The sequence below is a fragment of the Sphingobium sp. B12D2B genome, assembly GCF_025961775.1.
Lineage (GTDB): Bacteria > Pseudomonadota > Alphaproteobacteria > Sphingomonadales > Sphingomonadaceae > Sphingobium.
The window spans coordinates 450,778-506,247 of sequence record NZ_JAOQOH010000001.1 but is presented as its reverse complement, the minus strand read 5'-3'; the positions used below and the strand labels follow the sequence as shown (position 1 = coordinate 506,247).

General features: G+C 64.4%; 60 protein-coding genes (2 of these 60 cut by a window edge). 13 read left to right on the top strand and 47 right to left on the bottom strand.

Features of this window, described 5'->3' with window-relative positions:
• The 4 genes from M2335_RS02515 to M2335_RS02500 all read right to left on the bottom strand — a co-directional run.
• Positions 1-189, bottom strand: partial view of a DUF1206 domain-containing protein gene (locus M2335_RS02515; protein WP_264593660.1) — the 5' portion only. It extends 606 nt beyond the left edge of the window; only the first 189 of its 795 coding nucleotides appear in the window; its start codon is at positions 187-189; its stop codon lies beyond the left edge, outside the window.
• A gap of 130 nt (positions 190-319) precedes the next feature.
• Positions 320-1,216 (bottom strand): transglutaminase family protein, encoded by an 897-nt coding sequence (locus M2335_RS02510; protein WP_264593659.1) that lies wholly within the window; start codon positions 1,214-1,216, stop codon positions 320-322.
• A 23-nt stretch (positions 1,217-1,239) separates the two neighbouring features.
• Positions 1,240-3,723 carry a circularly permuted type 2 ATP-grasp protein gene (locus tag M2335_RS02505; RefSeq protein WP_264593658.1) on the bottom strand — a complete coding sequence of 828 codons (2,484 nt, stop codon included), beginning with the start codon at positions 3,721-3,723 and terminating at the stop codon, positions 1,240-1,242.
• A 14-nt stretch (positions 3,724-3,737) separates the two neighbouring features.
• On the bottom strand, positions 3,738-7,097 hold the full coding sequence (locus M2335_RS02500) for a DUF2126 domain-containing protein (RefSeq protein WP_264593657.1): 3,360 nt from the start codon (positions 7,095-7,097) through the stop codon (positions 3,738-3,740).
• A 154-nt stretch (positions 7,098-7,251) separates the two neighbouring features.
• Here M2335_RS02500 and M2335_RS02495 point away from each other — a divergent pair, with 154 nt between their 5' ends.
• A complete protein-coding gene (locus tag M2335_RS02495; protein WP_264593656.1) occupies positions 7,252-7,530 on the top strand; it encodes a hypothetical protein in 279 nt (92 codons plus the stop codon).
• Positions 7,531-7,537: 7 nt separating this feature from the next.
• Here M2335_RS02495 and M2335_RS02490 read toward each other — a convergent pair whose 3' ends face one another.
• Positions 7,538-8,095, bottom strand: a complete 558-nt coding sequence (locus tag M2335_RS02490; RefSeq protein ID WP_181558397.1) for an NADPH-dependent FMN reductase — start codon at positions 8,093-8,095, stop codon at positions 7,538-7,540.
• 186 nt (positions 8,096-8,281) lie between these two features.
• Here M2335_RS02490 and M2335_RS02485 point away from each other — a divergent pair, with 186 nt between their 5' ends.
• Positions 8,282-8,416: an entericidin A/B family lipoprotein gene (locus M2335_RS02485; RefSeq protein WP_181558396.1), complete on the top strand. Its 135-nt coding sequence runs from the start codon at positions 8,282-8,284 to the stop codon at positions 8,414-8,416.
• A 79-nt stretch (positions 8,417-8,495) separates the two neighbouring features.
• On the opposite strand, the gene M2335_RS02480 is transcribed toward M2335_RS02485, so the two are convergent.
• From M2335_RS02480 to M2335_RS02440, 9 genes are all read right to left on the bottom strand, one after another.
• Complete coding sequence (locus M2335_RS02480; protein ID WP_264593655.1) at positions 8,496-9,248, bottom strand: SDR family oxidoreductase; 753 nt, start codon at positions 9,246-9,248, stop codon at positions 8,496-8,498.
• Between the two features lie 89 nt (positions 9,249-9,337).
• The gene (locus tag M2335_RS02475; RefSeq protein ID WP_264571805.1) at positions 9,338-10,018 is read right to left on the bottom strand and encodes an epoxyqueuosine reductase QueH; all 681 of its coding nucleotides are present in this window, start codon (positions 10,016-10,018) and stop codon (positions 9,338-9,340) included.
• A gap of 235 nt (positions 10,019-10,253) precedes the next feature.
• Positions 10,254-11,042: an SDR family oxidoreductase gene (locus M2335_RS02470; protein WP_264593654.1), complete on the bottom strand. Its 789-nt coding sequence runs from the start codon at positions 11,040-11,042 to the stop codon at positions 10,254-10,256.
• A 174-nt stretch (positions 11,043-11,216) separates the two neighbouring features.
• Entirely contained in the window at positions 11,217-11,690 is a 474-nt protein-coding gene (locus M2335_RS02465; protein WP_264593653.1) for a nuclear transport factor 2 family protein, read from the bottom strand.
• A gap of 2 nt (positions 11,691-11,692) precedes the next feature.
• Positions 11,693-12,157: a DUF3237 domain-containing protein gene (locus M2335_RS02460; protein WP_181558391.1), complete on the bottom strand. Its 465-nt coding sequence runs from the start codon at positions 12,155-12,157 to the stop codon at positions 11,693-11,695.
• A 46-nt stretch (positions 12,158-12,203) separates the two neighbouring features.
• A complete protein-coding gene (locus tag M2335_RS02455) occupies positions 12,204-13,625 on the bottom strand; it encodes an MFS transporter (protein WP_264593652.1) in 1,422 nt (473 codons plus the stop codon).
• 129 nt (positions 13,626-13,754) lie between these two features.
• Positions 13,755-15,986, bottom strand: coding sequence for a PQQ-dependent dehydrogenase, methanol/ethanol family (locus M2335_RS02450; protein WP_264593651.1), 2,232 nt, complete (start codon positions 15,984-15,986; stop codon positions 13,755-13,757).
• 3 nt (positions 15,987-15,989) lie between these two features.
• On the bottom strand, positions 15,990-16,469 hold the full coding sequence (locus M2335_RS02445; protein ID WP_181558389.1) for a nuclear transport factor 2 family protein: 480 nt from the start codon (positions 16,467-16,469) through the stop codon (positions 15,990-15,992).
• A 60-nt stretch (positions 16,470-16,529) separates the two neighbouring features.
• Positions 16,530-17,006 carry a nuclear transport factor 2 family protein gene (locus M2335_RS02440; protein WP_264571800.1) on the bottom strand — a complete coding sequence of 159 codons (477 nt, stop codon included), beginning with the start codon at positions 17,004-17,006 and terminating at the stop codon, positions 16,530-16,532.
• A 354-nt stretch (positions 17,007-17,360) separates the two neighbouring features.
• Between M2335_RS02440 and M2335_RS02435 the strand changes: the two genes are divergently transcribed.
• The 6 genes from M2335_RS02435 (at position 17,361) to M2335_RS02410 (ending at position 25,921) form a co-directional block, all read left to right on the top strand.
• The gene (locus tag M2335_RS02435; protein ID WP_264571799.1) at positions 17,361-19,022 is read left to right on the top strand and encodes a carboxylesterase/lipase family protein; all 1,662 of its coding nucleotides are present in this window, start codon (positions 17,361-17,363) and stop codon (positions 19,020-19,022) included.
• 16 nt (positions 19,023-19,038) lie between these two features.
• Positions 19,039-19,527 carry a DUF3237 domain-containing protein gene (locus tag M2335_RS02430; RefSeq protein WP_264571798.1) on the top strand — a complete coding sequence of 163 codons (489 nt, stop codon included), beginning with the start codon at positions 19,039-19,041 and terminating at the stop codon, positions 19,525-19,527.
• 38 nt (positions 19,528-19,565) lie between these two features.
• Positions 19,566-21,101, top strand: a complete 1,536-nt coding sequence (locus M2335_RS02425; RefSeq protein ID WP_264593650.1) for a tannase/feruloyl esterase family alpha/beta hydrolase — start codon at positions 19,566-19,568, stop codon at positions 21,099-21,101.
• A 244-nt stretch (positions 21,102-21,345) separates the two neighbouring features.
• A complete protein-coding gene (locus M2335_RS02420) occupies positions 21,346-23,949 on the top strand; it encodes a TonB-dependent receptor (protein WP_264593649.1) in 2,604 nt (867 codons plus the stop codon).
• 88 nt (positions 23,950-24,037) lie between these two features.
• Positions 24,038-24,982, top strand: coding sequence for a hypothetical protein (locus M2335_RS02415; protein WP_264593648.1), 945 nt, complete (start codon positions 24,038-24,040; stop codon positions 24,980-24,982).
• Between the two features lie 138 nt (positions 24,983-25,120).
• Positions 25,121-25,921: an IclR family transcriptional regulator gene (locus M2335_RS02410; protein WP_181558382.1), complete on the top strand. Its 801-nt coding sequence runs from the start codon at positions 25,121-25,123 to the stop codon at positions 25,919-25,921.
• A 180-nt stretch (positions 25,922-26,101) separates the two neighbouring features.
• On the opposite strand, the gene rplQ is transcribed toward M2335_RS02410, so the two are convergent.
• Together rplQ and M2335_RS02400 are read right to left on the bottom strand one after the other, a co-directional pair.
• The gene (gene rplQ / locus M2335_RS02405) at positions 26,102-26,527 is read right to left on the bottom strand and encodes a 50S ribosomal protein L17 (protein ID WP_264571794.1); all 426 of its coding nucleotides are present in this window, start codon (positions 26,525-26,527) and stop codon (positions 26,102-26,104) included.
• A gap of 225 nt (positions 26,528-26,752) precedes the next feature.
• Positions 26,753-30,049, bottom strand: a complete 3,297-nt coding sequence (locus tag M2335_RS02400) for a type ISP restriction/modification enzyme (RefSeq protein ID WP_264593647.1) — start codon at positions 30,047-30,049, stop codon at positions 26,753-26,755.
• A 66-nt stretch (positions 30,050-30,115) separates the two neighbouring features.
• Between M2335_RS02400 and M2335_RS02395 the strand changes: the two genes are divergently transcribed.
• Entirely contained in the window at positions 30,116-30,406 is a 291-nt protein-coding gene (locus tag M2335_RS02395; RefSeq protein ID WP_264593646.1) for a hypothetical protein, read from the top strand.
• An 89-nt stretch (positions 30,407-30,495) separates the two neighbouring features.
• Here the strand turns inward: M2335_RS02395 and M2335_RS02390 are convergent, their stop codons facing one another.
• The 3 genes from M2335_RS02390 to rpsM form a co-directional block, all read right to left on the bottom strand.
• On the bottom strand, positions 30,496-31,560 hold the full coding sequence (locus M2335_RS02390) for a DNA-directed RNA polymerase subunit alpha (RefSeq protein ID WP_181558380.1): 1,065 nt from the start codon (positions 31,558-31,560) through the stop codon (positions 30,496-30,498).
• A gap of 128 nt (positions 31,561-31,688) precedes the next feature.
• Positions 31,689-32,078, bottom strand: a complete 390-nt coding sequence (rpsK, locus tag M2335_RS02385) for a 30S ribosomal protein S11 (RefSeq protein ID WP_014077853.1) — start codon at positions 32,076-32,078, stop codon at positions 31,689-31,691.
• Positions 32,079-32,569: 491 nt separating this feature from the next.
• Positions 32,570-32,938 (bottom strand): 30S ribosomal protein S13, encoded by a 369-nt coding sequence (rpsM, locus tag M2335_RS02380; RefSeq protein WP_181558379.1) that lies wholly within the window; start codon positions 32,936-32,938, stop codon positions 32,570-32,572.
• Between the two features lie 265 nt (positions 32,939-33,203).
• On the opposite strand from rpsM, the gene M2335_RS02375 reads away from it, so the two are divergent.
• Positions 33,204-34,730 carry a lipopolysaccharide biosynthesis protein gene (locus M2335_RS02375; protein WP_264593645.1) on the top strand — a complete coding sequence of 509 codons (1,527 nt, stop codon included), beginning with the start codon at positions 33,204-33,206 and terminating at the stop codon, positions 34,728-34,730.
• A 9-nt stretch (positions 34,731-34,739) separates the two neighbouring features.
• Here M2335_RS02375 and M2335_RS02370 read toward each other — a convergent pair whose 3' ends face one another.
• The 4 genes from M2335_RS02370 to rplO form a co-directional block, all read right to left on the bottom strand.
• The gene (locus M2335_RS02370; protein ID WP_264593644.1) at positions 34,740-35,930 is read right to left on the bottom strand and encodes a glycosyltransferase; all 1,191 of its coding nucleotides are present in this window, start codon (positions 35,928-35,930) and stop codon (positions 34,740-34,742) included.
• Between the two features lie 61 nt (positions 35,931-35,991).
• Positions 35,992-36,639 (bottom strand): adenylate kinase, encoded by a 648-nt coding sequence (locus M2335_RS02365; protein ID WP_181558376.1) that lies wholly within the window; start codon positions 36,637-36,639, stop codon positions 35,992-35,994.
• A 58-nt stretch (positions 36,640-36,697) separates the two neighbouring features.
• A complete protein-coding gene (gene secY, locus M2335_RS02360) occupies positions 36,698-38,065 on the bottom strand; it encodes a preprotein translocase subunit SecY (protein WP_181558375.1) in 1,368 nt (455 codons plus the stop codon).
• A 201-nt stretch (positions 38,066-38,266) separates the two neighbouring features.
• The gene (gene rplO / locus M2335_RS02355) at positions 38,267-38,749 is read right to left on the bottom strand and encodes a 50S ribosomal protein L15 (RefSeq protein ID WP_264577175.1); all 483 of its coding nucleotides are present in this window, start codon (positions 38,747-38,749) and stop codon (positions 38,267-38,269) included.
• A gap of 227 nt (positions 38,750-38,976) precedes the next feature.
• Here rplO and M2335_RS02350 point away from each other — a divergent pair, with 227 nt between their 5' ends.
• Positions 38,977-40,092 carry an acyltransferase family protein gene (locus M2335_RS02350; RefSeq protein WP_264593643.1) on the top strand — a complete coding sequence of 372 codons (1,116 nt, stop codon included), beginning with the start codon at positions 38,977-38,979 and terminating at the stop codon, positions 40,090-40,092.
• 102 nt (positions 40,093-40,194) lie between these two features.
• Here the strand turns inward: M2335_RS02350 and rpmD are convergent, their stop codons facing one another.
• From rpmD to rpsL, 24 genes are all read right to left on the bottom strand, one after another.
• Positions 40,195-40,374, bottom strand: a complete 180-nt coding sequence (rpmD, locus tag M2335_RS02345) for a 50S ribosomal protein L30 (protein WP_181561266.1) — start codon at positions 40,372-40,374, stop codon at positions 40,195-40,197.
• 5 nt (positions 40,375-40,379) lie between these two features.
• The gene (gene rpsE / locus M2335_RS02340) at positions 40,380-41,123 is read right to left on the bottom strand and encodes a 30S ribosomal protein S5 (protein ID WP_264572349.1); all 744 of its coding nucleotides are present in this window, start codon (positions 41,121-41,123) and stop codon (positions 40,380-40,382) included.
• A 2-nt stretch (positions 41,124-41,125) separates the two neighbouring features.
• Positions 41,126-41,479 carry a 50S ribosomal protein L18 gene (rplR, locus tag M2335_RS02335; RefSeq protein WP_181561265.1) on the bottom strand — a complete coding sequence of 118 codons (354 nt, stop codon included), beginning with the start codon at positions 41,477-41,479 and terminating at the stop codon, positions 41,126-41,128.
• A 3-nt stretch (positions 41,480-41,482) separates the two neighbouring features.
• The gene (rplF, locus tag M2335_RS02330) at positions 41,483-42,016 is read right to left on the bottom strand and encodes a 50S ribosomal protein L6 (protein WP_181561264.1); all 534 of its coding nucleotides are present in this window, start codon (positions 42,014-42,016) and stop codon (positions 41,483-41,485) included.
• The gene (rpsH, locus tag M2335_RS02325) at positions 42,016-42,411 is read right to left on the bottom strand and encodes a 30S ribosomal protein S8 (RefSeq protein ID WP_181561263.1); all 396 of its coding nucleotides are present in this window, start codon (positions 42,409-42,411) and stop codon (positions 42,016-42,018) included. Before rpsH ends, rplF begins: the two co-directional genes overlap by 1 nt.
• Positions 42,412-42,421: 10 nt before the next feature.
• Positions 42,422-42,727 (bottom strand): 30S ribosomal protein S14, encoded by a 306-nt coding sequence (gene rpsN, locus M2335_RS02320; protein WP_181561262.1) that lies wholly within the window; start codon positions 42,725-42,727, stop codon positions 42,422-42,424.
• A gap of 41 nt (positions 42,728-42,768) precedes the next feature.
• Complete coding sequence (gene rplE, locus M2335_RS02315; RefSeq protein WP_181561261.1) at positions 42,769-43,344, bottom strand: 50S ribosomal protein L5; 576 nt, start codon at positions 43,342-43,344, stop codon at positions 42,769-42,771.
• Complete coding sequence (rplX, locus tag M2335_RS02310; protein WP_181561260.1) at positions 43,344-43,652, bottom strand: 50S ribosomal protein L24; 309 nt, start codon at positions 43,650-43,652, stop codon at positions 43,344-43,346. The genes rplE and rplX overlap by 1 nt, the downstream gene beginning before the upstream one ends.
• Positions 43,652-44,020: a 50S ribosomal protein L14 gene (gene rplN / locus M2335_RS02305; RefSeq protein ID WP_014077869.1), complete on the bottom strand. Its 369-nt coding sequence runs from the start codon at positions 44,018-44,020 to the stop codon at positions 43,652-43,654. The genes rplX and rplN overlap by 1 nt, the downstream gene beginning before the upstream one ends.
• 81 nt (positions 44,021-44,101) lie before the next feature.
• A complete protein-coding gene (rpsQ, locus tag M2335_RS02300) occupies positions 44,102-44,380 on the bottom strand; it encodes a 30S ribosomal protein S17 (protein ID WP_181561259.1) in 279 nt (92 codons plus the stop codon).
• Between the two features lie 15 nt (positions 44,381-44,395).
• On the bottom strand, positions 44,396-44,599 hold the full coding sequence (gene rpmC, locus M2335_RS02295; protein ID WP_181561258.1) for a 50S ribosomal protein L29: 204 nt from the start codon (positions 44,597-44,599) through the stop codon (positions 44,396-44,398).
• A 5-nt stretch (positions 44,600-44,604) separates the two neighbouring features.
• The gene (rplP, locus tag M2335_RS02290; RefSeq protein WP_181561257.1) at positions 44,605-45,036 is read right to left on the bottom strand and encodes a 50S ribosomal protein L16; all 432 of its coding nucleotides are present in this window, start codon (positions 45,034-45,036) and stop codon (positions 44,605-44,607) included.
• 24 nt (positions 45,037-45,060) lie between these two features.
• Positions 45,061-45,756 carry a 30S ribosomal protein S3 gene (gene rpsC / locus M2335_RS02285; RefSeq protein ID WP_181561256.1) on the bottom strand — a complete coding sequence of 232 codons (696 nt, stop codon included), beginning with the start codon at positions 45,754-45,756 and terminating at the stop codon, positions 45,061-45,063.
• A gap of 3 nt (positions 45,757-45,759) precedes the next feature.
• Positions 45,760-46,143, bottom strand: a complete 384-nt coding sequence (rplV, locus tag M2335_RS02280) for a 50S ribosomal protein L22 (RefSeq protein ID WP_181561255.1) — start codon at positions 46,141-46,143, stop codon at positions 45,760-45,762.
• A complete protein-coding gene (rpsS, locus tag M2335_RS02275) occupies positions 46,143-46,421 on the bottom strand; it encodes a 30S ribosomal protein S19 (protein WP_181561254.1) in 279 nt (92 codons plus the stop codon). Before rpsS ends, rplV begins: the two co-directional genes overlap by 1 nt.
• Before the next feature lie 3 nt (positions 46,422-46,424).
• Positions 46,425-47,261, bottom strand: coding sequence for a 50S ribosomal protein L2 (gene rplB / locus M2335_RS02270; protein WP_181561253.1), 837 nt, complete (start codon positions 47,259-47,261; stop codon positions 46,425-46,427).
• A gap of 14 nt (positions 47,262-47,275) precedes the next feature.
• Positions 47,276-47,590 (bottom strand): 50S ribosomal protein L23, encoded by a 315-nt coding sequence (locus tag M2335_RS02265; RefSeq protein ID WP_181561252.1) that lies wholly within the window; start codon positions 47,588-47,590, stop codon positions 47,276-47,278.
• On the bottom strand, positions 47,583-48,209 hold the full coding sequence (gene rplD / locus M2335_RS02260) for a 50S ribosomal protein L4 (protein WP_264571787.1): 627 nt from the start codon (positions 48,207-48,209) through the stop codon (positions 47,583-47,585). Before rplD ends, M2335_RS02265 begins: the two co-directional genes overlap by 8 nt.
• Before the next feature lie 3 nt (positions 48,210-48,212).
• Complete coding sequence (gene rplC, locus M2335_RS02255; protein WP_181561250.1) at positions 48,213-48,971, bottom strand: 50S ribosomal protein L3; 759 nt, start codon at positions 48,969-48,971, stop codon at positions 48,213-48,215.
• Between the two features lie 236 nt (positions 48,972-49,207).
• The gene (gene rpsJ, locus M2335_RS02250) at positions 49,208-49,519 is read right to left on the bottom strand and encodes a 30S ribosomal protein S10 (protein WP_014077880.1); all 312 of its coding nucleotides are present in this window, start codon (positions 49,517-49,519) and stop codon (positions 49,208-49,210) included.
• 145 nt (positions 49,520-49,664) lie between these two features.
• A complete protein-coding gene (tuf, locus tag M2335_RS02245; protein ID WP_181561249.1) occupies positions 49,665-50,855 on the bottom strand; it encodes an elongation factor Tu in 1,191 nt (396 codons plus the stop codon).
• A gap of 106 nt (positions 50,856-50,961) precedes the next feature.
• A complete protein-coding gene (gene fusA, locus M2335_RS02240; protein ID WP_264571786.1) occupies positions 50,962-53,055 on the bottom strand; it encodes an elongation factor G in 2,094 nt (697 codons plus the stop codon).
• 183 nt (positions 53,056-53,238) lie between these two features.
• Positions 53,239-53,709, bottom strand: coding sequence for a 30S ribosomal protein S7 (gene rpsG / locus M2335_RS02235; protein WP_181561247.1), 471 nt, complete (start codon positions 53,707-53,709; stop codon positions 53,239-53,241).
• An 18-nt stretch (positions 53,710-53,727) separates the two neighbouring features.
• Positions 53,728-54,099, bottom strand: a complete 372-nt coding sequence (gene rpsL / locus M2335_RS02230) for a 30S ribosomal protein S12 (RefSeq protein WP_181561246.1) — start codon at positions 54,097-54,099, stop codon at positions 53,728-53,730.
• A 362-nt stretch (positions 54,100-54,461) separates the two neighbouring features.
• On the opposite strand from rpsL, the gene M2335_RS02225 reads away from it, so the two are divergent.
• Complete coding sequence (locus M2335_RS02225) at positions 54,462-54,986, top strand: DUF1993 family protein (RefSeq protein ID WP_264593642.1); 525 nt, start codon at positions 54,462-54,464, stop codon at positions 54,984-54,986.
• 89 nt (positions 54,987-55,075) lie between these two features.
• Positions 55,076-55,470, top strand: the 5' portion of a protein-coding gene (locus tag M2335_RS02220) for a class I SAM-dependent methyltransferase (protein WP_264593641.1). The gene runs 337 nt beyond the window's last position; only the first 395 of its 732 coding nucleotides appear in the window; its start codon is at positions 55,076-55,078; its stop codon lies beyond the right edge, outside the window.

The window sequence follows — 55,470 nt, the reverse complement described above, 5'->3', positions numbered from 1 at the left end:
GCCGATCAACCCCGCCGCCATCAGGCCAAGGAGAATCATGCCGCCGCCATCGCCGAGATACTCAAGCGCGCCCGACGGATCCTCGGACCGCCCGGCCCGCAGCACGAGGAAGGCAATGACGATGTAAAGCGCGCCACGGGTCGCGAAGCCGGCGCGCGCAAGCATCGTCAGTCGGGCTCCGGTATCCATGTGCGCATCTCCCTGTTCACCGACGCTAACGATCAGGGCGCAGCGACGTTCCGCGCCGATGCGTCGATCGGATCAGGTCCGCTCGACCGGGAGAGGTCGCTCATAAGGGAGGCCTTGGACCGTGCAACGGTCAGGCGGTGGTGGTGCGGCTGTCCATGGGTGACACGTCCACCGAATTGAAGGTCTTCTGGGAATGGCCGCCGACGAACACGCCGTCGATGGGCGAGATGTCCGAATAATCCCGGCCCATGCCGACGACGAGATGATCGCCATTGGCGAGCACGCCATTGGTGGGATCGATCCCCACCCAGCCGCGCAGGGGACCGCACCACAAGGCCACCCAGGCGTGCATCGCGTCCGCGCCGACCAGCCGCGCTTGCCCCGGCGGCGGATCGGTCCGCAGATAGCCGCTCACATAAGCCGCCGGCAAACCGGCGGCACGCAGCGCGACGATGAGGATGTGCGCGAAATCCTGGCAGACGCCGCGCCGGATGGAGAAGGCCTCGGCCACCGGCGTATCGGCTTCGGTTGCCTTGGTGTCGTAATGGAAGGTCGCCTGAATGTGCCGGGCCAGCGCCAGTGCCGCGCTCAGGCAGTCCGCATCGGGCGCCAGATGCGGCCGCGCCCAGGCGGCGATCTGCGGCACGAGCGGTAGCAAGCGGGATGGGAAGATATAGGTCACGGGGGACATCGGCCCGACATCCATGACGGCTAGCGCCGCCTGCGCCACCTTCGTCACGCTCATCTGGGCGCCAAGCAGATCCAGCTCGGCCTCGCTCACATCGGCAATGAAGGTGGAGCGCACTTCCAGCGAGGCCACCGGCTTGAGCATCTCGATGCGGGTGAGGTTGAACGGATAGGCACCGACGCGCTCCTGGCGCACGTCGGGCACAGGATCGACGATGAGGCGATAGTCCCGCACCTGCTGACCCGGCCATGCGATGGGCGCGAGCCGCAAATTGAAATGCGCCAGCCGCACGGGCGGATCATAATCGACGCGGATGATGTGGCTGACCCGATATCTCATCGCCTGTTATACATCCGCCTCATCTATGCCAGCCGCGTCATGCCGGAGGCGCGCGGCGCATCCTCGCCCTTGAGGAAGAAGCGATCATCGATCCGGTCGGAGAGATCGAGCAGCGCCGTCTCGATGACCTCCAGATCGCGCGCCGTGAGCATCTCGGCCGAGGCGGCATGCAGACGGGCAGAGAGCGCCAGGGCGAGTTGCACCGGCGGCTCGGGCATCCCGTCGTCGCGCAGCGTCGGCAGGGCGCGGAGATGATCGAGAATCGCATCGACCTGAAAAGCCAGCGACCGCGGATTGCCCGGCTCCAGCAGCAGCATGTCGCGCACCGGCGCCAGCGCCAGACCGGAGAGGTAGCGGGTCCGATAGCTGATCTGGCAATCGCACAGATCCAGAAACAGATTGAGATCGTGCCCATTGGCATCGTCTCCGGCAAAGGTGCGCGCCAGCCGGCACAGATGGATCGCGCGTTCGAGCCGCCGGCCCAGCTCCAGGAAACGCCAGCCCGCACCGCGCACCATATTCTCGGCAGACAGGCCGGAGAGCGCCGCGCAACGATCCAGCAGCCGCGCGACATGCGCCATGAGCTGCGACTCGCGCGCTTCGCTCACCCGGTCGATCTGGCGGCTGAGCAGGCGCCAGAAGTCCACCGCCAGCCGCTCGCGAAGGCCGCGACCGATCGCTTCGGCCGCCTCGAACAGGGATTGGACGCTACCCGGCATCTCCGGATCGCTGAGTGCATGGACGCAAAGCTTGCCGGTGCCTTCACCCAGCTTGTCCTTGCGGGCGCTGCCCCAGGCAACCAGCGTATCGGCCACGCGGCCGAGCGTCGGGCGGTCGAGCGCGGAGGCTGCCTCGCCCTCGATGCTGCCGCCGATCAGCACGCGGATCATGCGCAGCACCATTTCGCCACGTTCCAGATATCGCGCGAGCCAAAAGAAGTTATCCGCCGCCTTACTGGGCAGCGTGCCCGCGACCCGGCGAATGGCGACCGGCGCGCCGCTGTCGAGCGTGACCACTGCCGTCTGCGGTTCATCGGCAACGATGCAGACGTCGGCGGACATGTCGCCCTGCCCCATCAGCACCGCCCGCATGTCGTCATGGGCCGCGAGCCGCGCAAACCCGCCCGGCATTGCGCGCCACTGGCCATGCGCATCGCGGGCAAGGAAGGCGCGCAGGATGAACGGGCGGGGCAGCAGCACGCCATCGACCAGCGCCGGCGTGGTGGACAATTGCACCAGCTCCTGCCCGATATAGTCCATCGGGCGCTGCTCCAGCTCGGTGAGGAACGCGGCATTCTCGGCAGGGCTGAGGCGCGAGGCCAGGCGCGCGCGGCCATGGGGGATCGCCGGCACCGGCAAGCCGAAGGCAGAGCCGATGGCCAGCCGGTCCGCCTGCTCGCGGACATGGGCGCGCTCCTTCGCTTGCCCGCACCACCATGTCGCAACATTGGGAATGCGCAGCGGCTCGCCGAGCAACTTGCGGCAGAGGCGCGGCAGGAACGCGGCGAGCGCTGGCGTCTCCAGCACCCCGGCGCCGGGCCAGTTGGCGATGACAAGGCCGCCGTGGCGCATCGCCTCGAAAATATCCGGCACGCCGATGGTCGAGCGCGAATCGAACGCCAGCGGATCGAGCAGGTCCGTGCCCATCCGCCGCCACAGCCCATCGACCCGCTTCACACCCTCGACGGTGCGGACGTAAAGCTGCCCGTCGCGCACAGTAAGATCCTGCCCCTCGACCAGCAGGATGCCAAGATAGCGCGCAAGGTGTGCTTGCTCGGCATAGCTCTGGTTGTAGCGCCCCTGCGTCAGCAGCGCGATGCGCGGATCGGGCCGGGCGCAGATGGCGGCGAGGCCCTGCCGAAAATCGGAGAAGAAGGGCGCCAGCCGCACGAAATTGACGATGCCGAGCGCATCGTCCGTCGCGCGCGTCATCGCGAGGCGGTTCTCCAGCGCATAGCCCGCGCCGACCGGCGTGCGGACATAATCGGCCAGCACCCGCCATTCGCCATCCGGCCCGCGCGCCAGATCGACCGCGTAGAATTGCAGCCGGTGGCCGCGCGGCGGCGGCAGGCCGCGCATCTGCCGCCAATAATCCGGCGCGCCGGCCACGATCGCCGCCGGCAGTTCGCCACTGGCGACAAGGCTGCACGCGCCATAAAGATCATCGAGCACATGCTCGAGCAGATCGGCCCGCTGCGCCAGACCCGCCTCAATGCCCTGCCATTGCGTCGCGTGGATCAGCATCGGCACGGGACTGAGCGGCCAGACGCGCTCCTCGACCTCACCAGTCAGGCGAAAGGCCATGCCGAGATCGACGACCTGCTGGTCGGCCCGGGCCTGCAGACCGGCGAAGCCGCCCCGCGCGGCGCTGGCAATGGCACCGAACATCGCTTCCCAGCGATGCGCCATGGCAGGATCGCCCTGCGCCGCGAGCATGAGGTCACCGCGCCCAGCTTCCCGCGCATAGCGCGCGAGGGCCTGGCCGATGTCCTCTTCCCCGGCAGTCATGGCAAGCGACGCATTCAAAGGGTCGCGGGCCGTCGCAGATCGAGCGTCAATGGAAATTCCCCCGTTTTCTCGTCCGGCGGCAGCGCCATGGAGCCCGGCGTATGGCCATGATCTTGGAACCGCGCCTTGCGCCGCGCCTCCGCCTCATAGGCATTGACCGGAACGTCGTCATAATTGCGTCCGCCCGGATGCGCCACATGATAGACGCAGCCGCCGAGCGACCGGCCGCTCCACGCGTCGAACACGTCGAACGTCAGGGGCGCATTGACCGGCAGGCGCGGGTGGAGACAGTCCGAGGGAGCCCAGGCCTTGTAGCGCACGCCGCCCACGGCCTCGCCCGCCACGCCAGTGGCTGCCAATGGCACCCGACGCCCGTTGCAGGCGACGACATGCCGCCCCTCGACCAGCCCGGAGACGCGCACCTGCAGCCGCTCGGTTGAGCTGTCCACATAGCGCACGGTCCCGCCGATCGCGCCGGTTTCGCCCAGCACATGCCAAGGCTCCAGCGCGTGGGAAATCTCCAGCTCCAGCCCGCCGGCCCGCACCGCCCCATGGACCGGGAAGCGGAACTGCTTCTGCGCCTCGAACCAGTTGGGATCGAAATCATAGCCGGCCCGGCGAAGGTCGCCGAGCACATCGAGAAAATCCTCCCAGACGAAATGGGGCAGCATGAAGCGATCGTGCAGGCGCGTGCCCCAGCGCACCAGATTGCCCTCCTGCGGCGCACGCCAGAACCAGGCAGTGAGCGCGCGCAGCAGCAATTGCTGCGCCAAACTCATCCGCGCATCCGGCGGCATCTCGAAGCCGCGGAACTCGACCAGCCCCAGCCGCCCGGTCGGCCCATCGGGCGAGAACATCTTGTCGATGCAGATCTCGGTGCGGTGCGTATTGCCGGTCACGTCCACCAGCAGGTTGCGGAACAGCCGGTCGACCAGCCAGGGGGGTGGCGTGGCGCCTTCCCCCGGCCCTGAATTAAAGGGGTGGGGCACCTGCGCCAGCGCCACTTCCAGCTCGTACAGCCCGTCATGCCGCGCCTCGTCGATGCGGGGTGCCTGGCTGGTCGGGCCGATGAACAGGCCGGAGAAGAGATAGCTGAGCGAAGGATGCCGCTGCCAGTAGAGCACGAAGCTCTTGAGTAGGTCCGGCCGGCGGATGAACGGCGAATCGGTGAGGCTCGGCCCGCCGAGCACGAGATGATTGCCGCCACCCGTCCCCACCGCGCGCCCATCGACCATGAACTTGTCGGCCGTGAGCTTGAGCGCCCGCGCAACATCGTAGAGCGTCTCGGTCAGTTCAACCGTCTCGCCCCATGTCGCCACCGGTTGCACATTGACCTCGATGACGCCCGGGTCGGGCGTGATCTTGAGCACCTGCAGGCGCGGGTCGGGCGGCGGGGCGTAGCCTTCAATCCGCACTTCGACGCGCATGGCGCAGGCTGCGGCCTCCACCTGCGCCATCAGCTCTAGATAATCCTCCAACTCGCGCACCGGCGGCAGGAAGACGGAGAGATAATGCGCCTTGGGCTCGACGGTGATCGCCGTGCGCACCGCGCCCTCGATGATCTCCTGCTCCACCCGCTCCTGCGCTGCCGCGCCGCCGGCCTCCGCGCGGGAGGCGACCATCTGCTCGCGCACATCCGGCCGGTGCGCCCGCTCCGCACGCTGGACATGATAATCCGCCAGCGGCTCGCGCGGTTCGCTCGTGTCCCGCGGGTGGATGTAGGGGAAGTCGGCCGGCGGCACGAAGGGCAGAGAGCCCAACGGCAGGCGATAGCCGAGCGAGCTATCGCCCGGCACGGCGTGGAGCTTGCCCCGGCGCACCGCCCACACTTCGCTCTGCCAGCGTGGCTTGGCTTGCGCGGCCTGCCAGCGCTGGATGGGCAGGGCATAGCCGACGGGCTCGACCAGCCCCATCGCAAACGCCTTCTTCATCCGCTCGCGCGCCTCGACATCGCTGAGCTTGTTATCGTCGGGCGTCACATTGACGGGCAAATCTTCTGCCTTGCGTGCCCACTCCTGCTCATCCTCATAGACCGGCGCGACATAATCGGGCTGAACCTCAAGGCCTGCGGCGATAGTCGCCAGAAAGCGCGCGGCAAGCGCCGGCGTCGCGAGCGGCTTGCCCTCGGCCTCTTCCCGCGCGATCAGCATCGGGTCGCGCCACACTGGCACGCCATCCTTGCGCCAGTAGACCGCATAGGCCCAGCGCGGCAGGCTCTCGCCGGGATACCATTTGCCCTGACCGTGGTGGAGCATCCCGCCCGGCGCGAATTTCTCCCGCAGCGCCCGCACCAGCTTGTCCGCATAACCCTGCTTGGTCGGGCCGACGGCGCCGCCGTTCCACTCATCCTCCTGCCCGCCATTCTCGGCGACGAAGGTCGGCTCGCCGCCGGTCGTCAGCCGCACATCCTGCGCGACGAGGTCGGCGTCGACCTGTTCGCCCAGCGCCTGCACGGCGTCCCAGCGCTCATCGGTGAACGGTTTGGTGATCCGCACCGCCTCGGCAATGCGCGAGACGCGCATCTCGAAGCGGAAGTCCACTTCCGCCGGCTCCGCCAGCCCCTCGATGGGCGAAGCCGAGCGATAATGGGGCGATGCACAGAGCGGGATATGCCCCTCCCCGGCGAACATGCCGGAGGTCGCGTCCAGCGCGATCCAGCCGGCGCCCGGCACATAAACTTCCGCCCACGCGTGGAGATCGACCACGTCGCGCGTCACGCCCTTGGGGCCTTCCACCGGCTCGACATCCGCAACGAGCTGGATCGAATAGCCCGAGACGAACCGCGCCGCGAAGCCAAGCCGCCGCACCAGCTGCACCAGCAGCCAGGCGCTGTCCCGGCAGGAACCGGTGCCGATCTGCAAGGTCTCTTCCGGCGTCTGCACCCCGGTTTCCATGCGGATGACATAGCCGATGCGCTGTTCGAGCTGGCGATTGATCTCCACCAGAAAATCGATGGTGCGGCCCTGATGGCCCGCATGCTGCGCGACCAGCGCCTCGAACAGCGACCCCTGCGCCTCGACCTCGAAATAGGCGGCCAGATCCGTCTTCAGCGCCTCGTCATAGGCGAACGGATACTCCTCGGCATAAGGCTCGACGAAGAAATCGAACGGATTGATGACGTCGAGATCCGCGAGCAGATCCACTTCGACTACGAAACGGTCGACCGGATCGGGAAAGACCAGCCGCGCCTGCCAGTTGCCGTGCGGGTCCTGCTGCCAGTTGATGAAATGGCCCTCGGGTTCGATCCGCAGGGCATAGTTCGGTACCTTGGTGCGACTATGCGGCGCGGGTCTCAGCCGGATGATCTGCGGCCCGAGACGGATCGGCCTGCTATAGTGATAGGCCGTGCGATGATAGACTGCAGCTTTGAGCATCCGCACAGTGAATGCGAATATTGTGCAATGCGCAATAGACAATGCGCACCGGGTGCGGCAACGGCTCGGCCCGGCCTTTCCAAAACGTTAAGAAACGGCGGTCAGGGATTGCACCAGCAGGACGGCGCGCAAGCCGGACGCAACAGAGGAAGGCATGGCGGAACGGGATTTCAGGCGACAGGAATATATTTCCGGGGCGCTCATCGACTGGGAGCGGCGCGGCGCGGACCATGGCGTCATCCTGACGCTGCATATCGCCGAAAGCGGCATGCGCGGCGGCCATCACCGGGTGTCGACGGCACTCAACGACCGCCAGTTGCGCGCGCTGACCCGCGATCTCATGCGGGCAGCTCGTGCGCGTGGCCTCAGCATCGAATCGCGCACGCCGCTGCGCACGCGAATCTGGCGACGCCTCAAGGCGATCGTGAACTGAGCGGCGGTCAGCCCGCCCGGTCGATCAGCTTGCGAAATGCGTCGAGGAAGCTGCGGAAAAAATCCTCCGTCTTCTTGTCCGTCAGCCGGCCGTCATCCTCGAACAGCTTGGCCGCATTGCCGACATAGGCCTCGGGCTGCTGGAGGATGGGTGTATCTTGAAAGACCAGCATCTGGCGCAGATGGTGATTGGCGCCGAACCCGCCCAGCGCTCCGGGCGAGACGGTCATGATCGCCGCCGGTTTGCCCATCCACACGCTCTGGCCATAGGGCCGCGAGCCAACGTCGATAGCGTTCTTGAGCACGCCCGGCACCGAGCGGTTATATTCGGGCGTGACGAACAGCAACGCGTCGGCCGGGGCGATCTCCTTGCGAAAGCGCGTCCACGCTGCCGGCGGGCTGTCGGTCTCCGCATCTTCATCATAATGCGGCAAATCGCCGATCTCCACGATCCGCAGCGCCATATCGTCATCGGCGAGGCGCGCCAGCTCCAGCGCCGCCTTTCGATTATACGAGTCCTTGCGCAGACTGCCCACGATTACCGCGACATCGATCTTCCCGCTCATCACTGACCCTTTCATCTGGTTGCTATCCGGCGCGACCGAGGCGCTGCCGTCTCAGCTTCCTGAACGGCCCGACGAGGCACGCGTTCCCTGACACCTTCCCTGCAACCTGCGCCTGCCGACCGGGAATCGCAACCGAACCGTTGCTCAAGCATTTCATCGCCCGGAACAAACAGAAGGAAGACGATCATGAAACAGCGCGGCACATTGATTCTGCTGCTCGGCGCGGCCCTCGCACTCCAGGCTTGCGCGACTGTCAAAGGCGCCGGCAAGGACATCGAATCGGTTGGTCAGGCCGGGCAGGAAGTGATCGACGGCAACTAAGCGCGATTGACACGGGCGGCCTTGATACGGCCGCCCGATCCTTCAAGAGCCCGCCCGCCGACTATCAACGTCCCCAGCATCACAATTTGACGGCGGCGTTGCCCCCATCCGCCCACAGCGCCGAGCCAGTCACAAAGCTCGCCATGTCGCTGGCCAGAAATAGCGCCGCCTGCGCGATTTCTTCTGGTTGTGCGATCCGCTTCATCGCGTGAAGACTAGCCGCCCAGGCCTGCTGATCGGCATCGCCTGCCATCCCTGTCGCTGTCCCGCCCGGTAGCAGAGCGTTGGCGCGGATGCCCTGCGCGCCATAATCGGCCGTAATGCCGCGCACGAGGCCAAGCAGCCCCGCCTTCGCCGCCCCATAAGCCGACATGCCCGGCAAGCCGACGCTATTGCCCACGAAGCTGCCAGTGAAGATGAGCGCGCCGCCGCCTTGATCGAGCATGGCCGGAATCTGCGCGCGGGCGCCGAGGAAAGCCGCCGTCAGGTTGACCGCCAGCACCTGCGACCAATCCTCCGGCGTGAAATCTGCCAGCGGCTGCATCGTCCCAACAAGCCCGGCATTGTTGAACGCGATATGCAGCCCCCCGAAGGTCTCACAGGCGACCGCGACGGCTCGGCGGTGCGTCTCCTCCTCGCGCACGTCGCCCGCGACAATGGCCGCCCGACCACCCTGCGCTCTGATGGACTCGGCCACGCTCTCAAGCGCCGCCTCGCGTCGGGAAACCAGCACGAGGGCCGCGCCCTGTTGCGCGAACAGCAGAGCAGCGGCGCGTCCGATTCCCGAACTCGCGCCGGTGACGATGGCGACTTTGCGATCCAGTAATGTCATGATCCAGCTCCATAAGTGGAGCTGATCAGCTAGACGCGCGGCCGGACGGGCGCGTCCCGTTTCTTGTGGTCAAACCCCTCCCGCATGGCTCAGCCCTGCGCGGAAGGCTCGTCCCCATAATACAGCTCGCCGATGCGGATTTCCTCACGGCCTTGGGCGACCCGGTGCGCGTTGGTATCCCGCAGCGAGAAGACGCAGCCGCAATATTCCTGCTGGTAGAAGCGCTCGCGCTTGCTGATCTCGATCATCCGCGCCGCGCCGCCACCCTTGCGCCAGTTGAACGTCCAATATTTGATGCCGGGATAATGCGCCGCCGCGCGCTCCCCGCAATCGTTGATCTGGTTCATGTTCTTCCAGCGCGAGATGCCGAGCGACGAGGTGATGACCGGGAAGCCATGCTCATGCGCGTAGAGCGCCGTGCGTTCGAAGCGCATGTCAAAGCACATCGTGCAGCGCGCACCGCGCTCGGGCTCATTCTCCATGCCCTTGGCGCGCTTGAACCAGTTCACCGTGTCATAGTCGGCATCGACGAAGGGAATATTATGCTGCTCGGCAAAGCGGATATTCTCCTCCTTGCGCAGCAGATATTCCTCCTTGGGGTGGATGTTCGGATTGTAGAAGAAGATGGTGTAATCGATGCCGCTCGCGGTCATCGCTTCCATCACCTCGCCCGAGCAGGGCGCGCAACAGCTGTGCAGCAGCACCTTCTTCTCGCCATCGGGCGGCGTGATGACCGGGCGTTCGTAATCGAGGCTATTGGGGTTCGTCATGGCGCGCGCCCATAGCAGATCGCCGGGCCCGCGTCACCCTGTGCGGCGGGCGAGTGGACTGATCTATGCCTTAACCCCAATCACGGTTCGGCCTTTCCCCACGCCGTTCGGGCTGAGCTTGTCGAAGCCCCGTTCTTCTACCCTCGAGGCTAAGCAGGGAAGGACGGCCCTTCGACAGGCTCAGGGCGAACGGAGATCATATATCTCATAATCCGCCCGACCAACCGACCGTCCTCTAAAAGGTCGAGGTCGTGGCACCGCCATCGATGGTGAGGCTCTGGCCCGTGGTGTAATTCGCAAACTCGCTGCAGAACATCGCCACGAACGCCCCGACATCGTCCGCATTGCCGAAGCGCCCGCTGGCGATCCGCCAGTCTCGCACGAACTCGGCGACCTCATCCTCATAGGTCGTGCCCTTGGCCTTCGCGCGGGCATTGAACTGGTCCTCGACTGTCGCGGTGTGGTGCATGCCCGGCAGCAGGTTGTTGATGACGACATTGTGCTTGGCTACCACCTTGGAGACGGCGACGCTGTAGTTCACCAGCGCCGCCCGCGTGCTGCCGGAAAGCGCCCGGATTTCGCCGGGATATTTCGCAGCCACCGTGGCGATGTTCACCACCCGCCCCCATCGGCGCTCCACCATGCCATCGAGCACGCGGCGCATGAACTCGATGGGCGAGAGCAGCGAAATTTCGATGGCGCTCTGCCATTGCTCACCGGTGATCGCGCGATAGTCCGGCGTCATCGGCGGCGGGGCGCAGGTGCCGACGAGAATGTCCGGCTCCGGGCAGGCCGCCAGAATGCGCTCGCGCCCCTCGGCGCTGGCATGATCGGCGACGATTGGCAGGACCCGCGCGCCGGTCTCATCGGCAATCTCCTGCGCCGCGCGCATCAGCCGCTGCTCGCCCCGCGCCGAGATGAACACGTCCACGCCCTCGCGGGCCAGCGCCATCGCCGCGCTCTTGCCCATGCCGGCGCTGGCGCCGTTGACGATCGCCTTGCGGCCCCTGATGCCCAGATCCATGGCTTGCCTCTCCTGTGTTTCTCGTTCGGCCCAGCCTAGCGTCGGCGAGCGGCTGACACCATCACACTCTCGTCATTCCCGCGGACGCGGGAATCCAGAGGCGCGATGGCAATGCGGCTGGGTTCTGGATTCCCGCGTTCGCGGGAATGACGGCTCAAGTTATTGGCGCTGCCCTCAACCCAAAGGCCGCCCACTTGCCGTTTCCGCCGGCATCGCTTGCGTCACGTCCCAATGCTCAACGATCATCCCGTCCTCGATGCGGAAGATGTTCATGACCGCGCTGCCGCCATCCTCCGGCCCCATCCGTCCGATGATCTGCACGGTGGCATAATCGCCATCCACCAGCACCCGCCGGACCTGAATCTCCGTGCCCGCCTTGGAGAAGACCGGCTCCAGCCATTTGAGCGCATTCTCGCGGCCGTCGGCGATGATCGGATTGTGCTGGATATAATCCTCATGGACATATCGCTCGAAGGCCCCGCGGGGATCGCGCTGCTCGTAGAGGATCGTCACGAAGTCGATCATCAACGCCCGGTTGCGCGCCGTCAGCGCGACATGATCGGCGCTCCCGGCCTGTGCCGGATCGACGACCGCGCCCTGCGCGATCGCCCGATCCACCGGAAACAGCCCTGCAGAGGACTCCGCCATGTTCAGAGCACCGCCCAATAGTTGAACACGGACTTGGTCTTCTGCCGATCCGTCTTGCCGATGAACACGGTCCGGCTGAGCCAGCCATGCGGCCCTTCCGGTGCATCGAACTGCGGGGTCACCCGCATATAATATTCGGAGGGGTCGACCGGCTCATAATTCTGCAGGCGATCCAGAACCTCCTTGGGTCCATGACGCACGCCGGTGTTGCGCAGCTGGATCAGCGTGCCGTCATCGGCCTCGATCAGGTAACGCGCGTTGAAGTCGCAGGTCTGGTCCGGGCGGATGCTGGGCCAGTCCCCGCCGGTGTGGGGCACGATGCGCCCATTGAGGCGCGGACCGGTGATGCGGCCACCGAGCACGCCGACATAGCCGCGCTCCAGCCCGTCCGTGGTCGGGCCGTAACGAAAGCGAGGGCTCAGATCGATCTCGATGGTGAAGACATATTCCAGTTCAGGCGGTTGCATACCGGTTCCTTGCATGTGGGTGTGTGGATGAGGCGGGTGGCGGCGCTCAGGCGAGCGGCGGCGGCTTGGTGTTGACCTTGCCGGAAACGAAATCATCCTCGTCCGTCACCATGCGGACGCCATGGGTTTCGTATCGCAGCATCGAGGTGGCGAGGAAGCCGATGACGGCAAAGGCGGCGAGCGTGAGGAAGCCGGGCGTAATCGCGGCTTCCGTTGCCTGCGGCGAGAGCAGATTGCCGCTGCCGGCGATCAGCGCGAGAATGATCGGCCCGAGTAGCTTGCCGAAGCCGCTGACCATCTGGACGAGGCCGCCGCCCAGCCCGGCGAGGCGGACCGGGAATAATTCCGTCCCGTAGGGCGAGCTGTTGGAGGCGCCGCCATCGTAGAACAGCGATCCGCACATCAGGCACAGCAGGAACACGGGCACCCCGGCCACGAAATAAGGGTGCAGGAAGGCCGCCGCGCTGATCGTCACCGCCGTGCCGAACAGGCAGATGAGCGCGGAGCGCCAGCGACCGATGAAGTGCGGGGTGACCGTCCACAGCGCCCGGCCGGCGATGCCGGCAATGCTCACGAACACGAAATAGGCAGCCGCCTCGGCCGGCTGGATCTTGAGCAGCATGGTGAGCACCGTTGGGCCCCACAAGGCCACGCCGAAGCCCGCGATGCCGAGCCCCGAGCTGGTCGCGACGATCAGCCAGAAGCGACCTGGATACAAGGCGATGTCGCGCAGGCGCGCGCGGCGCACTTCCTTGGGCACGCGCGGTAGCGGGATCTGCTCCTTGGGCAGATCGACATATTTGGCGAGCACATCATGCGCTTCGGTCGCGCGGCCTTGGGAGACCAGCCAGCGGACCGATTCCGGCACCAGGAAGTAGAGTGCGAAGGCGATGACGAGCGGGAAGAAACCGAGCAGGGCGAGGCCGCGCCAGCCGATGGTCGGCAGGAAATTGGCGACCAGCAACGAGGCCAGCAACACCCCGCCGGGCGCGATCAGGCCGCTCGCACTTGCGATCATGGTGCGCCAGCGCGTCGGCGCGATCTCGATCAGCAAGGTGATCTGCGTGCCGCCATAGCCCACGCCGACGATGAAGCGCAGGAACGCGAACAGCATCCAGCTCCCGTCCGGCACGAAGGCCGCGCAGCCGGCCGCCAGCGAATAGAGCACAATCCCGGAAATCAGCGCCGGCTTGCGCCCGTAACGATCCGCGAACCAGGCGAAGGGCAGCGCACCCACCAATTGGCCCACGCCTGCCGAAAGCAACACGATGGAGACCTGGCCGAAGGTGAGGTTCCATTCCGGCCCGATGACGCTGACCAGAAAGCCGATGATGTAGAAATCGAAAAACTCGAACAGGCCCTGCGTCATCAACAGGACGACGAGCAGCCAGTAGCGCGGCTTGAGCCGGGCCGATTCGAAAATGTCGATGCCATCCTGCTCGGGCAGGGCCGTCGCTGCGGCAGTCATACGCGACCACCCGCGTCCGCAGCCGGGCAGACAAGGATGCTCATCCTCAGGGGACGCCTCTCCACATCTCTCGAGAGCGATACCCTTCCGAACAGTGAGAATATATCATCCATCTCGCTCATGCTCTCATCAGTTGGCCGTGGTGATGCGGGAGTAGATCGGGGTTTCCGGCGGCGCTCCGGCCTGCTGACGGGCATATGCCTTGCTCTGCAGATCGATCAGATGGGCATGGATCGCCTGCACGTCGGCGCGCGTCAGCAGATCGTCCCAGCGCGGCATTCCGTTGGGCAACAGCAGCCCTTGCCGCACGATCTGCTCGAACGCCTGATGCGCGCCCTCGCTCATGCGGGTCAGGCTCGGCAGCGGCGCGCGCGGCATGTTGGAATGGCAGATCGAACAATTCTTTGAGAAGAGCACCCGTCCCTTCGCCAACCGATCGGCATCGGTGCCGGAGATCTGCACGGGCGGGGCCGGGATCGGCCCCTCCGGCGGGACGTCCGGCGGGATCGGCACTGGTCCGCCATCCAGCCGAAAGACCAGGATGCGATTGGCGTTCCCCTTGGCATAGGCGGCGGAATAATCGGGGACCAACCCCCAGCCGCCCCCGCCCCAGCCGGTCTGCACCGCGATATATTGCACGCCCTTCACCCGGTAGGTCATGGGGGCGGCAAGGATCGAGCGACCGGTGTCGATCGTGCGCACCACCTTGCCGGTATCGGAATCCAGGATGACCAGCTTACCCGACAGCGTGCCGAAGATGATGAGGCCACTCTGCGTCGCGAGTACGCCGCTGCGGTCCTGCCAGCCGTCCTCGCGCGGATAGCTCCAGATCGTCCTGCCGGTCACCGGATCAACGGCGCGCACATCGGCCGCCCAGGGCTTGTCCTTCACCCATTGCCATTGCGGCAGATCGGTGATGGTCTTCTGCACATCCTTGGGGAGACCGGGAAGCGCAGCCTCCAGAAAGGGCGTGAAGATCGATTCCGTGCCCGCGTTCAGCGCCAGCTTGCGCCGCGGCATCGCCAGATTGGCGGGCGGCACCATGATGAGATTGCCCATGTCGAGAAAATGGGCGACGTACATCTTGCGCTGCGGGTCATAAGCCGCGCCATACCAGTTGCGCGCGCCGGGCGGTGCCGGGAAGACCAGCTTGGGGCCGGCATTGATGTCCGAATATTCCGGCGTGGCGATCGGCTTGCCGGTCTTGAGGTCCCAGCCCGATGCCCAGCTTGTGCGCACCATTCTGTGCACGGCGAGCGGCTTGCCCGTCTCCCGGTCCAGCATGAAGAAGAAGCCGTTCTTGGGCGTGTGCAGCAGCACGGGGCGCTCGGCGCCGTTCACGGCCATGCGCGTCAGGATCATCGGCTGGACGGAGGTGAAATCCCAGTTGTCGCCCGGCGTTTCCTGAAAATGCCATTTCATCGCACCCGTCCTGCGGTCGAGCGCGACCAGCGAACTCAGGTAGAGATTATCCCCGCCGCCCGGCGAACGGATCGCCTGCGCATAAGGCCCGCCATTGCCGACGCCGATGATGACCTGATCGAATTCGGGATCGTAGGTAATCGCATCCCAGGCCGTGCCGCCGCCGCCGATATCCCAGCGGCTTTTCGGATTCCAGGTCTTGAGCGCCGCCTCCAGCGCCTTGCTTTCCTGCGGCCCCAGCGCGGGATCGCGCGGTATGGTGTAGAAGCGCCAGGCCTCCTTGCCGGTGCGGATGTCGAACGCGATGACATAGCCGCGCGTGTCATATTCCGCGCCGGCATTGCCGATGATGACGAGGTCGCCCGCCACTTCCGGCGCGCCCGTGCTGGTATAGGCCCGATTGCGATCGAGAAAACTGTCGGCCTTCCAGACGACCGCGCCGGTCTTCTGGTCGAGCGCATAGAGCCATCCGTCGAGCGCGGCGACGAACACTTTCCCGTCCGCCACGGCCACGCCGCGATTGGCCTGATCGCAACAGGCGTAGCGATTGACCTGCATGTCGACCTCGGGCGAGAAGGCCCAGAGTTGGCGGCCCGTTGCCGCGTCCAGCGCATAGGCCCGGCCGAGATTGCCAGACGTATACATCACCCCGTCGATGACGACCGGCGTCGCTTCCTGCACGCGGGTGGTGCCGAGATCATAATCCCAGGCGAGGCCGAGCCTACCCACATTGGTCTTGTCGATGTCGGTGAGGCGGGAGTAGCGGCTTTCCGCCCAGTCCCCGCCCGGATTGTCCCAATCGTCGCCCGCACCGAACGGAGGCGGTCCCGCCATGCTGCCGGGCGGCGCGTTCGAGCAGGCCGCCAGCAGGGCAAGGCCCAGCATGGCGCCAAGCAGGCTCGACACACCGGATGGCGGCACGGCAGGACGCCCGGACACTGCTCAACCCATCTGCGTGACGGGGTTCACATATTCGGCGGCGCGGTCCTCCATGCACTCGTTCCAGATCTTGCGGAAGGTGAAGAGCCATTTGCCATCGACGCGGCGCAACTCGTCTTCATAATGGCCGTAGCCGCCGACATAGGGCGTGCGCAGGCGGGTATCGTTGTCGATTTCGAACCAGAAGGAGCGGCTCCAGGCCTTGTCGCCCTCCACTTTCACGGTGATGTTGGTGATGAAGTGGCGCAGCCGCGGCGGGCGAGTCGGCTCCTCGCCCTTGCCGCGCCCCGAGAAGTAGGTGCGCATGCCCTTGCATTCCTCACGGATTGCCTCGCGCCCTCGCACGATGCCACCGGCCCAATCCAGTACGCCTTCCTCGGCGAAGGTGCCGGCGTAGCCATCCGGGTCCTGCCAATCGAGCGCGAACAGATAGCGCGCCTGCAGATCCTCGATTTCCGCGCGGTCGTCAGCGAAACTGGCCATGAACGTTCCTCTCCTCAGGTCTCAAATCTTGTCTTGGGCGCCCGAACTGGGGGTCAGCGCCTAGCGCCGCCAGGGTGTCAGCGCCTTGCGGGTATCGTCCCAATGCTCGACCACCTTGCCATCGGCGATGCGGAACATGTCGAAGGCTTCGCCGGAGTAGGTCTCGCCGGGATTGTGCGGATCGGGCTGCGGCTGGGTCCAGATCACCACCACATAGTCGCCCTGCGCGATGGCCTTCTTCAGCGTCTTCTTGCCGGGCGGGATCATCGCGGGCGGGGGATTGCGGATCAGCGAGATCAGCTCCAGCACCCCCTCGCGGCCCTGCCGCACATTGGGATTATGCTGAATGTAACCCTCATCGATATATTTCATCACCGCATCGGGATCGGCGCGATTGATGACGCCATCCCACATCGCCAGCACCATCTCGATATTGGCCTGCTCACGCCTGCGCTCGTGATTGATCCCGAGCCACCAGCTGATCGCGGCGGTCACGCCCACCAGCAGAAGGGCACCCAGCACTAGCGATATCTTCATCCTCTCACCTCTCCCCGACCCATGATCGTCCGATCCGGTGTCGCCAGCCGTCGCACACGCGCCGGACCGAATCGCACCCTCTCCGCGCGGCCCCCTGGTTCAGACCTCTGGCCCGACTCGGCGATCCGCATTTCCCCGCTCAACCGCTCCGCAACGAAATGGGAAACGGCAATTTTTTCTCATTGAACGGAACAAGCTTGCACTGAATGAACAAATTTGCAAGTTTCATCTCACGATTGCTAGACGATTCAGGAAAGAGTCGCGGCAGGAGCTTGGTTCACAGGAGAGGACAATGCTGCATCCCGGCTGCATCCGCGTGTCTCAGCGCGCCTTTCGATCACGGAAGGCGATGCGATGAGCGATCCGTGCTCCACCGCGCGCACAGGCGGCGCGTCACAGCGGCCACACATGGCCTTCTCGCGGCGCGGCCTGCTCGGCGCTGGCGTCGGATTGATCGCCGCGCCCTCGCTCGCCGCCATCGGCACCGTCGGTGAGCGGCCCATTGTTTCGACATCGGCCGGCAAGGTGCAGGGCATCACCGAGGGCGCGGTTTATGCGTTCAAGGGAATTCCCTATGGCGAGCCGACGGGGGGCGCCGCACGTTTCCTCCCGCCTGTCCCACGCAAGCCCTGGAGCGATGTGCGCGACGCCTCGCGCTACGGGCCGCGCTGCCCGCAGCATGGCTTTCTCGGCGGTCCCGACACGCCCACGCATTCCGAAGACTGCCTCGTCGCCAATGTCTGGACCGGCTCGCTGACCGGCAGCAAGCCGGTGATGGTCTGGGTCCATGGCGGCGGCTGGGAAGTCGGTGGCTCGGACGATCCCGTCAGCAATGGCGCCTGGCTGGCGCGCAATCATGACGTCGTGATGGTCTCGATCAACCACCGCCTCAACGTCCATGGCTATCTCAATCTCTCGGAAGCGGGTGATGAGCGCTATGCGCTCTCCGGCAATGCCGGCGCGCTCGACATTGCGCTGGCCCTCGCCTGGGTGCGCGAGAATATTGGCCAGTTCGGTGGCGATGCCGACCGGGTAATGATCTTCGGCCATTCGGGCGGCGGCCGCAAAATCAATGCGATGATGACGATGCCGTCGGCCTCGGGCCTGTTCCACCGCGCCATCTCGCAAAGCGGCCCCGGGATCCGGCTCGACTCGCGAGAAATCTCGCTCGACCGCGCCGACCGCCTGTTGCACAAGCTGGGCATCCGCAAGGGCGGGCTGCGCCGGCTGGCGGACGTGCCGACCCGCACGCTGACCGCCACCGGCATCGAGGTGCGTAACGAGACCGGCCAGTTCCGTCCCTTCGTGGACGGGCTGAGCGTGGTCCAGCACCCGTTCCTGCCGCACGCGCCGCTGCTCAGCGCCGACGTGCCGATGATGCTCGGCACCACGATCGAGGAAACGACGATATTCCTCGGCCATGTGCCTTCCTACGACACGATGAGCGATGCGCGGGTGCTGGAGGAATCGCTGCGGTTCTTCCCGTCTGGCGAGGCGCCCAAGGCCATCGAGACCTGGCGGGGCATGTTCCCAGACCATAGCAACACCCGGCTGTTCGCACGGCTGACCACCGACCGGTCCTATCTGCTCGACGCGACGATCCAGGCCGAAAGCAAGGCCGCGCTCGGGCGGGCACCGGCCTATCTCTATCTGGTCGACTGGCCGACTGACATTGGCAGTCTGCACGGGGTGTCGCCCCATGGCATTGAGCTGGCCTTCACCTTCGGCAATATCGAGGCACATTCCGGCGTCGGCACGGTGACGCCCGAAGCCGATGCCCTGCGTGCCGCCATGTCCGGCGCATGGACGTCCTTCGCCCGGACCGGCCGGCCGGACAATCCGCACATGCCGGTGTGGCTGCCCTACGAAACCTCGCTGCGGGCCACGATGCGCTTCGGCAAGACCGTTCGGCTCGAATCCGATCCGCTGGCCGCGCAGCGCAGCTACATGGCGCGCTTCGGCTCCGAGCAGCTCGGCGAACGCGAACCGCGCCCGCCCGGGCCTTGGATACGCTGATGAGGAGGGGCCGCTAATGAGTAGATCGCTAACGCCCGAGCGCCAGCCGCCCGCGCTCGATTTCGCCTTCGAGATCGAGATCGAGCTGACCAAGCGCTATCGCTACGGCCCCACCTTCTGGGGTGCCGAGCGCGGCTTTGTGGGCGTGGAAAGCGGCATCGTACGCGGCCCGCGCCTGAATGGGATCGTCGTCCCGCACAGCGGCGGCGACTGGCCGACCATCCGCACCGACCACACCGTCAAGTTCGAGGCGCGCTATCTGATCCAGGCGGATGACGGCACGATCATCGAGCTGCAGAACCGCGGCGTGCGGCATGGCAACAAGGATGTGCTGGCCCGGCTCCAGAATTACGAGGCCGTCGACCCGGCGGACTATTATGCCGGCGCCAGCCCGGTGTTCGATGCGCCGGAAGGCCCGCATGACTGGCTCTGCCGCACGATGTTCGTGGGCAAGATCGATCGCCGCGCCGACCGCGCGGTGTTCTCCTACTGGGCGGTGCTGTGATCGCGGCGCGATCCCTCACAGCTTTCAAGACCCTCGCTTTGGCGGGCCTGCTCGGCAGCGCCTCCGTTGCGCTCGCCGCCAATGGAACGCCGGCCTTTGCCGATCGCTGCGCAGCGGCCCGCGCCCTCCTGCCCGCCAACGTGACGCTCACCACACTCGAAACGGTGGCGCCCGCTTCGCACTGGCAGAGTCCCACCTCGCCGACATCGCCGAAAGGCGAAGCGGTGCGAGCGGACTTCTGCCGATTGGCCGGCATGATCGACGGCGACATCGGCTTCGAGCTCTGGCTTCCCCGCGACTGGAATCGGCGCTTCCTCGGCACCGGCGTCGGCGGCGAGGCCGGCTATTATAATTATGCCGATATGGCGCGCGGCGTGGAGCAGGGCTTTGCCGCTGCCTCCAGCGATACCGGCCATCGCCAGGGCGAGCGCTGGATCGACGATGCCCGCAAATCGGAAACCTATGCCCATATCGCCTATCACCGGCTGACACAGGTCTCCAAGGCGATCATCGATGGCTTTTACGGCGCGCCGGCCGCGCACGCCTATTTTCTCGGCTGCTCCGGCGGGGGACGGCAGGGCCTGCGCGAGCTACAGCTCTACCCCGGCGATTATGACGGCGCGCTCATCGGCGCGCCGGGTCTGGACGTGCCCCTGCTCGCCGCCCGGCTGCTGCATGTGCATCTGGCCCAGACGCAGAACGACGGCGTCGCGATCAGCGCGGCGGACTGGGATCTGGTCTCCCGCCGCGCCATTGCGCGCTGCGATGCGAATGACGGCGCGGTCGATGGCATTATCGACGATCCGCGCAGCTGCGCTTTCCGCGTCGAGGAGCTCGCCTGCAAGCCCGGCCAATCTACAGACTGCCTTGCGCCCGCCACGGTCAAAACCATCGCGAACATCGTCGCCCCGCTCGCCGACAGCACCGGCAAGACCCATGATTTCGGTCTGCTGCCCGGCATCACGGCCCGCCCCGGCGGCCTGCCACCGCTGCCTGTCCAGATGTTCGGCCATGCGCGTCACAGTGCAGGCCGGGGCGACGCCGGCTGGGACCCGGCCAGCTTCGATCTTGCCGCCGATCTCGCGGCCGCCCGGAAAAGCTTCGCGACCATGGATGCCCGCAGCGCGGACATGCGGGCCTTCGCGGCGCGCGGGGGCAAGCTGATCCTCTATCATGGCTGGGCCGATGCATCCGTGCAGCCACTCTCCACGCTCGATCTCTTCGCGCGCATGGGCGCAGAGGCGGAGCAGGACCGCGACGCCTTCGCCCGGCTCTACATGGTGCCGGGCATGCAGCACTGCCGGGGCGGGGCCGGCACCGACCGCTTCGGCGGATCGGAAGACCGCAGCGCGACCGGCAAGCCGGAGAGCGATCTGCTCGCGGCGCTGGTGGCATGGGTGGAGCAGGGCACCGCGCCCGGCGCGATCCTCGCCCGGCATGCGGACGCGGACGGGACCGTGACGACGGCCCGCCCGCTCTGCGCCTGGCCCGCACAAGCATCACACTCCAAGGGCGCCGAGACCGGTCCAGGCGCCGATCTGCGCTGCGACAGCCATGCGCGGGGAGGCACGTAACGACACTCGCGACACCCTATGGCTCGTCGCCTGAGCGACTCTGCCGGAGGGTGCGCGCCAGACACTGAAGAAGGAGGGGAAGAAGGGGGAGCAGGGCCCGATCCGGTTCACGCAATCGCGCAGATACAGGCACGAAGCCAGACCGCATCGACCGGGCCACGCCAGTTTTCAGACGACGTAAAAAGACAAAATTCTGAGTCCAGACAGCCGATTTTTTCAAAATTCGAGTTGAGGGAGAGAGCCAATGATTTCCGAGTTTCTGAAAGGACGCGCGCGTGGCCATGTCCGCCTCGGTGGCATATCACGCATCACCCTGGCCGCCGCATTGTGCGTGCCCGCCAGCCTGTTCGCCACCGCGGCCGCCGCGCAGACGGATGCCGCCCCGCAAGAGAGCGGGAAGACGGAAGACATCATCGTCACCGCCCAGTTCCGCTCGCAGAATGTGCAATCGACGCCGATCGCCATCACCGCGCTGAGCGCGCAGCAGCTTGAGGCACGCGGCCAGACCAGCATCACTGAGATCGCCACCAAGGCGCCGAACGTGAACCTGCGCGAGAGCAATCCGCAGGGCCCGTCGCTGCAGGCCCATATTCGCGGCATCGGCCAGGCCGACTTCAGCCTCGCCTTCGAGCCGGGCGTGGGCGTGTATGTGAATGACGTCTATTATTCGACGCTCACCGGATCGGTGCTCGATCTGCTCGATCTGGAGCGGGTCGAAGTGCTACGCGGGCCGCAGGGCACACTGGCGGGCATGAACTCCATCGGTGGCGCCATCAAGCTCTACACCAAGAAGCCCGATGGCAATGACGGCGGCTTCGTGGAAGCGACCGTTGGCAGCCTCAATCGCGTGGACGTGCGCGCAGCGGCTAACTTCACCATCGTGCCGGATCGCCTGTTCGCCCGCATCTCGGGCGTGTCGCGCAATCAGGACGGTTATGTGAAGGTCTACGACTTCGCCTGCACCCATCCGCAACTGGACGCGGTCTACAACATTCCCTCGCAAGCCGATGGCCGCAAGTGCCAGCTCGGCACGGAGGGTGGCAAATCCTATGTCGCGGCGCGCGGCTCGCTGCGCTGGGTGCCGACCGAGGATCTGGAGATCAACATCAGTGGCGATATTACCCGCGACGATTCGGAGGCCGCGCCGCAGACGCTGATCTTTGTCGGCACTGCCAACGCGACCAGCTACACGCCGGGCACGACGGGGCTGAACCTCAGCCGCAACTATCCCATGTATTCCACGGCCCCCACAAACGGCCTCAACCTGTGGAATCCCACGACCGGCACCTCGCCGTTCGTGCCCTATTCGCCCTGGGGTGTGGCGGGGGACAGCTTCACCAAGAGCCCCTATGTCAATTACTCCACCTACTGCGATGCGCAGCCGGTGGATGGCTCCGCGCCCTATTGCTTCAAGTCGCAGAGCCGCGTGAATGGCTGGGGCGTCAGCGGCAACATCGATTACAGCTTCTCTGACAATCTCAAGCTGACCTCGATCACCGCCTATCGCAGCTTCACGGCCAACTGGGTGCAGGATTTCGATGCCACACCGCTCAGCAACGCGCTGATCGATTATGAAGCGACCAACTGGCAGTTCAGCCAGGAACTACGCCTTGCCTCCAGCCTGTTCGACAACAAGGTCGATCTGGTCGTGGGCGGCTTCTACATCAATCGCTTCGGCACCTATCGCGGCACGATCAACCAGGGTCTGTTGATCTTCACCGAATATGACGAAATCCCCGCCACCAACTGGGCGGCCTTCGCCAACGCCTCCTGGCGGATCACCGACAAGCTCGAGCTGAATGGCGGCATCCGTTATTCCGAGGAAGAAAAGACGTTCCGCTTCTTCCGGGGCGGTCGTCCCGGCGTGCAGGCCGGTAACCCGGCGCCTTATTTCCCCTGCACGGTCAATGGCGTGAACTATGGCGTCGTCCACGTTGCGTTCTGCGGACTGAATGGCGCTGAGGGCGATTACAAGGGCAACAATGTCGATTGGCGCGCCGTGCTGCAATATCAGTGGACGCCGGACATCATGACCTACGCAAGCGTTGCCACCGGCTTCAAGGGTGGCGGCATCAATCCCCGTCCTTATACACCGGCGCAGGCGGTTCCGTTCGATCCCGAGAACCTCAAGGCGTATGAAATCGGCTTCAAGTCGCGGTTCTTCGATCGGCGCGCGCAGCTGAACGTCTCGGCATTCGTCAACAAATATTCGGACTTCATCGCGAGCGTCTTCTCCCGCGTGACGGCCGCACCGAATGCGGGCTGCCCGATTTCGCCCAACGACCTGACCTGCTCCTACTTCGTCAATGCAGGCAAGGCGACGCTCAAGGGTCTGGAAGCCGAACTGTCGCTCGAGCCGGTCGACAATCTGCTCATCGATGCATCGGCGGCGCTGTTGGACTTCAAGTACGATCAGCTGTCGGGCTGCTCGCCGGCCCTCACGCCGACGACCTGCACGGCACCGTCGGGCGGTCTGGGCGCCGGCCTGCGTTACGGCATGACGCTACCTTATGCGCCCAAGCGGCAGATCAGCGTCGGCGCGCAGTACAAGTTCGATATCGGCTCCGCCGGATCGATCACGCCGCGCCTCGACTGGAGCTGGCGTTCGCGGCAGCAGACCCTGACGGTGCAGAACAACGTGCTGTCCTATCTGCCCTCCTACGGTCTGCTCAACGGCCGCATCGCCTGGAACTCAGCGGATGACGACTGGCAGCTTGCCCTGCAGGTGACCAACATCACCAACAAGCTGTACTGGACCGGCATCGGCCCCAACAACAACTCGGGCACCGTGGCGGCCAACCCCGGCATGCCGCGCGAGTGGTCGCTGTCACTCAAGCGCACCTTCTGACGAACGGGCTGGCGGCGGCGGGATGGCCATCATCCCGCCGCCGCCCCGGCCATTTCTCAAATCCCCCGATGAAGCCGGAGAGGCAGCAATGTTGAACAGCAGCAGCAAAGCCCTGATATCCCTCGCGCTCGGTGCGGCGCTGGCCACGACGGCCCCAGCGACCACCTCCACCAGCGGCGGAGCCGGCCCCTATCGGGTGACGATGACCGACGAGATTGACGGCCTCGATCATCACACCGTCTATCAGCCGACTAATCTAGCCGCGCTCGGGGACAAGAAGCTCCCCATCTTCATCTGGGCCAATGGCGGCTGCGCGGACAAGGGCAATGCCTATCGCTACATGCTCGACCACATTGCCGCGCATGGCTATCTCGTCGTGGCGCTGGGCAAGATCGGCCCCAAGGGCGAGGAGAATAATTTCGGGCGCTGGCCGCGCGAATTCGGCATGCCGGCAACGCCCCCGCCGCTCGATGGCCCCACCGGCACGCTGCCGCACGAGATGAAGGCGGCGATCGACTGGGCAGTGGCGCAGAACAGCAAGGAGGGCAGCCCGCTCAAGGGCCGGCTCGATACCAGCAAGATCGGCGTTTCCGGCCATAGCTGCGGCACGCTGCAGGCGCTGGCGATGTCCTCCACCGATCCGCGCGTCACGACCACGCTGATGCTCAATGGCGGTGTTTGGAACATCGGCACCGGCGGCCTGCCCGGCGCGCCCGAGATCACCAAGAAATCGCTTGAGACGATCCACGGCACGATTGCCTATATTCATGGCGAGAAGGACAGCGCCCTGCCCAACGGCACGGACGACTTCTCGCGCATCAGCGGCATCCCGGCGATGCTCGCGGTGCGCAAGGATGTCGCCCATTCCGGCACCTTCCTGCTCAAAAATGGCGGGGCTTATGGCACGGTGGCGCTGGCCTGGCTGGACTGGCAGCTCAAGGGCGATGCGCGCGCCGCGCGCTGGTTCGTCGGCGCGGACTGCACGCTCTGCACCGATCCGCGCTGGACGGTCCAACGCAAGAACTTCCCCTGAAGCCGCGCCGCAAATTGGCATTGCGCGCGACCGGGGTCCGGTGATTGCGAATTTACCGCCCACTCCCTAAGAGCCTGCGAAGCTGGGCTGCGCGGAGCGGGCGGGAAGCGGCCGGCGCGGCAAGAAGGATGCGTGGTGATGGCAAAGGCCAGTGAAGCTCCCGAAATGACCGGCGCGATCGAGCGCGCGCTGCGGGCGCTCAAGTCGGTCGCCGAACATGGCGAGTTCACCCCGCGCGATCTCGCCGAAGATGTCGGCATCCCGACCAGCACCGCCTATCGCCTGCTGCAATCGCTGGGCGCGATGAACTTCGTCGAGAAGTCGAGCCATGGCAGCTATCGCGTCGGCCGCGAGTTGGTGCGCCTCTCGTCAATGGTCGCCGCTCAATTCGATTATGGCGCCATCGCAAGGCCGTTCCTCGCCGACCTGTCGGATGCGTTTCAGGAGACCTGTGCCTTCGCGCTCTACCTGCCGAACGAGCATAGCTGCTCGATCATCGAGACGATCAACGCGCTCCACCCGCTGCAATATGTCGTGGAGACCTACAAGACGCGCGCGCTCGTCTGGGGCGCGCTCGGCCGCGCCATGCTGCCCTGGCTGGACGAGGCCGATGTGCGCATCGCGATCGAACGGCAGGGGCCACCGCTGGAGGCGGGCACGCCGCCGATGACCTACGAGCTGCTGCAGACCGAGAATGAGCGCGTGCGCAAGCAGGGCTGTTTCGTGGCGACCAGCCCCAGCGCGCTTGGCACCAATGGCACGGCGGCGCCGGTGTTCAATGCGCGCGGCCAGATCTTCGGCAGCCTTGGCGTGGCCATTCCCGCCGTGCGCTACGATGCCGAGATGCAGCCCAGCCTCAGCGCGGCCGTGATCAAGGCCGCGCGCGGCATGAGCGCGGCACTCGGCCATGGCGGCAGCCGGCAGCGCAAGAGCCTCTGACCGATAGGGACATGGCGGAGAGGCTTCGCCGCGGGACGGGGATGCGGCCCCGCGCGCTCACGGCATCGTCGGGTTCGCCGTCTCCTCCGGCTCCATGTCAGCAGACAGCAAAAAGCCCCGCCGGTCGTGCCAGCGGGGCCTTTTAAATGCTTGGTCCGGTCAGGCCGGGCTGTGGCGGCCTCAGGCGGCTTCCAGCTCGTCCTCATCAGCGGTCTGCACCGGGCCGCTGTCCTGGCCCTTGGCGCTCTCGTCGCGGTCGACCAGTTCGATGATCGCCATCTGCACGGCGTCCGACGCGCGGATGTCCGCCTTGATGATGCGGGTATAGCCGCCGGCGCGATCCTTGTAGCGCTCGGCCAGCACGTCGAACAGCTTGGTGAGCTGCGTGTCGTCGAGCAGGCGGGCATGGGCCAGACGACGGTTGGAGAGGCCACCACGCTTGGCGAGCGTGATCAGCTTCTCGACATAGGGGCGCAGTTCCTTGGCCTTGGGCAGCGTGGTCTTGATCTGCTCGTGCTTGATGAGCGCGGCCGCCATGTTGCGGAACATCGCGGTGCGGTGAGCGGAAGTACGCTGCAGCTTGCGGCCGCCATATCTGTGACGCATGAGTCCAGTCCTTCGTTCGTTATGGGGCCGTGCAAGGCACCCCGTACCAGGCGATGCATAACGGGCACCGCCAAAACCCGGCCTCCTGCAAGAAGGACTTGAAGCGCCGCCCTAAAGCGGGTTGGGGGCGAAGAGTCAAGGGAAAGCGTGTCGCACAGCGTCAGGCCGAAGCCGCGCTCAAGCGGCTCGGCGACCAAGGTCGCGCGGCGTTTCGGGTCGCCCCCCTCAGGGCGCCAGCTTGCCGGCCGGGATCAGCGGTCCATCGCACACGCGCTTGAGCAGGGCAGCCTGCTTCGGTTCCAGCTCCACAAGCAGCGTCAACACGTTGAGCACGTTGATGAGTTCGCTGGTATATTCGTGGAGCCAGTGGTCTGGCTGAATGTCGCCCAGCGGCGAAGGCGGACGCTTGTCGCCGATCTGCGGCCGCTCGCGGTTCTTGCGGCGATAGCTGAACCACTGGCGCAGCACCTGCTTGCCGGAGACTTCATAAGCCCAGACCTGCGGACTCACATTGTCGATGAACCCGCCGCCCACGCGCAGCCGGCGCTTGCCCGCATCATAGTCGAGAGTGTCCGGAAACCCTTCGGGCGTGGGCGGAATACGGCCCTCCTTCGGGACCATCGGCGGATTGACCGCGACGCGCGGCGGCCCAGCCGGGCGTCCCGCATCCGCATCGGCAAAGCGCTCGCCGAATGTATGCAGCCAGATCACCTCGCGCCCCAGCGCCGCCGCCTGCGCGAACAAGGCCGCGTCGGCGGTCATCGGCACACGCAGGCCGGGGCGGATCAGGTCGGCCCTGAACGTCTCGACAAATGCGGGATGAGCAAGGAGCGCGACGACATAGGCAAAGACGTCAGCCGGATCGACTGCCGTACCGTAGGTTTTCGCGAGGATCGCCAGCAGTTGCGGCGAGACATTGCTTTCTGCTGCCGCCGCATCTTTCCAGAGCGCGAAGACGCGACCGCCAAATGAACCGCGATAATGATCCAGATCGGGAACGTTCGAGGTGACAGTCAATGACGGACCATTTTTGGGAGCAGTGCGGGTGAGGGCGGTCAGATACGCCTGCTGGCCGCCAAAAGCGTTCCACAAGCTCGGGTTGGCACGGTTGATCAGACGATTGTCCGGAATGATCCACTGCCGATCGAATGACCGAAAGCCGTAATGCATTGGCTGGATAATTTGCAGCTGCTGCTCTGCCTGGGCTTTCGTCGCATTGTGTTTTGTCTCAGCCAAAAGCGCTTCGATAGACCTCAATGCGCCATGATGGCCGGCGAGTCCTTTCGTACTCGCTTTGCTCATTGTCTTGTCGCCGCCCTCGTGCGGATGAAAGAGCTTCGCCCGCTCTTCCGAAGATTTTTCTTCAATGAGCCTCGCCCAACGGGCCTCAAGCGACTCGGCATCCGGCGCGATGATCCACGTCCGTCCCGGCATCACGCCCGATCCGCAATCGCCGAGTACCGCGTCAAGCGCCGCAAAGTCGCCCCATCCTCCGGCATGATCCGGCAGGAAGGGCGCGCGCCAGTCCTGTGGACAATCGCTCCATCCCTTGCTCTCGAGCGTGAGCGCCTCCAGTTCCTTGAACTTCTCGTCCCGCCGCCCCTTGCGCAGGGCGCGGAAGCGGACCCGTGCGGGCTTCGCCGGATCGTTCGCGGGCGAGCGGGAAGCCAATACGATGCAGACCGGATGCTGCACGCCCTGAAAAATGCGCGTCGCCACTTCCGGCTGATGCCCCTCGGGTGAACAATCGATCACCCAGATCTCGTCGCAGTCGCGGCGCAGATCGCTGCGCATCTTCTGGAAGCCGGGACCGTTCAGAAAGCCGGCGACCGTGATGTAGCACACCATGCCGGCAAGCTTTTCCTCGACCGGAGGCTGCCTGTCTCGCCCGCCCGCGCCCTGCTCAAACACCTTCCATGCTGCCCAGCGCCAGAAATAGACGTAGAGATTGCGCAGATGCTTGGCGTGGGTGCCGACTTTCCAGCTGGCTGGCGGCACCCAGTCTTTGAACGGGGCTGCGCGATTGCCGCCATTCTCGATCCAGCTGCCTTTGCCTTTGGCTTTCTCCTTATAGGGAGGATTACCGATCACCACCGTGATCGGCTGCTCACGCTTGACCTTGTTGGCGGCCTCCCGTGAGCGGGAGATTTCCCGGTAAATGCCCTGTCCAGATTCGACATCGGCATAGGGGTCGCTGAGTGTATCGGTCACGAACAGGCCCGGCGTCCCAATCGCCTCCAGCGCGATCATTTCCGCAAGCAGGCGAAGCTCCGCCACCGCATAGGCGCCGAATTGCAGTTCAAACCCATAGATGCGTTTGGCCGCCGCGCTGATGGCGTCGGGAATCGCGCCGTCGCCTTCGCTCTTCTCCACGCTTTCGGCAATGGCCCGCAAGATTGCGAGCAGATAGGTGCCCGACCCCATCGCGGGATCGACGACATGGACCTGCTGGCTGGCCAGACCCTCTGCAACCCCGAACCGCTGGGAGGATCGCAGGGCTTCGTCGCACAGCCGGACCATGGTCTGCACCACCTGCGGCGGGGTGTAATAGGAGCCGGTCAACCTGCGCAGGCGGTTGTCATAGACTTCGAGGAAGTCCTCGTAGAAATACAGCCAGGCTTCCGCATCGCCCTTGGCAATCACGGCCCAGTCGACCACGTCGAGCACGCGCACCATCGTGTCGAGCGAAGGGCCGAGGGAAAGGTCCTGCTCGGTCAACAGGCGCAGCGCCGTGCCGATCAACGTGTCCGTCTTGCCCAGCGCTTTGGCAACGTCGTCCAGCCCGTTAGCCAGTTTAATCTTTCGCGACTTGGCCATGAGCAGGCCGAAAGTGACGGCCTGCGCATAACCGTCGGCAAATTTCGCATCGTCGGCATCAGGGAAGAGCAGCGCTTTCCAGTCCTCCTTGAGATCAGATAATCTTGCATTCTTGACGCCGAGTTGTTCGATCACCTCGTCGCGCAAATAGCGGCAAAGCCGGGCAGCGGTTATCGCGAGTTCCTTTGGGCCTCGGGGCGGCAGCGGCTGCCAACTCAGAAAATCCTGAATGAGTGGAAGCAAGGACAAAGGCGCCGCGAGCGCAGAACCTGAGGTTTCGATGTCGCCATCGAGCCTGACGATTTCGCCAACCAGTTGGCCGTTCCGCCAGAGCGAAAGGGCGTGGCCATTCATATAGAGAAGGTTGGGTAGCGACTTGAGCTTGTCCCATTGCTCCTTGTCGTGCTTGTCTCTGAACTTGCGTGGATCGGCGCCCTTGTCGGGGGCCTTGACCTCGATGAATCCGATCAGCGCCTTGTTGATCTGAACAGCGAAATCGGGACGGGTACGCAAATCCGAAAGGGATTTCTCACCGATCAGCGCCAGCGCACCCTTAGCAAGCCCGCATTCGGCTGACAGAGCCGCGAACAATTGCTCGATGGGATTGCGCAGCTGGTCCTCCGGCTGACCTCCCTGATTGAGCTTGGCCTTGGCTGCTACACCGAATTCACCCACAGCTTTTTTGATGCGTTCAGCTTGCGTCATAGGTCCCCTTGACTAGTATCTTTGCATCAGGGCCACTGGTCCGGCAATCGATGAATGGTGGTTTGCGTGAATGATCTTTTCGACAGCGGCCCCAGACAACTTGGCTTCGACATGGGAGACGCCGGCCAGCCAGTTTCTTACGAACCGGACCGCGATCAGGTTCGCGCGGAACTGACGGAAATTCTGGAGATAGCACGGTCTGCCAAGGATATAGCCCCTTGGGACGCCCGCACATTCCTTTATCATAAGGTTGTGTTTCCACAGATGGCGCGCTGGCTGCCGGATGACGAGCGCGATCAACTGTGCTTCGAGTTCGCTTCTCAGGTTGAACGGATCGAGCTGCTGCTGGCTGCCTGAATGCAGGCCCTTCTCACTAATTCAATGCACGAATAAAAAAGGCCCCGCCTTTCGGCGGAGCCTTTCATGATTTCTCGGGTGTAGCCCGATCAGCCCAGCAGTTCCTGCTCGAGCTTCTTGGCGATCTCTTCGATGTTCTCCGGCGGCCAGCCCGGGATGTCCATCCCGAGGCGCAGGCCCATGCTGGAGAGCACTTCCTTGATCTCGTTGAGGCTCTTGCGGCCGAAGTTCGGCGTGCGGAGCATCTCGGCCTCGGTCTTCTGGACGAGGTCGCCGATATAGATGATGTTATCGTTCTTGAGGCAGTTGGCCGAACGGACCGAAAGCTCCAGCTCGTCCACCTTCTTGAGCAGATAGCGGTTGATCTGGTTGGCATCGCCCTCGCCTTCGTCGGCAGCGGCACCGGCGCCTGCACCCGTGCTCGGGCCGGCGGTCGGCAGCGCGTCCTCGAAGTGGACGAAGAGCTGCAGCTGGTCCTGCAGGATGCGCGCGGCATAGGCCACGGCGTCCTCGGGGCTGACGGTGCCGTCCGTCTCGACCGTCAGGTTGAGCCGGTCATAGTCCAGCTCCTGGCCGATACGGGCGTTCTCGACCTTGTACGCCACCTGGCGCACGGGCGAGTAGAGCGCATCCACCGGGATGAGGCCGATCGGCGCGTCGGCCGGGCGGTTGTTCACGGCAGGCACATAGCCCTTTCCGGTGTCGACGGTCAGCTCCATGTTGAAGCTGGCGCCTTCGTCCAGATGGCAGATCACCAGATCGCTGTTCATCACGGCCATGTCGCCGGTCACCACGATGTCACCGGCGGTGACGGTCGTCGGGCCGGTGGCGCTGAGCTGAAGACGGCGGGGGCCTTCACCCTCCATCTTGAGCGCGATCTGCTTCACGTTGAGCACGATGTCGGTCACGTCTTCGCGCACACCGGCGAGGCTCGAGAATTCGTGAAGCACGTTCTCGATCTTTATCGCGGTGACGGCGGCGCCCTGCAACGAGGAGAGCAACACGCGGCGAAGCGCGTTGCCCAGCGTCAGGCCAAAGCCGCGCTCAAGCGGCTCGGCGACGAAGGTCGCGCGGCGTTTCGGGTCGCCCCCGGCCTTGATCTCGAGGCCATTGGGCTTCTTCAATTCCTGCCAGTTCCGGATGTTGACAGTCATGTATTTCCCCTGGGAGTTGGGCGGAGGACGGTGGAGTGCAGCTGCGATCCGGCCCCGGCCTTAGAAGGAATGGTCGGGCAGGGATGGGGTTTCCGCAAAGAAACCCCCGCCCTGCTCGTCGGGCCGAATCAGACGCGGCGGCGCTTGCTCGGCCGCACGCCATTGTGCGGGATCGGCGTGACGTCACGGATGGACGTGATGGTAAAACCGACGGCCTGCAAAGCGCGCAGAGCCGATTCGCGACCCGAACCCGGGCCTTTGACTTCCACCTCAAGGGTGCGCACGCCATGCTCGGCGGCCTTGCGGCCGGCGTCTTCGGCGCAGACCTGCGCGGCATAAGGCGTCGACTTGCGGCTGCCCTTGAAGCCCATCATGCCGGCGCTGGACCAGCTGATCGCATTGCCCTGCGCATCGGTGATGGTGATCATGGTGTTGTTGAAGCTGGCGTTCACATGCGCGACGCCTGCCGAGATATTCTTGCGCTCGCGCCTGCGAAGCCGCTGGGGTTCCCGTGCCATCTGACTAACTTTCCTACTCGAAACTGGTTGAACCGGTGCCTGCGCCTGTTTCGCAATTCCTGCGTCGCACACACCCTGCCATGCCTGTCCGCCCCGGGAGAACTGTCCCTTTGCCGGCCCCCGTGCCGATCACCCATTCCGCTTCGGACGCCGATGATCGGCAGGCCCGTCGAAAGAAGCGATCCCATGCGGGACCAGAACCTGAGCGCTAGCACGCTGCCGGGGCGGGGAGCGAGGAACCGGATGGTCCGGTGGTCGCGCCTTGCCCCTGCACGTCCCTGCCCTTGCGGGCCTTGCCGGGTCTGGCGCGCCTCTATCGGGGCGGGCCTGCTACGGCGGAGGACGTCTGGTCCGGACTGTTCTGGCGGGTGCGGATGCGATGTCTCAGCACATGCGCCCGGCGGAACAGAAGAAGCCGGATCGCTCCGGCGCCGGGCGGCTCGCGATGGCATGGCCGCAGCCATGCCAGCATCGCGCCATCCGGCCTTGCGTTACTTCTTCTTGCCGGCGATCGGCTTGGCCTTGCCCTTGCGGGTGCGCGCATTGGTATGCGTGCGCTGGCCACGGACCGGCAGGCCCTTGCGATGACGCAGGCCGCGATAGCAGGCCAGATCCATCAGGCGCTTAATGTTCATCGCGGTTTCGCGACGCAGATCGCCCTCGACCGTCAGGTCGGCGTCGATCGTTTCACGGATCTGCAGCACTTCCGCGTCGGTCAGGTCCTGAACCCGGCGGCTGTGATCGATGCCGAGCTTGTCGGCGATGCCCACGGCGGTCCGGGGACCGATGCCATGGATGTAGGTCAGCGCGATGATCACGCGCTTGTTGGTCGGGATGTTGACCCCCGCAATACGTGCCATATATCCTCCTGCTCCACAGGATGCTCTGGCGGGCATCCTATCTCGTAGCGTTGAACCCGGACGCGCAAAGCGCGGCGAGCGCTCGCTCGCGCTGCCGTTGACCTCGTCGCATTGGGAACGGTGGTCGTTACTGCAACGCTCGTGCCCTGTCAACGGCAGGCCGGAACGGACCGCCTCTTTAACAGTATCAAAACCCCTGCCGGGTTCTTATGAGCCTTCCGGCCCGCCGCCCTGTCGCCCGTTTCCGAATCAGAGCCCCCTTTTCATGTCCCAAAGCGCTCCCACATCCTCGGTGACCACGCGACTCGTGAAGGGGGCCGGCTGGGTGATGACCTCGCAGGTCATCATCAACGCAGTGTCATTCGCCTCGTCGATCGTGCTGGCGCGCCTGCTGATGCCGGAAGACTTCGGCCTGGTCGCCATTGCACTGGGGGTCAGCGCGGTCGTAACGGCCTTGACCTCCATGCCGCTATCCGAGGCGCTCATCCAGATCAACGATATCGAGGACGATCACTTCCACAGCGCGTTCACGCTGGGTTTCATTCGTGCGATGATGCTCACGCTGCTGCTGGCCGGGGCAGCCTGGCCGGTCGCGGCCATGTATGACGACAGTCGCCTGGCGCCGATCATGCTTGCGCTTGCGGGGCAGGCCTTCATCAGCGGCTTCTACAGTGCCCGCTGGCCGATGATCCAGAAGCAGCTCTCCTTCGCACCGGACGCGATCGCCGGGGTCGTAACGCGCGTGGCGGCCGTTACCGCTTCGGTCGTGATCGCCTATCTGTACCAAACCTATTGGGCGATCGTGATCCCGATTGTGTTGATGCAGTTCCTCAGCGTGGTGGTCACGCATCTCTATGCGCCCTATCTGCCGCGCCTCAGGCTCTCGAAGGTGCGCGAGATCTGGTCCTTCTCGATCTGGATGACCTTCAGTTCCGTGCTGACGACCGTCAACGCGCGCATCGACAGTCTCGTGCTGGGCGGTGTTCTGGGGCAGCGCGAGGTGGGCTTCTATAGCTACGCCGATGAGAAGGCGCGGATGCCCACGCGCGAGCTCTCAACGCCGCTCATCCGACTGCTATTTCCCGGCCTCACCGCGGTACGGCACGATCCCGCCCGGCTCGCTGCGGCCTATCAGCGCACCCTGACCGTCATTTTCGCCGTCTGCGTGCCGGCCGGCGCCGGCTTCGGCCTGGTTGCCGACATGTTCGTTCATGTGTTGCTCGGCCCGAAATGGATCGAGATTATCCCGATTATGCAGGTGCTGGCCTTTACCTTCGCGTTCGAGAATCTGGTCACCGCCACCGCGCCGCTTGCGATGGCCATGGGCGCGACCCGCGCGCTGTTCGTGCGCGATCTCATGACCTTTGCATTCCGCGTGCCGCTTATCATCACCGGGCTTCTGCTGTTCGGCATAACGGGGCTGCTCGGGGCGCGCGTGCTGTCCACCCTTGCCTCTGTCCTGCTCAACATGCTGCTCGCCAAACAGATCGTGCATGTCAGCATCCGCCGTCAGTTTCTCGGCTGCGCGCGCACCTTTGTCGCCGTGGGCGGCATGTGCGCAGGAGTGATCGCCTTCAAGATGGCCTTGCCCACCCATATCGCGCACAGCGTGTCCGGCCTGCTGGCGACGATTGCGGTCGGCGGGGTGGCTTACATCGCCTGCCATCTGGGGCTATGGATCCTGCGCGGACGGCCTGTAGGACCGGAAACGGATCTGATCGCAATCTTTAGCGGCGTCCTGCGCAAGCTGGGACGGTTCAAAAGGCCCCAGCCCGGACTATCCGAGCGATAAGACGAAGGCTTAGCCGGCCGAGGCGGTCCCTGCCGTCAATCGCTGCAGCAGCATTTCGAGCTTGGGGCCATCAAGATGGCGCTTGATTGCCGCGAAGGCGCGCTCCGCGATGGCCCGGCATTCGTCGGGGCGCTTGAGCAAGTCCGCGACGACATCCTCCAGGTCCGAGAGATCCCAGCGTACCGGCACATAGGTTTCCCCGGCGCGGTAGATGTCGCAGAAGGTTTCCAGATGGCTCATGTCGGGCTTCACCAGCACGGCGCCGGTCAGCACCGCCTCCAGATCGCGCCAGCAGATCTCGCCAAAACCGAACGGGCTGAAGCACAGCTGCGACTGGTCCATCTCGCTCATGAACGCAGCCCGATCGACCCGCCCCTGCCACGCCACCTGATGGCGCGCAGCGAGGGCTCGCACGGCCTGCTCGGCCTCGCGGCGCATGATCACATACCAATGTGTGCGCTCACCCGCGTCGACGCGCCCCTCAGCGTGTAACTGCGCAGGTGCGAGCGCGAAGCGCGCATGAACGTCGATGGGGCGGGAACCGCTCGGGATCGCCTGACGCTGTTCGAACGCCTTGAGCAGCACCGGCGCGGTCGCAAAAGCCGGCGCTAGCACGAGGCGGTCGACGATGTCCGGCCGACAGCGCCAGTTTGGCTCGTCCACAGTCAGCCCCGCCTTGTCGCTGTAATAGGCCGCCAGATTGGTATGCGCTGCTTGAGGGACACGATAATGATCGCGATCCAGCATCAGCGATTTCTTGGCATAAAGATCGACATAATCCGCGACCCGGTCGGCAAAGCGGACATCGGTCGGCGCGAACCAGTCGAGATAGGTGATCGGCGCGTGCGGATTGGCGGACTTGACCCGCTCCAATACGCGCTCGAGCTCGCCATCCGGCAACACATAAAAGGACTGGATCAGGATGGCGGACGCGTCCTTGATCAGATGCTCCGCATTTTCCGCCGGATAGGGCACGGCGCGGAACGCATAGCCCTGTCGGGCAAAGCGATCCGCGTCATGATAGAAAGGGTAGATTTGCGGCCAGGCGATCTGGTCATCGGCATAGATGAACAGAATCCGCGTCTGGGCCTGGCGAGGGAAGCGGCGCGCGAGATGGGACCGGATGACAGGCTTGACCGGATCGTAGCGGCGCCTTCCATCATCCAGAAGGCTTATCACCCGCGCTTCGATCCCCGTCACCACTATCGCTCCGTCCTATTTGCGCCCAGCGCACCAGCCTCGTTTGCGAACGAGGGGAGGATCAGCGATCGAGAATGGTCACAATCGCGTTCGACACCTCATCGATATCCGCCATGCCGTCAACCCGGCTGACGATGTTGCGTTCCTCATAAATTGGGAGGATCGGCGCTGTTTTCGCGCGATACTCGGCCATGCGGGTGCGCACCGTTTCCTCATTGTCATCGGGCCGCCGCTTGAACTCGGTGCTTCCGCACCGGTCGCAAACGCCCTCGACCTTTGGTGTCTTATACCGATCATGATAGCCTTCACCGCAGCTTGCGCAAGTGAAGCGGCCGGTGATCCGGTCGACCAGTGCATCCTCGTCGACCGCCAGTTCAATGACATGATCGAGCTGACGGTTGCGCGCGCCCAGCAGCACGTCCAGGCTCTCAGCCTGCGCCGCCGTGCGCGGATAGCCATCGAAGATCACACCGACATCCGGTGCGAGCTGGTCCAGCGCTTCGCCGATGATTCCCGAGACGATCTCGTCCGAGACGAGCTCGCCGGCATCCATCACCGCCTTCGCCTTGAGACCTACCGGGGTGCCGGCCTTCACCGCCGCCCGCAGCATGTCGCCGGTCGAGAGCTGAACCATGCCACGCGCAGCGACCAGACGCTGCGCCTGAGTGCCCTTGCCGGCGCCGGGCGGTCCCAGCAGGATGATGTTCATGTCACTCCCCCAAAATTCACAAGAAGGATAAGCCTGCGGCCGGGTTGCCCCGGCCGGCTCAGCGCATCCGGCCTTTCAGACGCGCCTTCTTGATGAGGTCGCGATACTGGTGGGCGATGAGATGGCTCTGGATCTGCGTGACGGTATCCACGGTCACGTTGACGACGATGAGCAGGCTCGTGCCGCCGAGATAGAACGGAATCCCGGCACGGGCGATGGCGAACTCGGGGATCAGGCAGACCAGGGCCAGATAGATGGCACCGATCACCGTGATCCGCGTCAGCACGTAATCGAGATAGTTCTCGGTGTTCTTGCCGGGACGGATGCCCGGAATGAAACCGCCGTTGCGCTTGAGATTCTCCGCCGTCTCTTCCGGGTTGAAGACCACCGCGGTGTAGAAGAAGCAGAAGAAGATGATGCCTGCGCCGTAGAGCGCCATGTAGAGCGGCGTGCCGTGCGACAGATACTGGTTGATCGACAGCACGAAGTCGCCCCACGCGCCGGTCGATGCATTGGCACCTGCACCGGAGAACTGCGTGATGGTGAGCGGCAGCAGCAGCAGCGACGAGGCGAAGATCGGCGGGATCACACCGGCGGTGTTGATCTTCAGCGGCAGGTGGCTGCGGTCCGCCTGCATCACGCCCTGCTTGGTCTGGCGCTTGGGATACTGGATCAGCACGCGGCGCTGGGCGCGCTCGACGAAGCAGATGCCCGCGATGAGGCCGAGGCCGACGATAATGATGCCGAGGATGACCAGACCCGAGATCGAGCCGGTGCGGCCCGATTCGAAAAGGTTGGTGAGCGTCACCGGCAACTGCGCGACGATGCCAGCCATAATGATCAGCGAGATGCCGTTGCCGATGCCGCGGCTGGTGATCTGCTCACCCAGCCACAGCAGGAACATCGTGCCGCCGATCAGCGAGATGACCGCGCTGATGCGGAACAACATGCCGGGATCGACCACGGCCTGCAGCCCGGATTGCGCGCCATAGGCCTCGAGCCCGACGGCAATGAAATAGCCCTGGATCGCCGTGAGGCCGACCGTGCCATAGCGGGTGTATTGGTTGAGCTTCTTGCGCCCTGCTTCGCCTTCCTTCTTGATCGCGGCCAGCTTGGGCGAGAGCGACGAGCCGAGCTGCACGACGATGGAGGCGGTAATATAAGGCATGATGCCCAGCGCGATGAGGCTCATGCGCTGCAGGCTGCCGCCGGAGAAGGTATTAAAGATGTCGAGAATGCCGCCCTGCGTCTGTTGATAGAGCTGGGCCAGCACGGTCGGATCGACACCGGGGAGCGGGACGAACGAGAAAAAGCGGAAGACGATGAGCGCGCCCACCGTGAACCAGATCCGCTTCTTGAGCTCTGTAGCCTGGCCGAAGTTAGCGAGGCTCAGATTGGCTGCCATTTGGTCGGCGCGTGATGCCATGATCGCTTGCAATCCCGAAAAATGATGCTCGCCCAGGATTTGGGGGACGAACAGCCTTATCCCTTAGACGTCTGACCGGCGCCTGTCGAATAGCGGTGCCTGACCATATGACGGCATATGCAAGCGACCCCACCCGCCCATATCGGCGGGAGGGGTCGGCTATGCAAGCTCACAGTCAGGCCTGTCTCCCGATCAAGGAGATTATGCGGCCTCGGCCGGTGCAGCCTTGGCGAGAATCTCGACCTTGCCGCCAGCCTTCTCGACCGCCTCGATGGCAGCGCTGGAGGCGCCGGCCACGGCGAAGCTCGCCTTGGTGGTCAGTTCGCCCTTGGCGAGCAGACGCACGCCATGCTTGCCGCCGCGCGAAATGCCGGCCGCGCGCAGCGCCGCCTGGTCGATGGTCGCGGCCGCATCAAGCTTACCGGCGTCGATCGCCTTCTGGACCATGCCGAGGTTCACGACCGCATAGTCCTTACGGAAGATGTTGTTGAAGCCGCGCTTCGGCAGACGCATGTGGAGCGGCATCTGGCCGCCCTCGAAACCGTTAATGGCGACGCCCGAACGTGCCTTGGCACCCTTCTGGCCGCGACCGGCAGTCTTGCCCTTGCCCGAACCGATACCACGGCCGACGCGCATCCGGCCCTTGCGGGAACCGGCATTATCCTTGAGTTCATTCAGCTTCATAAGTGCACTCGCTTTCGCTGTTGTCGCGCTGGTGGAAAGTGCGGCCCATAGCCGCCGCACTTTGCTTTGTCACCCCATAGAATCTGTCTCGGCCGATCTCCGTCCTTCGCGTCCTGAACACGGCTCGGCGCTATCGGCGTGACAAGCCTCATGGTTAAACGGCACCCCGGCATTCACAAATTTTGCAAGTGCGAAGGCTCAAAAAGTCATTCGCTTTAGGGCTTTACATGGTTAACGCTCGTGATCAGTCGCGCCCGAGCGCGCCCGGCTCCATTGACGAGTTGCGCATTATCGCGACCGTGTTGCTGGTCGCTTTCCATGTCGTGGGGCAGACCGACAGCGGGCTGCGAATCGAGGACGGGCACCCCGCGCGGTTCATCGTCGATCTGGGCGCCAGCTTCCGGATGCCGGCCTTCGCCTTCGTCGCCGGCTTCATCTACTGCCTGCGTCCGCCCACGCGAGGGCATATGCGCGACTTTCTGCGCGGCAAGGCGCGGCGGATCGCGCTCCCTGGCCTGATCGCTGCCGTCCTGTTCGGATCGGTTGCCTACATGCAAGGCTCGCGTTTCGGCATCCCGCCCGAAGCCCTGTGGGGGCTGGCCATCTTCCCCTATGCGCACTTCTGGTTTTTGCAGGCGATCCTCGCGCTGTTCATCGTCGTCGGCCTGATCGACATCGCACTCGATCATCGCGGGCAGTGGCCAATGTTCGCCGGCGCCTTGCTGCTTGCCTTATGGCCCCCGCCCATCCCGACGCTTTTCGCACTGCCGCAAGCGATCCTGCTGGCGCCCTTCTTCATCTTCGGCATGTGCGTCTATCGAAGCTGGGCATGGATCGCGCAGCATGGGCGGCTGATCGTCCCGCTGGCCGCCTTGGCTGCATTGCTCGCCTTCAGTGGCGCCTTCTATGATTATCTGATGCTCGGCGTCTCTCCGAGCACGAGCATTGCCTCATCGCTGCTGCTCGGCATGTCGGTCAGCCTGCTCATTCTGCTCCGCTGGCCACACCACCCCTATGCGCGCAAGGTTGGGCAGTTCAGCTTTACCATCTACCTCTATCATGTGTTCGCCACCGCCGGGGCGCGGATGGCGCTCCACACAGTCGGTATCGACGCGCTCGCGATTCACCTGCCGGTCGGCATTCTCGCGGGGCTGCTCGGCCCTGTCGCACTGCATCTCATTCTGCTCAAGACGCCCGTCGTCGGCCCGCTGGCCCTGGGCATCCGGACCAAGGCGCCCGCGCCCCGCAGCGCGCCGGCCCAGCATGTCAAAGCACGTGCACCTGCATCCGCTCTAGCTCTTCCGGCAACATCATCCCGCCCGGCCGTCCCGCGCGGCCATTGAGCCGCCTTCCCGAGTACGCGTTCGGCATTACCTACAAACGAAAACGGAGCGCCTAACCCTCAAGGCTACGCGCTCCGTTTTCAATGTCGGTCGTAAAAGGCTTCAGCCTTCGACGATCTGCACCATGTGCGGCAGCTTGCGGATCGCGCCGCGCACTTCCGGCGTGTCCTCGAGCTCGACGACACGGTTCATCTTGCCCAGGCCGAGGCCGATCAGGATCTTCTCCTGAGAGGCCGGACGGCGGATCGGGGAACCGATCTGCTTCAGCTTGATCTTCGCCATGTCAGTTACTCCGCAATCGCTTCGGCGTCAGCCGCAGCGACCTCGGCAGAGGCGCCACCGCGACGAAGCAGGTCAGCGACCTTCTTGCCGCGACGCTGAGCGACCGACTTGGGGCTGGTCTGCTCGGTGAGAGCCGCGAACGTCGCCCGGATCATGTTGTACGGGTTCGACGTGCCGACCGACTTGGTCACCACGTCGGCCACACCAAGGCTCTCGAACACAGCGCGCATCGGACCGCCGGCGATGATGCCGGTGCCTGCCGGCGCGGTACGAACGGTCACCTTGCCGGCGCCGAAGTGCCCGCGACCATCATGGTGCAGCGTGCGGCCTTCCTTGAGCGGAACGCGAACCATTGCCTTCTTGGCAGCGGCGGTCGCCTTGCTGATCGCCTCAGGAACCTCACGAGCCTTGCCATGGCCGAAGCCGGCACGACCCTTGCCGTCACCCACAACCACGAGTGCCGCAAAGCCGAAGCGCTTGCCGCCCTTCACGGTCTTCGAGACGCGGTTGATGTGGACGAGCTTCTCGACGAATTCCTCGCCATTGTCGTCCTCACCGCCACGACCGCGACGGTCGTCACGACGGCCACGGCCGCCACGATCCCGATCGCCACCGCTGCGGCCGCCACGGCCACGGCGCTGTTGCTGCTGCGGCTCGGCGGCCACACCCGTCACGTCCTGGGGCGTGGTCTCGGGCGCGAGAACAGCCTCGGGCTGATTGCCCTCACCGGTGGTGTTTTCGTCTGCCATCATCAGAACTCCAGTCCGCCTTCACGAGCGGCATCGGCCAGCGCTTTCACGCGACCATGAAAGAGGAAGCCACCACGATCGAACACGACCTTGGTAACGCCGGCCTTGGCGGCAGCCTCGGCGACGCGCTTGCCGACATCGGCTGCAGCCGATGAAGTGGCGCCGGTCTTGCCACGCACATCCTTGTCCAGGGTCGACGCTGCGGCCAGGGTCTTGCCCTGCGTGTCGTCGATGACCTGCGCATAGATATGCCGGCCGGAACGGTGCACGGACAGACGGGGCTTGCCACCCGCCCGCGCCTTGATCGCGGTACGCACGCGCCGGGCGCGACGATCGAAGAGAGAGAGTTTCGCCATGGCTTACTTCTTCTTGCCTTCTTTGCGGAAGATAAACTCGCCGCGATACTTGATACCCTTGCCCTTATAGGGCTCCGGCTTGCGCCAGCGACGGATTTCCGCCGCGACCTGGCCGACCTGCTGCTTGTCGATCCCGCTGATTTCCACCGTGGTGTTATCGGGGGTCTTGATTTCGATCCCGGCCGGAACCGGGAAATCGACATCATGGCTGTAGCCGAGCTGCAGCTTCAGGTTCTTGCCCTGGGCCGTGGCACGATAGCCGACACCGGTGATCTCGAGCACCTTGGTGTAACCCTCGGTCACGCCCGTGACGAGGTTCTGCACCAGCGTGCGCTGCATGCCCCAGAATGCCCGAGCCGCCTTGGTGGCGTTGGCCGGCTTGATCGAAATCGCACCGTCTTCCAGCTCATAGCTGATCTCGTCGCGCATCTGGAGCGCCAGCGTGCCCTTCGGGCCCTTCACGGAAAGCTGACCGTTCTCGATGGTGGCCGTCACCCCGCTAGGGATCGTGACCGGCTTCTTGCCGATGCGGCTCATCAGAACACCTCCGCCAGCACTTCGCCGCCGACATTCTGTGCGCGCGCTTCGGCATCCGAGAGCACGCCACGGGGCGTCGAGACGATGGTGATACCGAGGCCATTGCGTACCACCGGAAGCTCCTTGGAGCCCGAATAGACGCGACGGCCAGGCTTGGAAACGCGCGCGACGTGCTTGATCGCCGGCTCGCCTTCAAAATATTTCAGCTCGATGCGCAGGCCATCATGGCCAGCCACCTGCTCTTCGGAATAGCCGCGGATGTAACCCTCGCGCTGAAGCACGTCGAGCACACGCGCACGCAGCTTGGACGCGGGCGAAACCACGCTGTCCTTGCGTGCCCGCTGGCCGTTGCGGATGCGGGTGAGCAGGTCACCCAGGGGATCGGTCAGTGCCATCTCTTAATCCTTACCAGCTCGACTTGGTGACGCCGGGGATCAGGCCCTTGTTGGCCAGATCGCGCAGCTGAACACGGCAAAGCCGGAACTTGCGATAGTAAGCGCGGGGACGACCGGTCAGCTCGCAACGGTTGCGCACCCGGGTCGGGTTGCCGTTGCGGGGGATCTCGGCCAGCTTGAGACGCGCGATCAGACGCTCGCTGTCATCAAGCGACGTGTCATTCGCCACTGCCTTGAGACGGGCATATTTGCCGGCGTACTTCTTCACCAGCTTCTTGCGCCGTTCGTTCTTGTTGATCGAACTCAGTTTCGCCATGGACTTAAGCTCTCTTCCTTAGAAATTGGATCCGGCCACGCTCACGCAGCCTCTTTTTCCGCCTCGGCGGGGAACGGGAAACCGAAAAGACGCAGCAGTTCGCGCGCTTCTTCGTCCGTGCGGGCCGTGGTGGTCACGATGATGTCCATGCCACGCACCTTGTCGACGCGGTCATAGCTGATCTCGGGGAAGATGATCTGCTCCTTGATGCCGAAAGCATAGTTGCCACGGCCGTCGAAGCTCTTCGGGTTGAGACCACGGAAGTCGCGGATGCGGGGCATCGCGATCGTCACGAGACGATCGAGAAACTCATACATGCGCTCGCGACGCAGGGTCACCTTAGCACCGATGGGCATGCCTTCACGCAGCTTGAACTGCGCGATCGACTTCTTCGCCTTGGTGATGACCGGCTTCTGGCCGGCAATCAGTTCCATTTCCTCGGCGGCCTGGGTGACCTTCTTCTTGTCCTGGGTCGCCTCGCCCACGCCCATGTTGAGCGTGATCTTCTCGATCCGGGGGATTTCCATGTGGTTCTTGTAACCGAACTTCTCGCTCAGCGCCTTGACGATGGTCTCGTCATACAGCTTGCGCGAGCGCGGGATGTACTTGTCAGCCATCAGATGACCTCCCCGGTCTTAACCGCGACGCGGACCTTCTTGCCGTCACGGTCCTCGAAGCGGACGCGCGTGGCCTTGCCGTCGACAGCCAGTGCAACATTGGAAATGTGCAGCGGCGCTGGCTTGCGATCGATGCCGCCCTGCGGATTTGCCTGGTCGGGCTTGCGGTGGCGGGCGTGAACGTTGATGCCGTCGACCAGCACCTTGTCATCCTTGGGCATCACCTGGAGGACGGAACCGGTACGGCCCTTGTCCTTGCCGGCGAGCACGACGACCGTGTCACCCTTCTTGATACGTGCAGCGCTCATCACAGCACCTCGGGAGCAAGCGAAATGATCTTCATGAAGTTCTTCGCGCGCAGCTCGCGGACCACGGGGCCAAAGATACGCGTGCCAATCGGCTCCGCATTCTTGTTGACCAACACGGCCGCATTGCCGTCGAAGCGAATGACGCTGCCGTCGGGACGACGAACGTCCTTGGCGGTGCGCACGATCACGGCGCGGTGAACGTCACCCTTCTTCACGCGGCCACGGGGGGCGGCGTCCTTCACGGAGACGACGATGATGTCGCCAACGCTGGCAAAACGACGCTTCGAGCCGCCGAGCACCTTGATGCACTGGACGCGCTTGGCGCCGCTGTTGTCAGCGACATCAAGATTGGATTGCATCTGGATCATCGATCCGGTTCCTTCTCAATTGGCCTGCCGGGACACAGCCTGTGTCTGGCCCGGTGGTTCCGTTAAATCCTTGAGACCTGCTCAGGCTGCTGCGTCTGCAGCGACCTGCTCGGGAGACTTGTGGGTGTCGACCCGCGCGATGACCTTCCAGGTCTTCAGCTTCGAGATCGGCGCCGTCTCCTCGATACGGACGGTCTCACCCTCGTGATACTCGTTGGCATCATCGTGGGCGTGATACTTCTTCGAGCGACGGATGATCTTGCCGTAGAGCGGGTGCTTCACCTTGCGCTCCACCTTGACGACGACCGTCTTGTCACCCTTGTCGGAAACCACCGTTCCCGTCAGCACGCGCTTGGGCATGGGCCTGTTTCCTTCTTACTTCGCGGACGAGCGCGAACGCTCGGCCTGGAGGGTTTTGATCCGCGCGATGTCACGACGCACTTCGCGCACGCGGCTCGGCTTCTCAAGCTGGTTGGTCGCAGCCTGAAAGCGCAGGTTGAACTGCTCGCGCTTCAGCTCGCCCAGATCGGTCGACAGCTGATCGTCGCTCTTCGCCTTGAGGTCAGAAATCTTGGTCATGACCATCATGCTCCCAGATGCGAGGTGTCGCCGAGACGCGCCACCACCTTCGTCTTGATCGGCAGCTTCATCGCTGCGCGGCTGAATGCTTCCGCAGCCAGCGGACCGGGCACGCCGTCCAGCTCGAACAGGATGCGGCCGGGCTTTACGCGCGCCGCCCAATATTCGATCGAACCCTTGCCCTTACCCTGACGGACTTCGGCAGGCTTCTTGGACACCGGCACGTCCGGGAAGACGCGGATCCAGAGACGGCCCTGACGACGGATGTGACGCGTGATCGCGCGGCGAGCCGCTTCGATCTGGCGCGCGGTGACCCGCTCCGGTTCCAGAGCCTTGAGGCCGTAGGATCCGAAATTGAGGTCCGTTCCACCCTTGGCATCGCCCTTGATGCGACCCTTGAAGGTCTTGCGGAACTTGGTTTTCTTCGGCTGTAGCATGATGCTTTACCTTGCTCTCAATTCTCAGCGAGCCGGACGCACACCGGAGGTCTGAGCCTCCAGCATGAGACGGTCGGTCGCCATCGGATCGTGGCCGAGGATCTCGCCCTTGAAGATCCAGACCTTGATGCCGCAAACGCCATAGGCCGTGTGGGCCTCGGCTTCTGCATAATCGACGTTCGCACGCAGCGTGTGCAGCGGAACGCGACCTTCGCGATACCACTCGACACGGGCGATCTCCGCGCCGCCCAGACGGCCGCCGCAGGTGATCTTGATGCCCTCGGCGCCGAGACGAAGCGCGCTCTGCACGGCGCGCTTCATGGCGCGACGGAAAGCGATACGACGCTCGAGCTGATCGGCAACGCCCTGGGCGACGAGCTTGGAGTCGATTTCCGGCTTGCGGATCTCGACGATGTTCAGGCTCACGTCGCTGGACGTCATCGCGCTCAGCTTCTTGCGCAGCTTCTCAATGTCCGCGCCCTTCTTGCCGATGATGACACCGGGACGGGCTGCATAGATCGACACGCGGCACAGCTTGGCCGGACGCTCGATGACCACCTTGGAGATCGCGGCCTGGGGCAGCGTCTTCATGACATACTTGCGGATCTTGAGATCCTCAAGCAGCAGGCGACCATAGTCCTGGCCTTCCGCGAACCAGCGGCTGTCCCAGGTGCGGTTGATCTGCAGGCGCAGACCGATGGGATTGCTCTTGTGACCCATGGATCAGGCCTCCTCTTCCGCAGCTTCACGCACGACGATGCGCACGCGGCTGAAGGGCTTCAGGATGCGGGTGGACTTGCCGCGACCACGCGCATGGAAGCGCTTCATGGTGAACGACTTGCCGACACTCGCCTCGGCGACGACGAGCGCGTCGACGTCGAGATTGTGGTTGTTCTCCGCATTGGCGACCGCGCTGGCGAGCACCTTGCGAACATCGACCGCCATCGCGCGCTTGGAGAAGGCGAGCACGTTCATCGCGTCCTCGACCTTGCGGCCACGGATGAGCGCGGCGACCAGGTTCAGCTTCTGGGCCGAACCGCGGATCTGCGTGCCGACGGCCAGCGCCTCATTGTCCGAGACGCGGCGGGGAGCTTTTGCCTTGCCCATCAGCGCTTGCCCTTCTTGTCAGCGGCGTGGCCGGGGAAGTAGCGCGTCGGCGCGAATTCACCCAGCTTGTGACCGACCATGTCTTCGTTCACCGAAACGGGAACGTGCTTGCGACCATTGTAGACGTTGAACGTCAGGCCAACGAACTGCGGCAGGATGGTGGAGCGGCGCGACCAGGTCTTGATCGGACCGCCACGGCCGTTGTTCTCCTGCGCGGTTTCTGCCTTCTTGAGCAGATGCAGGTCCACGAAGGGACCCTTCCAGACGGAGCGAGCCATCGCTTACCTCTTCTTCTTGGCGTGACGCGACCGGATGATCATCTTGTCGGTCGACTTGTTGTGACGGGTACGAGCACCCTTGGTCGGCTTGCCCCACGGGGTAACCGGATGACGGCCGCCCGAGGTCCGGCCTTCACCACCGCCGTGCGGGTGGTCGACCGGGTTCTTGGCGACGCCGCGGGTGAGCGGGCGACGGCCGAGCCAGCGGCTGCGGCCGGCCTTGGCGAGGTTCTGGTTCTGGTTGTCGGGGTTCGACACCGCACCGATGGTCGCCATGCAGTCCGAGCGGATGTAGCGCTGCTCACCCGAGCCGAGACGGACGATGACCATGCCGCGATCGCGACCGACGAGCTGGGCATAGGTGCCCGCGCTGCGTGCAATCTGAGCGCCCTTGCCCGGCTTCATCTCGATGTTGTGGATGATCGTGCCGACCGGCATCTGACCCAGTTCCATCGCATTGCCCGGCTTCACGTCGGTCTTCTTGCCTGCGATCACCTTGTCGCCCACAGCCAGACGCTGCGGGGCGATGATGTAGGCCTGCTCGCCATCGGCATAGCTGACCAGCGCAATGAACGCCGTGCGGTTGGGGTCATATTCCAGACGCTCCACCGTGCCTTCGACGTCCCACTTGCGACGCTTGAAGTCGATGATGCGATAGCGCTGCTTGTGACCGCCGGCGATACCGCGCGAGGTCACATGACCCTTGTTGTTGCGGCCACCGGTCTTGCGCTTGCCTTCGGTCAGCGCCTTGACGGGCTTGCCCTTGTGGAGGCCGGACCGGTCGACGAGGATCAGGCCGCGCTGGGCCGGGCTCGTCGGGTTATAATGCTTGAGTGCCATTGTTCAGTCCGCCCTCAAATGCCCGTGGTGATGTCGATCGACTGGCCTTCGGCCAGGGTCACGACAGCCTTCTTCACGTCCGAGCGCGTGTAGGGCTTGCCCTTCCAGCGCTTGGTCTTGCCCTTCTGGACGATCGTGTTGACCGACTTGACGCTGACATTGAACAGCGCCTCGACAGCGGCCTTGATCTCGGGCTTCGAAGCGTCACGCGCGACCTTGAACACAACCGCGTTGTGCTCGGAGACCAGCGTCGCCTTTTCGGTGATGTGCGGGGCGACAATCACGTCGTAATGACGCGTGGCCACCGCTGCTGCCTGCTTCTTAGCCATTGAAGCGCGCCTCCAGCTGCTCGACCGCGGCACGGGTCAGCACCAGGCTGTCCGCACGCAGGATATCGTAGACATTGGCACCGATGGCGGGGAGCACATTGACACCGACGAGATTGGACGAGGCCTTGGCGAAGGAGAGGTTGGTCGCCTCGCCGTCGATGAACAGCACCTTGCCGAGGTTGAGCTTGGCGAGCTGACCCGCCAGTTCCTTGGTCTTGCCGTCCTTGACGTCCAGATTGTCCAGAACCGTGAGCGAGCCGCCCTTGGCCTTCGCCGAAAGCGCCATCTTCAGGCCCAGTGCACGCACCTTCTTGTTGAGCGAGTGCCCGAAGGTACGGGCGCGCTGACCGTGCGCCTTACCACCACCGATGAAGATCGGGGCGCGGCGATCGCCGTGACGAGCCGTACCGCCGCCCTTCTGGCGACCGAACTTCTTGCCCGTGCGGGCAACGTCAGAACGCTCGCGCGTCGCCGATGCCGGGGCACGGCGCTTTTCAAGCTGCCAGGTGACGACACGGTGCAGAATGTCCGCGCGCGGCTCGAGGCCGAACACATCGTCATTCAGCTCGACATCGCCGGAGGCCTTGCCGCCGTCCAGAGTGAGAACCTTGATCTTCATGACTTAGCCCTCCTGGCCTTCAGTGGCCTCGGGCGCCGCGACGTCCTGCGCAGGCGTATCGGCCGGAGCCTCGGCGTTATTGTTCGCAGCCGACTTGATGCTGGCCGGGTACGGCACATCAGCCGGACGATCGACCTTCACGGCGTCCTTGACGAGAAGCCAGGCGCCCTTCGAGCCGGGCACGCTGCCCTTCACGAACAGCAGGCCGCGCTCCACGTCCGTGCGGACGATCTCGAGGTTCTGCTGGGTGCGCTGACGGTCGCCCATGTGGCCGGCCATCTTCTTGTTCTTGAACACGCGGCCCGGATCCTGACGGTTACCCGTCGAACCGTGGGCACGGTGGCTGATCGACACACCGTGCGTGGCACGCATACCGCCGAAGCCCCAGCGCTTCATGGCGCCGGCAAAGCCCTTGCCCTGCGTCTGACCCGTCACATCGACGAGCTGACCAGCGATGAAGTGATCGGCAGCGATTTCCGCGCCGACATCGAGCAGCGCGTCCTCGGCCACGCGGAACTCGACGACCTGCGCCTTGGGTTCCACCTGAGCCTTGGCAAAGTGCTCGCGCTGCGGCTTGGCGACATTCTTCGCCTTCGCAACGCCGGCACCCAGCTGCACGGCTACATAGCCGTCCTTATCCATTTCGCGACGGGCAATGACCTGGTTGCCTTCGAGCGCCAGGACGGTGACGGGCACATGGCGGCCATCATCCTGGAACAGGCGGGTCATACCTACTTTCTTCGCGATCACGCCGGTACGCATGATCCAATCCTCCAATAGAGGCCCCTGCATGATGCGGGGGCTTATCCAACGAAAAAACCGCCAGGACCCTAAGACCCAGGCAGCCAACCCGATTTTGCGATGCGTTCCCCCGTCCGGGCTGGATGCTTCCGGACCCTCGACAAGCGAGGCGGAAACGACGGAGGACGCTGCCCGGCCGAAGCCGGCGGTATCCAAATGTCCTGCAAGGCGACCCGGAGGCCGCCCCGCTACGGCCATCAGGCCAGTTTGATCTCGACGTTCACGCCAGCAGCCAGATCGAGCTTCATCAGCGCGTCGACGGTCTGCGGGGTCGGCTGCACAATATCAAGCATGCGCTTGTAGGTGCGGACCTCGAACTGTTCACGGCTCTTCTTATCGATGTGCGGTCCACGGTTGACCGTGAACTTCTCGATGCGGGTCGGCAGCGGAATGGGACCGCGAATGAGAGCACCCGTACGACGAGCGGTGTCGGCGATGTCGCCGGTCGCCTGATCCAGCACGCGATGATCGAATGCCTTGAGACGAATACGGATATTCTGCGTTTCCATGTCCACTAACCGATGTGAAAGAGCCAAAACAAAACCGCTTCACCCTGATGGCCCCGGTGCCGTTCTGGCACTCACGAGCCCGCGCGAAGCGGCGAAAAAAAGCAGGCCGCTCGAATCACCTGATCCGAGCGGCTCGCTGCCTATATTACTTCGAGATCGTCGCGACAACCCCAGAACCGACCGTGCGGCCACCTTCGCGAATAGCGAAGCGGAGACCCGGGTCCATCGCGATCGGCGCGATGAGCTTGACGGCCAGCTTCACGTTGTCGCCAGGCATGACCATCTCGGTGCCCTCGGGGAGGACGACCTCGCCGGTCACGTCCGTCGTGCGGAAGTAGAACTGCGGACGATAGTTGGCGAAGAACGGCGTGTGACGGCCACCCTCGTCCTTCGACAGCACGTACACCTCGGCTTCGAACTCGGTGTGCGGCGTGACCGAACCCGGCTTGGCCAGAACCTGACCACGCTCGACTTCTTCACGACCGACGCCACGGATCAGCGCGCCGATGTTGTCGCCGGCTTCACCCTGATCGAGCAGCTTGCGGAACATTTCCACACCGGTGACGGTCGTCTTCTTGGTGGGCTTGAGGCCGATGATCTCGACTTCTTCGCCAACCTTCACAACGCCGGTCTCGACGCGGCCGGTCACCACGGTGCCGCGACCCGAGATCGAGAACACGTCTTCGATCGGCATCAGGAACGGACGGTCAACCGGACGGGCCGGCTGCGGGATGTAGGCGTCGACGGCATCCATGAGCGCCTTGATCGAATCCTTGCCGATCGCGTCGTCACGGCCTTCGAGAGCGGCCAGAGCCGAACCCTTGACGATGGGGATATCGTCGCCCGGGAAGTCGTAGCTGGAGAGCAGCTCGCGCACTTCCAGCTCGACGAGCTCGAGGAGCTCCTCGTCGTCGACCTGGTCGACCTTGTTCATGTACACGACGAGCGCCGGCACGCCGACCTGACGAGCGAGCAGGATGTGCTCGCGGGTCTGCGGCATCGGGCCGTCAGCAGCGTTCACCACGAGGATCGCGCCGTCCATCTGGGCGGCACCGGTGATCATGTTCTTCACATAGTCAGCGTGGCCCGGGCAGTCGACGTGCGCATAGTGACGGGCGCCAGTCTCATACTCGACGTGTGCGGTCGAGATCGTGATGCCGCGCTCGCGCTCCTCGGGAGCCTTGTCGATGTTGGCATAGTCCGTGAACGTGGCGCCACCGGTTTCGGCCAGCACCTTGGTGATGGCGGCGGTCAGCGTGGTCTTGCCATGGTCGACGTGACCGATGGTGCCGATATTGCAGTGCGGCTTGTTCCGCTCGAATTTAGCCTTAGCCATTTCCTACCTCTTTTCGCTCAATAGCTTGGGTTCAACCGCTCGGGGAAGCCTCGCGAAGGCGCCCCCATAACAGCAAATTTACATAAATCCAGATGAAAGTGCCGGCTTAGGCCAGCTTCGCCTTCACCTCGTCCGCGACGTTCTGCGGCACCTCGTCATAGTGCGAGAACTGCATGGAGTAGTTTGCGCGGCCCTGGGTGAACGAGCGGAGCGAGTTCACATAGCCGAACATGTTGGCCAGCGGGACCATCGCCTCGACAACCTGCGCATTACCGCGGCTGTCGGTGCCCTGGATCTGGCCACGACGCGAGTTCATGTCGCCGATGACGTCACCCAGATATTCCTCAGGCGTCACCACCTCGACCTTCATCACCGGCTCGAGCAGCGTGATGCCGGCCTTCTGCGCGACTTCACGCATCGCACCGCGACCGGTGATTTCGAACGCCAGCGCCGACGAGTCGACGTCGTGATAGGCGCCGTCATACAGGTTGATCTCGAAGTCGATGATCGGGAAGCCGATGAGCGAACCCGTGGCCGCCGTCTCGCGCATACCCTTCTCGATCGCCGGGATATATTCCTTGGGAATATTACCGCCCTTGATCTCGTCCTTGAAGATGATGCCCGCACCGCGCTCGCCCGGCGTGACCTTCACCTTGATGCGGCCGAACTGGCCGGTGCCGCCCGACTGCTTCTTGTGGGTATAATCGACGTCGACGGCCTTCTTGAGATATTCGCGATAGGCCACCTGCGGCGCACCGACATTCGCCTCGACCTTGAACTCGCGCTTCATGCGATCGACCAGGATTTCGAGGTGAAGCTCGCCCATGCCCTTGATGATGGTCTGGCCCGATTCGTGATCGGTCGAAACGCGGAAGGACGGATCCTCGGCGGCCAGGCGGTTGAGCGCGACGCCCATCTTCTCCTGGTCGGCCTTGGTCTTGGGTTCCACGGACAGCTCGATGACCGGCTCGGGGAATTCCATGCGCTCCAGGATGATCGGCTGACGCTCGGCGCACAGCGTGTCACCGGTCGTCGTTTCCTTCATGCCGGCCAGCGCGACGATATCGCCGGCATAAGCCGTATCGATGTCCTCACGGCTGTTCGCATGCATCAGGAGCATACGGCCGATCTTTTCCTTCTTGTCCTTCACGGAGTTCAGATAGGTGCCCTTGCTCAGCGTGCCGGAATAGACGCGCAGGAAGGTCAGCGAGCCGACGAACGGATCGTTCATGATCTTGAACGCGAGACCGGAGAACGGCGCCTCGTCGCTGGTCGCGCGGCTGTCCGGCTCTTCCGTGTCGGGGTTGATGCCCTGCACGTCCTCGATGTCCAGCGGGCTGGGCAGATAGTCGACGACCGCGTCCAGCAGCGCCTGCACGCCCTTGTTCTTGAAGGCCGAGCCGCACAGCACCGGCACGAAGCTCTGGTTCAGCGTGCCCTTGCGGATCAACTTCTTGAGCGTCGCGACGTCGGGCTCGTTACCCTCGAGATAGGCTTCCATCGCGGCATCGTCCTGCTCGACAGCCAGCTCAACCAGCTTCTCGCGATACTCGGCAGCCTTGTCGGCGAGGTCGGCCGGAATTTCTTCATAGAAGAATTCAGCGCCCAGATTCTCATCCTTCCAGATGATCGCGCGGTTGTTCACGAGGTCGACGAGACCCTTGAAGTCCGATTCCGCACCGATGGGCAGATACAGGACGGCCGGGGTCGCGCCCAGGCGATCGATGATCGTCTGCACGCAATAATAGAAATTGGCACCCGTGCGGTCGAGCTTGTTAATGAAGCACATCCGGGGCACGCCATACTTGTCGGCCTGACGCCACACCGTCTCCGACTGCGGCTCCACGCCGGCAACGCCGTCGAACGCGGCAACCGCGCCATCGAGCACGCGCAGCGAGCGCTCCACCTCGATGGTGAAGTCCACGTGGCCGGGGGTGTCGATGATGTTCAGGCGATGCTCGGGGCCCTTGCCCTCGTCAGCCTTCCACAGGCAGGTCGTCGCAGCCGACGTGATCGTGATGCCGCGCTCCTGCTCCTGCTCCATCCAGTCCATCGTGGCGGCGCCGTCGTGCACTTCGCCGATCTTGTAGGACTTGCCGGTGTAATAGAGGATGCGCTCGGTCGTCGTCGTCTTGCCGGCGTCGATGTGCGCCATAATGCCGAAATTGCGGTAACGCTCGAGCGGGTGGCTGCGGGCCATGATCTTTACTCCATTGCCCGCGTGCGGCGGGGCTGCGGTCTGAAAGGTTCCTCTCCGTTCGGGTTGGCTCGGCGGGGACCCGTTTCTCCCCTCACGGAAGAACAGCCCTTCGACAGGCCCGAGCGAACGGTGGTGCAGGAAGCCGGGACAGTCCTGTGACTGCCCCGGCGTCCAATATAGTGCTTACCAGCGGTAATGCGAGAAGGCGCGGTTGGCTTCGGCCATCCGGTGCGTGTCTTCACGCTTCTTCACGGCATTGCCACGGTTGTTCGCGGCGTCCAGAAGCTCGCCGGAGAGGCGGGCCGCCATCGTGGTCTCGCTGCGGCTGCGCGCCGCATTGATGAGCCAGCGAATGGCCAGCGCCTGGGCGCGCTCGGGACGGACTTCCACCGGCACCTGATAGGTCGCACCGCCAACACGGCGGCTGCGGACCTCGATGCCCGGCTTCACATTGTTGAGGGCGTCATGAAAGACCGAGATCGGATCCTTCTTGGCGCGGGTTTCAACGGTGGCCAGTGCGCCATAAACAATCTGCTCAGCGACGGCCTTCTTGCCGTCATACATGACGCTGTTCATGAACTTGGACAGAACCTGATCGCCATACTGGGGATCGGGCAGGATGACGCGCTTTTCGGGGCGACGACGACGTGACATATCTCTGTTCTCCCCTACTTACTTCGGACGCTTCGCGCCGTACTTGGAACGGCTCTGCTTGCGGTCCTTGACGCCCTGGGTATCCAGAACGCCGCGAAGAACGTGATAGCGCACACCGGGAAGGTCGCGCACACGGCCGCCACGGATCAGCACGACGCTGTGTTCCTGGAGGTTGTGGCCTTCGCCCGGAATGTAGCTGATGACCTCACGGCTGTTGGTGAGGCGCACCTTGCAGACCTTGCGGAGAGCCGAGTTCGGCTTCTTCGGGGTCACGGTGTAGACACGGGTGCAGACGCCGCGCTTCTGCGGGTTCTGCTCCATCGCAGGGACCTTGCTCTTGGCCTTCTGCGGCTCGCGGCCCTTGCGGACCAGCTGGTTGATCGTTGGCATGAAGCCCTTCACCTTTTTTCAGTTACTCTGCCATCTGCATGTCCTGGGTCGGCCGATGGCCAGCCGGGGCTGACCTCCAAACGACAAGAGACCCGGCGGTCGGTAAAGACCCCCTGGCCCCGCAAGAGCATAGGCAATGTTCAAGCTCTGTATGACCCAGCGGACGAGCGACCGAATCCTAGTGAAAGCACAGGTTGCGGGCCGCGAGGCAGGCGGGCCTATACAGAGAGGCCGCCAACCGGTCAAGCGCGGCTCACCCCAAGGGGCACGCGTGGCGGTCGTGCGTTTTGAAATGCCGCCTTGCCTCTTTCGGCCCGCACGCGCACATCCGCAATCTTACAGATAGAGAAGGCGAGGCGCCGATGACCCTGACCATGCACGAGATCACCGTTCCCCTCCTCGTCAACACGCTCGGCAACATGAAAAACTGGCTCGGTCGGGACGATGTCCGCGCCACGCAGGCCGATCTGCTGGCCGCCCGTCTGATCGAGGATATGCGCCCGCTCACGGCGCAATATCAGATGGCGTCGGACAGCGCCAAGAATGGCATCGCCCGTCTCGCCGGCATCGAGCCGCCCGCCATGCCGGACACCGAGGCGAGCCTCGATGCCCTGCAGGAGCGGTGCGCAAAGACCATCGCCTTCGTCCGGAGCGTGACGCCCGCGCAACTGGAGGGCAGCGAGGACCGCGAGATCGTGCTGCGCTTCCCGAACGGCCAGGGATATCGGTTCCACGGGCGGGATTATGTCACCGGCTTCATGCTGCCCAATTTCCTGTTCCATGCGACCATGGCCTATGCGCTGCTGCGGGCACGTGGGATCGCGATCGGCAAGCCGGATTTCCTGGCCCATCTCGGCGCGCCGGTCGCGCTCGCCGACCCGGCATGAGCTGACGGTGGCCCATCCCGCGCGGCATCGGCCGCTCCGGCATGGTTCGCCCTTTGCGCGACCGGCAGAGTCGGCTAGAGCCCGGCCCCATGAGCGAGACAGTGTCCTTTGGCTATCGTGAGGTAGCCCCCGAGGAAAAGACGAAGCTGGTCGGCGACGTCTTTTCCAATGTCGCCCGCAACTACGACATCATGAACGATGCGATGTCCGGCGGTATGCATCGGCTGTGGAAGGACCAGTTCGTCCGCCGCGTGAAGCCGCGCAAGGACGAGGCGATTCTCGACATGGCCGGCGGCACTGGCGACATCGCCTTCCGCATGGCCAAGCATGGCGCGCGCGTGACGGTGAGCGACATCAACGAGGATATGCTCGCCGTCGGCATGACGCGGGCGCAGAAGCGCGGCATCGAGGGGCTGGTCTGGCAGCCGCAAAATGCCGAGCAGCTCGTCTTCGGCGATCGCAGCTTCGATGCCTACACCATCGC

Bases quoted from the DNA above. Each gene is read 5' to 3' on its own strand.
- rpsL (WP_181561246.1), bottom strand. From the start codon at position 54,099: ATGCCAACGATCAACCAGCTGGTCCGCAAGGGCCGCGAGCCGCAGAAG.
- rplQ (WP_264571794.1), bottom strand. From the start codon at position 26,527: ATGCGTCACAGATATGGCGGCCGCAAGCTGCAGCGTACTTCCGCTCAC.
- M2335_RS02440 (WP_264571800.1), bottom strand. From the start codon at position 17,006: ATGAAGATATCGCTAGTGCTGGGTGCCCTTCTGCTGGTGGGCGTGACC.
- M2335_RS02410 (WP_181558382.1), top strand. From the start codon at position 25,121: ATGGCAAAGGCCAGTGAAGCTCCCGAAATGACCGGCGCGATCGAGCGC.
- secY (WP_181558375.1), bottom strand. From the start codon at position 38,065: ATGGCATCACGCGCCGACCAAATGGCAGCCAATCTGAGCCTCGCTAAC.
- M2335_RS02415 (WP_264593648.1), top strand. From the start codon at position 24,038: ATGTTGAACAGCAGCAGCAAAGCCCTGATATCCCTCGCGCTCGGTGCG.
- rplX (WP_181561260.1), bottom strand. From the start codon at position 43,652: ATGAGCGCTGCACGTATCAAGAAGGGTGACACGGTCGTCGTGCTCGCC.
- M2335_RS02445 (WP_181558389.1), bottom strand. From the start codon at position 16,469: ATGGCCAGTTTCGCTGACGACCGCGCGGAAATCGAGGATCTGCAGGCG.
- rpsS (WP_181561254.1), bottom strand. From the start codon at position 46,421: ATGGCTCGCTCCGTCTGGAAGGGTCCCTTCGTGGACCTGCATCTGCTC.
- M2335_RS02400 (WP_264593647.1), bottom strand. From the start codon at position 30,049: ATGACGCAAGCTGAACGCATCAAAAAAGCTGTGGGTGAATTCGGTGTA.
- rpmD (WP_181561266.1), bottom strand. From the start codon at position 40,374: ATGGCGAAGATCAAGCTGAAGCAGATCGGTTCCCCGATCCGCCGTCCG.
- rplP (WP_181561257.1), bottom strand. From the start codon at position 45,036: ATGCTACAGCCGAAGAAAACCAAGTTCCGCAAGACCTTCAAGGGTCGC.
- rplD (WP_264571787.1), bottom strand. From the start codon at position 48,209: ATGAAGATCAAGGTTCTCACTCTGGACGGCGGCAAGGCCTCCGGCGAT.
- M2335_RS02480 (WP_264593655.1), bottom strand. From the start codon at position 9,248: ATGACATTACTGGATCGCAAAGTCGCCATCGTCACCGGCGCGAGTTCG.
- rpsN (WP_181561262.1), bottom strand. From the start codon at position 42,727: ATGGCGAAACTGAGTTCGATCAACAAGAACGAACGGCGCAAGAAGCTG.
- M2335_RS02460 (WP_181558391.1), bottom strand. From the start codon at position 12,157: ATGCAACCGCCTGAACTGGAATATGTCTTCACCATCGAGATCGATCTG.
- tuf (WP_181561249.1), bottom strand. From the start codon at position 50,855: ATGGCTAAGGCTAAATTCGAGCGGAACAAGCCGCACTGCAATATCGGC.
- rpsQ (WP_181561259.1), bottom strand. From the start codon at position 44,380: ATGCCCAAGCGCGTGCTGACGGGAACGGTGGTTTCCGACAAGGGTGAC.
- rplF (WP_181561264.1), bottom strand. From the start codon at position 42,016: ATGAGCCGCATCGGCAAGAAGCCGGTCACGATCCCTAGCGGGGTGACG.
- M2335_RS02365 (WP_181558376.1), bottom strand. From the start codon at position 36,639: ATGAACATCATCCTGCTGGGACCGCCCGGCGCCGGCAAGGGCACTCAG.
- rpsH (WP_181561263.1), bottom strand. From the start codon at position 42,411: ATGGCACTGACCGATCCCCTGGGTGACCTGCTCACCCGCATCCGCAAC.
- rplR (WP_181561265.1), bottom strand. From the start codon at position 41,479: ATGGCGAAACTCTCTCTCTTCGATCGTCGCGCCCGGCGCGTGCGTACC.
- M2335_RS02390 (WP_181558380.1), bottom strand. From the start codon at position 31,560: ATGACTGTCAACATCCGGAACTGGCAGGAATTGAAGAAGCCCAATGGC.
- M2335_RS02495 (WP_264593656.1), top strand. From the start codon at position 7,252: ATGGCGGAACGGGATTTCAGGCGACAGGAATATATTTCCGGGGCGCTC.
- rplN (WP_014077869.1), bottom strand. From the start codon at position 44,020: ATGATCCAGATGCAATCCAATCTTGATGTCGCTGACAACAGCGGCGCC.
- rplV (WP_181561255.1), bottom strand. From the start codon at position 46,143: ATGGGCAAGGCAAAAGCTCCCCGCCGCGTCTCGGACAATGAGGCGCTG.
- M2335_RS02350 (WP_264593643.1), top strand. From the start codon at position 38,977: ATGGTTAACGCTCGTGATCAGTCGCGCCCGAGCGCGCCCGGCTCCATT.
- M2335_RS02420 (WP_264593649.1), top strand. From the start codon at position 21,346: ATGATTTCCGAGTTTCTGAAAGGACGCGCGCGTGGCCATGTCCGCCTC.
- rplC (WP_181561250.1), bottom strand. From the start codon at position 48,971: ATGCGTACCGGCGTGATCGCGAAGAAAGTAGGTATGACCCGCCTGTTC.
- rpsC (WP_181561256.1), bottom strand. From the start codon at position 45,756: ATGGGTCACAAGAGCAATCCCATCGGTCTGCGCCTGCAGATCAACCGC.
- rplB (WP_181561253.1), bottom strand. From the start codon at position 47,261: ATGGCACTCAAGCATTATAACCCGACGAGCCCGGCCCAGCGCGGCCTG.
- rpmC (WP_181561258.1), bottom strand. From the start codon at position 44,599: ATGACCAAGATTTCTGACCTCAAGGCGAAGAGCGACGATCAGCTGTCG.
- M2335_RS02485 (WP_181558396.1), top strand. From the start codon at position 8,282: ATGAAACAGCGCGGCACATTGATTCTGCTGCTCGGCGCGGCCCTCGCA.
- rpsE (WP_264572349.1), bottom strand. From the start codon at position 41,123: ATGGCAGACGAAAACACCACCGGTGAGGGCAATCAGCCCGAGGCTGTT.
- M2335_RS02265 (WP_181561252.1), bottom strand. From the start codon at position 47,590: ATGGCTAAGAAGCAGGCAGCAGCGGTGGCCACGCGTCATTACGACGTG.
- M2335_RS02505 (WP_264593658.1), bottom strand. From the start codon at position 3,723: ATGACTGCCGGGGAAGAGGACATCGGCCAGGCCCTCGCGCGCTATGCG.
- M2335_RS02470 (WP_264593654.1), bottom strand. From the start codon at position 11,042: ATGGATCTGGGCATCAGGGGCCGCAAGGCGATCGTCAACGGCGCCAGC.
- rplO (WP_264577175.1), bottom strand. From the start codon at position 38,749: ATGAAGCTGAATGAACTCAAGGATAATGCCGGTTCCCGCAAGGGCCGG.
- M2335_RS02435 (WP_264571799.1), top strand. From the start codon at position 17,361: ATGAGCGATCCGTGCTCCACCGCGCGCACAGGCGGCGCGTCACAGCGG.
- M2335_RS02430 (WP_264571798.1), top strand. From the start codon at position 19,039: ATGAGTAGATCGCTAACGCCCGAGCGCCAGCCGCCCGCGCTCGATTTC.
- M2335_RS02225 (WP_264593642.1), top strand. From the start codon at position 54,462: ATGACCCTGACCATGCACGAGATCACCGTTCCCCTCCTCGTCAACACG.
- rpsK (WP_014077853.1), bottom strand. From the start codon at position 32,078: ATGGCACGGGAACCCCAGCGGCTTCGCAGGCGCGAGCGCAAGAATATC.
- rplE (WP_181561261.1), bottom strand. From the start codon at position 43,344: ATGGCTGACAAGTACATCCCGCGCTCGCGCAAGCTGTATGACGAGACC.
- M2335_RS02465 (WP_264593653.1), bottom strand. From the start codon at position 11,690: ATGGCGGAGTCCTCTGCAGGGCTGTTTCCGGTGGATCGGGCGATCGCG.
- rpsM (WP_181558379.1), bottom strand. From the start codon at position 32,938: ATGGCACGTATTGCGGGGGTCAACATCCCGACCAACAAGCGCGTGATC.
- rpsJ (WP_014077880.1), bottom strand. From the start codon at position 49,519: ATGGAAACGCAGAATATCCGTATTCGTCTCAAGGCATTCGATCATCGC.
- fusA (WP_264571786.1), bottom strand. From the start codon at position 53,055: ATGGCCCGCAGCCACCCGCTCGAGCGTTACCGCAATTTCGGCATTATG.
- M2335_RS02500 (WP_264593657.1), bottom strand. From the start codon at position 7,097: ATGCTCAAAGCTGCAGTCTATCATCGCACGGCCTATCACTATAGCAGG.
- M2335_RS02455 (WP_264593652.1), bottom strand. From the start codon at position 13,625: ATGACTGCCGCAGCGACGGCCCTGCCCGAGCAGGATGGCATCGACATT.
- rpsG (WP_181561247.1), bottom strand. From the start codon at position 53,709: ATGTCACGTCGTCGTCGCCCCGAAAAGCGCGTCATCCTGCCCGATCCC.
- M2335_RS02490 (WP_181558397.1), bottom strand. From the start codon at position 8,095: ATGAGCGGGAAGATCGATGTCGCGGTAATCGTGGGCAGTCTGCGCAAG.
- M2335_RS02510 (WP_264593659.1), bottom strand. From the start codon at position 1,216: ATGAGATATCGGGTCAGCCACATCATCCGCGTCGATTATGATCCGCCC.
- M2335_RS02375 (WP_264593645.1), top strand. From the start codon at position 33,204: ATGTCCCAAAGCGCTCCCACATCCTCGGTGACCACGCGACTCGTGAAG.
- M2335_RS02475 (WP_264571805.1), bottom strand. From the start codon at position 10,018: ATGACGAACCCCAATAGCCTCGATTACGAACGCCCGGTCATCACGCCG.